General features: G+C 64.4%; 55 protein-coding genes and 2 tRNA genes (1 of these 57 only partly in view). 25 read left to right on the forward strand and 32 right to left on the reverse strand.

What is annotated here, in order from left to right:
* Positions 1–124 precede the first annotated feature (124 nt).
* From AC1DUN_RS07205 to AC1DUN_RS07260, 12 genes are all read left to right on the forward strand, one after another.
* On the forward strand, positions 125–274 hold the full coding sequence (locus tag AC1DUN_RS07205) for a hypothetical protein (RefSeq protein ID WP_477713367.1): 150 nt from the start codon (positions 125–127) through the stop codon (positions 272–274).
* Positions 275–293: 19 nt separating this feature from the next.
* Positions 294–1,433, forward strand: coding sequence for a PepSY-associated TM helix domain-containing protein (locus AC1DUN_RS07210; RefSeq protein ID WP_477713368.1), 1,140 nt, complete (start codon positions 294–296; stop codon positions 1,431–1,433).
* Complete coding sequence (locus tag AC1DUN_RS07215; protein WP_477713369.1) at positions 1,430–1,615, forward strand: hypothetical protein; 186 nt, start codon at positions 1,430–1,432, stop codon at positions 1,613–1,615. Before AC1DUN_RS07210 ends, AC1DUN_RS07215 begins: the two co-directional genes overlap by 4 nt.
* A 185-nt stretch (positions 1,616–1,800) precedes the next feature.
* Entirely contained in the window at positions 1,801–2,574 is a 774-nt protein-coding gene (locus AC1DUN_RS07220; protein WP_007874178.1) for a ferredoxin--NADP reductase, read from the forward strand.
* 134 nt (positions 2,575–2,708) lie between these two features.
* The gene (gene bfr / locus AC1DUN_RS07225) at positions 2,709–3,185 is read left to right on the forward strand and encodes a bacterioferritin (protein WP_477713370.1); all 477 of its coding nucleotides are present in this window, start codon (positions 2,709–2,711) and stop codon (positions 3,183–3,185) included.
* A 349-nt stretch (positions 3,186–3,534) separates the two neighbouring features.
* Positions 3,535–5,853, forward strand: coding sequence for a TonB-dependent receptor (locus AC1DUN_RS07230; protein ID WP_477713371.1), 2,319 nt, complete (start codon positions 3,535–3,537; stop codon positions 5,851–5,853).
* A 92-nt stretch (positions 5,854–5,945) separates the two neighbouring features.
* Positions 5,946–6,653: a Fe2+-dependent dioxygenase gene (locus AC1DUN_RS07235; RefSeq protein ID WP_477713372.1), complete on the forward strand. Its 708-nt coding sequence runs from the start codon at positions 5,946–5,948 to the stop codon at positions 6,651–6,653.
* A gap of 264 nt (positions 6,654–6,917) precedes the next feature.
* Positions 6,918–7,163: a (2Fe-2S)-binding protein gene (locus tag AC1DUN_RS07240; protein WP_007874174.1), complete on the forward strand. Its 246-nt coding sequence runs from the start codon at positions 6,918–6,920 to the stop codon at positions 7,161–7,163.
* 134 nt (positions 7,164–7,297) lie between these two features.
* Entirely contained in the window at positions 7,298–7,984 is a 687-nt protein-coding gene (locus AC1DUN_RS07245) for an energy transducer TonB (RefSeq protein WP_477713373.1), read from the forward strand.
* Between the two features lie 33 nt (positions 7,985–8,017).
* Positions 8,018–8,731, forward strand: a complete 714-nt coding sequence (locus tag AC1DUN_RS07250; protein ID WP_007874172.1) for a MotA/TolQ/ExbB proton channel family protein — start codon at positions 8,018–8,020, stop codon at positions 8,729–8,731.
* Positions 8,732–8,797: 66 nt separating this feature from the next.
* Positions 8,798–9,208, forward strand: coding sequence for an ExbD/TolR family protein (locus tag AC1DUN_RS07255; protein ID WP_477713374.1), 411 nt, complete (start codon positions 8,798–8,800; stop codon positions 9,206–9,208).
* A gap of 149 nt (positions 9,209–9,357) precedes the next feature.
* Positions 9,358–9,570: a hemin uptake protein HemP gene (locus AC1DUN_RS07260; RefSeq protein ID WP_413328263.1), complete on the forward strand. Its 213-nt coding sequence runs from the start codon at positions 9,358–9,360 to the stop codon at positions 9,568–9,570.
* 207 nt (positions 9,571–9,777) lie between these two features.
* Here the strand turns inward: AC1DUN_RS07260 and AC1DUN_RS07265 are convergent, their stop codons facing one another.
* Positions 9,778–10,185: a GlcG/HbpS family heme-binding protein gene (locus tag AC1DUN_RS07265; protein ID WP_477661963.1), complete on the reverse strand. Its 408-nt coding sequence runs from the start codon at positions 10,183–10,185 to the stop codon at positions 9,778–9,780.
* Positions 10,186–10,374: 189 nt separating this feature from the next.
* On the opposite strand from AC1DUN_RS07265, the gene AC1DUN_RS07270 reads away from it, so the two are divergent.
* Complete coding sequence (locus AC1DUN_RS07270) at positions 10,375–11,064, forward strand: Bax inhibitor-1/YccA family protein (RefSeq protein ID WP_477713375.1); 690 nt, start codon at positions 10,375–10,377, stop codon at positions 11,062–11,064.
* Between the two features lie 42 nt (positions 11,065–11,106).
* Here the strand turns inward: AC1DUN_RS07270 and rlmD are convergent, their stop codons facing one another.
* A complete protein-coding gene (gene rlmD / locus AC1DUN_RS07275; RefSeq protein WP_477713376.1) occupies positions 11,107–12,567 on the reverse strand; it encodes a 23S rRNA (uracil(1939)-C(5))-methyltransferase RlmD in 1,461 nt (486 codons plus the stop codon).
* Between the two features lie 56 nt (positions 12,568–12,623).
* On the opposite strand from rlmD, the gene AC1DUN_RS07280 reads away from it, so the two are divergent.
* Complete coding sequence (locus AC1DUN_RS07280; protein WP_477713377.1) at positions 12,624–13,034, forward strand: VOC family protein; 411 nt, start codon at positions 12,624–12,626, stop codon at positions 13,032–13,034.
* Between the two features lie 71 nt (positions 13,035–13,105).
* Here the strand turns inward: AC1DUN_RS07280 and AC1DUN_RS07285 are convergent, their stop codons facing one another.
* The 3 genes from AC1DUN_RS07285 to surE form a co-directional block, all read right to left on the reverse strand.
* On the reverse strand, positions 13,106–13,954 hold the full coding sequence (locus AC1DUN_RS07285; protein ID WP_477713378.1) for a peptidoglycan DD-metalloendopeptidase family protein: 849 nt from the start codon (positions 13,952–13,954) through the stop codon (positions 13,106–13,108).
* 173 nt (positions 13,955–14,127) lie between these two features.
* Positions 14,128–15,009: a protein-L-isoaspartate(D-aspartate) O-methyltransferase gene (locus tag AC1DUN_RS07290; protein ID WP_477713379.1), complete on the reverse strand. Its 882-nt coding sequence runs from the start codon at positions 15,007–15,009 to the stop codon at positions 14,128–14,130.
* Positions 15,010–15,020: 11 nt separating this feature from the next.
* The gene (gene surE / locus AC1DUN_RS07295; protein WP_477713380.1) at positions 15,021–15,806 is read right to left on the reverse strand and encodes a 5'/3'-nucleotidase SurE; all 786 of its coding nucleotides are present in this window, start codon (positions 15,804–15,806) and stop codon (positions 15,021–15,023) included.
* Between the two features lie 159 nt (positions 15,807–15,965).
* Between surE and AC1DUN_RS07300 the strand changes: the two genes are divergently transcribed.
* On the forward strand, positions 15,966–16,940 hold the full coding sequence (locus tag AC1DUN_RS07300) for an NADPH:quinone oxidoreductase family protein (protein WP_477713381.1): 975 nt from the start codon (positions 15,966–15,968) through the stop codon (positions 16,938–16,940).
* A gap of 42 nt (positions 16,941–16,982) precedes the next feature.
* Here AC1DUN_RS07300 and AC1DUN_RS07305 read toward each other — a convergent pair whose 3' ends face one another.
* The 8 genes from AC1DUN_RS07305 to AC1DUN_RS07340 form a co-directional block, all read right to left on the reverse strand.
* Positions 16,983–17,429, reverse strand: a complete 447-nt coding sequence (locus AC1DUN_RS07305; protein ID WP_477713382.1) for a surface-adhesin E family protein — start codon at positions 17,427–17,429, stop codon at positions 16,983–16,985.
* Positions 17,430–17,675: 246 nt separating this feature from the next.
* Positions 17,676–17,751 (reverse strand) — tRNA-His (locus AC1DUN_RS07310).
* A 37-nt stretch (positions 17,752–17,788) separates the two neighbouring features.
* Positions 17,789–19,714, reverse strand: a complete 1,926-nt coding sequence (locus AC1DUN_RS07315; protein WP_477713383.1) for a SurA N-terminal domain-containing protein — start codon at positions 19,712–19,714, stop codon at positions 17,789–17,791.
* Between the two features lie 84 nt (positions 19,715–19,798).
* Positions 19,799–19,874, reverse strand: a tRNA-Val gene (locus tag AC1DUN_RS07320).
* A 17-nt stretch (positions 19,875–19,891) separates the two neighbouring features.
* Positions 19,892–20,164, reverse strand: a complete 273-nt coding sequence (locus AC1DUN_RS07325; protein WP_007874140.1) for an HU family DNA-binding protein — start codon at positions 20,162–20,164, stop codon at positions 19,892–19,894.
* Between the two features lie 266 nt (positions 20,165–20,430).
* Complete coding sequence (locus tag AC1DUN_RS07330) at positions 20,431–21,537, reverse strand: tartrate dehydrogenase (RefSeq protein ID WP_477713384.1); 1,107 nt, start codon at positions 21,535–21,537, stop codon at positions 20,431–20,433.
* Between the two features lie 17 nt (positions 21,538–21,554).
* Positions 21,555–22,433: an alpha/beta fold hydrolase gene (locus AC1DUN_RS07335; RefSeq protein WP_477713385.1), complete on the reverse strand. Its 879-nt coding sequence runs from the start codon at positions 22,431–22,433 to the stop codon at positions 21,555–21,557.
* The gene (locus AC1DUN_RS07340; protein WP_477713718.1) at positions 22,433–23,428 is read right to left on the reverse strand and encodes a Bug family tripartite tricarboxylate transporter substrate binding protein; all 996 of its coding nucleotides are present in this window, start codon (positions 23,426–23,428) and stop codon (positions 22,433–22,435) included. The genes AC1DUN_RS07335 and AC1DUN_RS07340 overlap by 1 nt, the downstream gene beginning before the upstream one ends.
* A 95-nt stretch (positions 23,429–23,523) precedes the next feature.
* Here AC1DUN_RS07340 and AC1DUN_RS07345 point away from each other — a divergent pair, with 95 nt between their 5' ends.
* On the forward strand, positions 23,524–24,504 hold the full coding sequence (locus AC1DUN_RS07345) for a LysR family transcriptional regulator (RefSeq protein WP_477713386.1): 981 nt from the start codon (positions 23,524–23,526) through the stop codon (positions 24,502–24,504).
* On the opposite strand, the gene AC1DUN_RS07350 is transcribed toward AC1DUN_RS07345, so the two are convergent.
* The 3 genes from AC1DUN_RS07350 to uvrC form a co-directional block, all read right to left on the reverse strand.
* Entirely contained in the window at positions 24,446–25,327 is an 882-nt protein-coding gene (locus AC1DUN_RS07350) for a DMT family transporter (protein WP_477713719.1), read from the reverse strand. The two genes, AC1DUN_RS07345 and AC1DUN_RS07350, sit on opposite strands and share 59 nt — an antisense overlap.
* 70 nt (positions 25,328–25,397) lie before the next feature.
* Positions 25,398–25,964 carry a CDP-diacylglycerol--glycerol-3-phosphate 3-phosphatidyltransferase gene (pgsA, locus tag AC1DUN_RS07355; protein ID WP_007868495.1) on the reverse strand — a complete coding sequence of 189 codons (567 nt, stop codon included), beginning with the start codon at positions 25,962–25,964 and terminating at the stop codon, positions 25,398–25,400.
* 105 nt (positions 25,965–26,069) lie between these two features.
* Entirely contained in the window at positions 26,070–28,040 is a 1,971-nt protein-coding gene (uvrC, locus tag AC1DUN_RS07360) for an excinuclease ABC subunit UvrC (RefSeq protein ID WP_477713387.1), read from the reverse strand.
* A 64-nt stretch (positions 28,041–28,104) separates the two neighbouring features.
* On the opposite strand from uvrC, the gene earP reads away from it, so the two are divergent.
* From earP to AC1DUN_RS07375, 3 genes are all read left to right on the forward strand, one after another.
* Entirely contained in the window at positions 28,105–29,238 is a 1,134-nt protein-coding gene (gene earP / locus AC1DUN_RS07365; protein WP_477713388.1) for an elongation factor P maturation arginine rhamnosyltransferase EarP, read from the forward strand.
* A 117-nt stretch (positions 29,239–29,355) separates the two neighbouring features.
* Positions 29,356–29,910 (forward strand): elongation factor P, encoded by a 555-nt coding sequence (gene efp / locus AC1DUN_RS07370; RefSeq protein ID WP_007868500.1) that lies wholly within the window; start codon positions 29,356–29,358, stop codon positions 29,908–29,910.
* Positions 29,911–30,020: 110 nt separating this feature from the next.
* Positions 30,021–30,884, forward strand: coding sequence for an LOG family protein (locus tag AC1DUN_RS07375; RefSeq protein ID WP_477713389.1), 864 nt, complete (start codon positions 30,021–30,023; stop codon positions 30,882–30,884).
* Here the strand turns inward: AC1DUN_RS07375 and AC1DUN_RS07380 are convergent.
* The 13 genes from AC1DUN_RS07380 to AC1DUN_RS07440 all read right to left on the reverse strand — a co-directional run bounded on the left by AC1DUN_RS07380 (position 30,862) and on the right by AC1DUN_RS07440 (position 43,970).
* Complete coding sequence (locus AC1DUN_RS07380) at positions 30,862–32,073, reverse strand: MFS transporter (protein ID WP_477713390.1); 1,212 nt, start codon at positions 32,071–32,073, stop codon at positions 30,862–30,864. The genes AC1DUN_RS07375 and AC1DUN_RS07380 overlap by 23 nt on opposite strands.
* Before the next feature lie 24 nt (positions 32,074–32,097).
* Positions 32,098–33,450, reverse strand: a complete 1,353-nt coding sequence (locus AC1DUN_RS07385; RefSeq protein ID WP_477713720.1) for a DNA recombination protein RmuC — start codon at positions 33,448–33,450, stop codon at positions 32,098–32,100.
* Positions 33,451–33,457: 7 nt separating this feature from the next.
* Positions 33,458–34,450, reverse strand: a complete 993-nt coding sequence (locus tag AC1DUN_RS07390) for a 2-hydroxyacid dehydrogenase (protein ID WP_477713391.1) — start codon at positions 34,448–34,450, stop codon at positions 33,458–33,460.
* 7 nt (positions 34,451–34,457) lie between these two features.
* Entirely contained in the window at positions 34,458–35,750 is a 1,293-nt protein-coding gene (locus tag AC1DUN_RS07395) for a citrate transporter (RefSeq protein ID WP_477713392.1), read from the reverse strand.
* A gap of 36 nt (positions 35,751–35,786) precedes the next feature.
* Positions 35,787–36,983, reverse strand: coding sequence for a nicotinate phosphoribosyltransferase (pncB, locus tag AC1DUN_RS07400; protein WP_477713393.1), 1,197 nt, complete (start codon positions 36,981–36,983; stop codon positions 35,787–35,789).
* Positions 36,984–37,082: 99 nt separating this feature from the next.
* Positions 37,083–37,439 carry an FKBP-type peptidyl-prolyl cis-trans isomerase gene (locus AC1DUN_RS07405; protein ID WP_477713394.1) on the reverse strand — a complete coding sequence of 119 codons (357 nt, stop codon included), beginning with the start codon at positions 37,437–37,439 and terminating at the stop codon, positions 37,083–37,085.
* Positions 37,440–37,514: 75 nt separating this feature from the next.
* Positions 37,515–38,171: an ABC transporter ATP-binding protein gene (locus AC1DUN_RS07410; protein ID WP_477713395.1), complete on the reverse strand. Its 657-nt coding sequence runs from the start codon at positions 38,169–38,171 to the stop codon at positions 37,515–37,517.
* The gene (locus AC1DUN_RS07415; protein ID WP_477713396.1) at positions 38,164–38,922 is read right to left on the reverse strand and encodes an ABC transporter ATP-binding protein; all 759 of its coding nucleotides are present in this window, start codon (positions 38,920–38,922) and stop codon (positions 38,164–38,166) included. Before AC1DUN_RS07415 ends, AC1DUN_RS07410 begins: the two co-directional genes overlap by 8 nt.
* Positions 38,922–40,805, reverse strand: coding sequence for an ABC transporter permease (locus tag AC1DUN_RS07420; RefSeq protein ID WP_477713397.1), 1,884 nt, complete (start codon positions 40,803–40,805; stop codon positions 38,922–38,924). The genes AC1DUN_RS07415 and AC1DUN_RS07420 overlap by 1 nt, the downstream gene beginning before the upstream one ends.
* Positions 40,806–40,809: 4 nt before the next feature.
* Positions 40,810–41,556: a nitroreductase gene (locus AC1DUN_RS07425; protein WP_477713398.1), complete on the reverse strand. Its 747-nt coding sequence runs from the start codon at positions 41,554–41,556 to the stop codon at positions 40,810–40,812.
* Complete coding sequence (locus AC1DUN_RS07430) at positions 41,553–41,996, reverse strand: acyl-CoA thioesterase (RefSeq protein WP_477713399.1); 444 nt, start codon at positions 41,994–41,996, stop codon at positions 41,553–41,555. The genes AC1DUN_RS07425 and AC1DUN_RS07430 overlap by 4 nt, the downstream gene beginning before the upstream one ends.
* 6 nt (positions 41,997–42,002) lie before the next feature.
* Positions 42,003–42,911 carry an NAD(P)H-binding protein gene (locus tag AC1DUN_RS07435; RefSeq protein ID WP_477713400.1) on the reverse strand — a complete coding sequence of 303 codons (909 nt, stop codon included), beginning with the start codon at positions 42,909–42,911 and terminating at the stop codon, positions 42,003–42,005.
* A 111-nt stretch (positions 42,912–43,022) separates the two neighbouring features.
* On the reverse strand, positions 43,023–43,970 hold the full coding sequence (locus AC1DUN_RS07440; protein ID WP_477713401.1) for a histone deacetylase family protein: 948 nt from the start codon (positions 43,968–43,970) through the stop codon (positions 43,023–43,025).
* Positions 43,971–44,244: 274 nt separating this feature from the next.
* On the opposite strand from AC1DUN_RS07440, the gene AC1DUN_RS07445 reads away from it, so the two are divergent.
* Positions 44,245–44,793 (forward strand): phasin family protein, encoded by a 549-nt coding sequence (locus AC1DUN_RS07445; RefSeq protein WP_074575166.1) that lies wholly within the window; start codon positions 44,245–44,247, stop codon positions 44,791–44,793.
* Positions 44,794–44,962: 169 nt separating this feature from the next.
* Here the strand turns inward: AC1DUN_RS07445 and AC1DUN_RS07450 are convergent, their stop codons facing one another.
* Complete coding sequence (locus tag AC1DUN_RS07450) at positions 44,963–45,847, reverse strand: patatin-like phospholipase family protein (protein ID WP_477713402.1); 885 nt, start codon at positions 45,845–45,847, stop codon at positions 44,963–44,965.
* Positions 45,848–45,974: 127 nt separating this feature from the next.
* On the opposite strand from AC1DUN_RS07450, the gene AC1DUN_RS07455 reads away from it, so the two are divergent.
* Entirely contained in the window at positions 45,975–47,018 is a 1,044-nt protein-coding gene (locus AC1DUN_RS07455; protein ID WP_477713403.1) for an extracellular solute-binding protein, read from the forward strand.
* Positions 47,019–47,186: 168 nt separating this feature from the next.
* Positions 47,187–47,954: a 3-hydroxyacyl-CoA dehydrogenase gene (locus tag AC1DUN_RS07460; protein ID WP_074575022.1), complete on the forward strand. Its 768-nt coding sequence runs from the start codon at positions 47,187–47,189 to the stop codon at positions 47,952–47,954.
* 19 nt (positions 47,955–47,973) lie between these two features.
* On the opposite strand, the gene AC1DUN_RS07465 is transcribed toward AC1DUN_RS07460, so the two are convergent.
* Positions 47,974–48,906 carry a LysR family transcriptional regulator gene (locus AC1DUN_RS07465; RefSeq protein WP_477713404.1) on the reverse strand — a complete coding sequence of 311 codons (933 nt, stop codon included), beginning with the start codon at positions 48,904–48,906 and terminating at the stop codon, positions 47,974–47,976.
* A gap of 105 nt (positions 48,907–49,011) precedes the next feature.
* Between AC1DUN_RS07465 and AC1DUN_RS07470 the strand changes: the two genes are divergently transcribed.
* Positions 49,012–50,880 carry a gamma-glutamyltransferase family protein gene (locus AC1DUN_RS07470; protein ID WP_477713405.1) on the forward strand — a complete coding sequence of 623 codons (1,869 nt, stop codon included), beginning with the start codon at positions 49,012–49,014 and terminating at the stop codon, positions 50,878–50,880.
* A 144-nt stretch (positions 50,881–51,024) separates the two neighbouring features.
* Positions 51,025–53,022: a DNA primase gene (dnaG, locus tag AC1DUN_RS07475; protein ID WP_477713406.1), complete on the forward strand. Its 1,998-nt coding sequence runs from the start codon at positions 51,025–51,027 to the stop codon at positions 53,020–53,022.
* Here dnaG and AC1DUN_RS07480 read toward each other — a convergent pair.
* Positions 53,019–53,735, reverse strand: coding sequence for a hypothetical protein (locus AC1DUN_RS07480; protein ID WP_477713407.1), 717 nt, complete (start codon positions 53,733–53,735; stop codon positions 53,019–53,021). The genes dnaG and AC1DUN_RS07480 overlap by 4 nt on opposite strands.
* Here AC1DUN_RS07480 and rpoD point away from each other — a divergent pair.
* Positions 53,707–55,498 carry the 5' portion of an RNA polymerase sigma factor RpoD gene (rpoD, locus tag AC1DUN_RS07485; RefSeq protein WP_477663971.1) on the forward strand. 380 nt of this gene lie beyond the right edge of the window, so the window shows 1,792 of its 2,172 coding nt (coding positions 1–1,792); the start codon lies at positions 53,707–53,709; its stop codon lies off the right edge, out of view. The genes AC1DUN_RS07480 and rpoD overlap by 29 nt on opposite strands.

Below are 55,498 nucleotides of genomic sequence, written 5' to 3' on the forward strand. Positions count from 1 at the left end.
CGCGCTGCCGGGCGCAGCAAGCCAACAACCTGCCCACGTGGCTCCTGAATTTCCGCCACCCGCCGTGGCGCATCGGGCCGTCGTGCGCACGCCAGTTTCCTGGCGTTCCTCCCGGAGTTTTGACTTGCCCTGCTTGCACCTGCCGCGCGCCACACGCCGCCTGGCCCCGTTCAGCATTCTTTCCCTGGCCGCCGCACTCCAGGGCGGCGGCAACGGCCCGCACATCCCCAGCACCGCGCGGCCAGATCTGATGTGCGCCACCTATCGTTTCTAGGCACTGAAGGAGCACCACGATGAACAGCCGCAAGGTCAAAACCTGGACCTGGATCCACAAATGGAGCAGCCTGGTCTGCACGGTCTTCATGCTGCTGCTGTGCCTGACTGGGCTACCCCTGATCTTTCACCATGAGATCGGCCATTTGCTGGGCACCGAAGTGGAAGCGCCCGACCTGCCAAAGGACACGCCACGCGCCAGCCTCGACAAGGTGATGCAGGTTGCGCAGGCCTTGCACCCGGGCAAGGTGCCCATGTTCGCTTCGCACGAGATCGACGACGACCGCTTCTGGTACATCACGCTGGGTGACACACCGACCTCAGAGGCCGGTAACAAGACCGTCGCCGTCGATGCGCGCAGCGCCGCGGTGCTGGCGCAGCCGAAGTTCGACGAAGGTTTTATGTACGTCATGCTCAAGCTGCATGTGGACCTGTTCGCCGGGCTGCCCGGCAAGCTGTTCCTGGGCTTGATGGGCCTCTTGCTGCTGCTGGCGATTGTTTCGGGTGTGGTGCTGTACGCGCCCTTCATGCGCAAGCTGGACTTCGGCACCGTGCGGCAAAGCCGGCCGCGCGCCAGGTGGCTGGACCTGCACAACCTGCTGGGCATCGTGACCTTGGTGTGGGCCTTCACCGTGGGTGCCACCGGGATGATCAACACCTGGGCCGACCTGGTGATCAAGTACTGGCAGTACGACCAACTCAGCGCGCTGCTGGCGCCTTACCAGGGGCAAAAGCCGCCGGCACGCCTGGCTTCGGTGCAGCAGGCGGTATCGTCGGCCACCGCGCTCGCGCCCGACATGAAGATGGCGTTCATTGCCTTTCCGGGCACGACGTTTTCCAGCCCGCACCATTACACGGTGTTCCTGCGCGGCAACGAGCCCTTCAATTCGCGCCTGCTCAAGCCGGTGCTGGTGGATGCGGGCACCAACGCGCTCACCGCCAGCCCGCCGCTGCCCTGGTACCTCACGGCGCTGCTGGTATCGCAGCCGCTGCACTTTGGCGATTACGGCGGCATGCCCATGCAAATCCTCTGGGCGCTGCTGGACATCGCCACCATCGTCGTGCTGGGCAGCGGCCTCTACCTGTGGATCAAGCGTCGTAACCCTGCGGCGGCGGCGAAGCCGGCCACGACCGCACATGCACCAAGCGGTGCCGCATGAGCGCGGCGACAAACTCCTTCTGGCGCCTTTGGCGCTGGCCCCTGGTGCTGGGCCTGCTCAGCACCAGCGGCCTGCTGAGCGCACTGGTCTCCGACAGCTGGGGCGACTGGTGGGCCTGGTTGGCCCTGGGCCTGCCGGTGGCCGTGATGGCCTGGTGCGCATGGGTGCCCCGCAAGCCGTGAGCAGCAGTGAGACCTTGGCGCGGGCATGGCGTCGCACCGGTTGCGAACGACAGCTTCCCGCAAGCGATAAAATACGACGCTGCTCACGCACGATCTGAAGGCTGAACTGAAGGAGTGCGCGGCGGGCCTCCTGCCCTCTTGCATTGCCCAAACTACTTTTTGTTCTTTCCTTCTTCCTTTTTCTCATGAGCGCCTTTAACACCGAACGCATTATTTCCGTCCACCACTGGACCGATACGCTCTTCAGCTTCACCGCCACGCGCGATCCCGGCTTTCGTTTCGTCAACGGCCAGTTCACCATGATCGGCCTGCCTGTCGACGGCAAACCGCTGATGCGCGCCTACAGCGTGGCCAGCGCCAACCATGAAGACCAGTTGGAGTTTTTCAGCATCAAGGTGGCCAACGGCCCGCTGACCTCGCGGCTGCAGCATCTGAAGCCCGGTGACGACATCCTGGTGGGCCGCAAGCCTACCGGCACGCTGCTGCTGCAAAACCTGCTGCCCGGCAAGACGCTGTGGCTGCTGGCGACCGGCACCGGCCTGGCGCCCTTCCTCTCGCTGATCAAGGACCCCGACACCTATGAGCGCTTTGAGCGCGTGGTGCTGGTGCACGGTTGCCGCACCAGCGCCGAGCTGGCCTACCGCGGGCTGATCGAGCATGAGCTGCATGAGCATGAGTTCCTGGGCGAACTTGTGCGCGGCCGGCTGATGTATTACCCGACCGTGACACGCGAGCGCTTTCGCAACGAGGGCCGCATCACCGAACTCATGCAGTCGGGCAAGATTTACAGCGACCTCGGCTTGCCGGCGATCTCGGCGGACAGTGACCGCCTGATGCTATGCGGCAGCCCCGACATGCTGCGCGACATCAAGGCCATGCTGGAAGCCCAGGGCCTGGAAGAAGGCAATATGCAGCACGCCGGCCACTTCGTGGTGGAGCGCGCCTTCGCCGAGCGCTGAGCATCACCCACGACACAATACGAACAGTTCTCACAATCACACGCAAGCAGACCGCGCCAGCAGGGGGAATGCTTGAGTTGCGAGCTGCGGCCAGTGACAATGGGCGACCCGAACTACAACGATAAGGAATTCCCATGAAAGGCGACGCAAAAGTCATCGCTCATCTGCAGGCGCAGCTCAAAAATGAACTGACGGCCATCAACCAGTACTTTCTGCACTACCGCATGTACAAGCACTGGGGCCTGGACAAGCTGGCCAAGAAGGAATACGAGGAGTCCATCGGCGAAATGAAACACGCCGACAAGCTGATGGACCGTATCTTCATGCTCGACGGCCTGCCCAACCTGCAGGACCTGGGCAAGCTGCTGATTGGCGAGGACGTGCTGGAAGCCTTGAACTGCGACCTGAAAGCCGAAACCGGTGCGCAAGCAACAATCAAGGACGGCATCGCCCACTGCGAAAGCGTGCGCGACTACGTCTCGCGCGACCTGCTGCAGGAAATCCTGGACGACACCGAAGAGCACATCGATTTCCTGGAAACCCAGATCGAGCTGGTCACCAAGGTCGGCATACAGAACTACCTGCAAAGCCAGATGGGCGAGATCAGCTAAGCCCTGGCGGCAATCCCGCACCTTCGGTGCAGCTCAAGACAATACGGGGCCTGTGGGCCCCGTTGTCGTTTCGGCTGCTTTTGCCGCCCCTCTCATTCCCGCGCACTCCCTGCCTTGAAATGGGCTTTGGGATTCCCGTTTCGCATTTTTGCGACAAAAACAAGCCTGCGGGACCCGGTTCTTCAGCATTTAGAAACAAGATATTACGAATCATTATCATTTGGGATAAACTTCGAGCGATCTTTTCGAGCCAGCCAACTCGCGTCCCTTTTCGGTGATTTCGAGCCAGCCAAGCTTTTTCCTGAACCCGGTCCGCCTGCCATAGGCCGGACCCTGCTTGGAGGCCATCTTGGCACACCCGTCCGCTCGCGCCGCAAAAACTGCGCGCAATAAAAAAATCCGCAACGCCGGTACCAACAGCTTCGCCCCTCTCGCCGCGCCTGCGGTTTCTGGCCCCTCTTCCGACAAAGCCCTGCTGCCGCTGGGCGCGCTGATGCTGGCTGTCTCGGTGTCCGGATGGGCGCAAAGCGCCGCCCCGGCGCCCGCCGCCGCAAGCACCACGACTTCCACGCAGGCCGAGGGCAAAACCCTGGCGCCCGTCACGGTCACAGGCACGCGCGAGCGCGAAAACCAGACCTACCAGAGCGGCATCACCAGCGTCGGCAAGATGCCCGTGGCGGCCAAGGACATCCCCCAGTCGCTGACGGTCGTCAATGAAAAGCTGATGCACGACCAGGGCAAGGACAGCTTCAAGAGCGCCCTGGAAAACGTCATCGGCATCACGTTTGAAGCCGGCGAAGGCGGCCGCGTCGGCGACAACATCCGCCTGCGCGGCTTCAGCGCGGCGGGCGACATCTACCTGGACGGCATGCGCGACATCGCGCAGTACAACCGTGACAACTTCAACACCGAGCGCGTGGAAGTCCTGCGCGGCGCGGCCTCCATGCTGTTCGGCCGCGGCTCCACGGGCGGCGTGATCAACCAGGTCAGCAAACAGGCGCGCCTGATCACCGAACACGAGGTGAACGCTACCGTCGGCACCAAGGGCTACCAGCGCTACCAGGGCGACTTCAACTTCAAGCTGGACGATGACGCGGCCTTGCGCATCAACGCCATGGCCACCGACGGCGACGGCCGCGGCGAAAACGCCAGCGCGACCACCCACCGCCGCGGCCTGGCGCTGGACTACCGCTTCGGCATCGGCACGGCCAACGAATTTGAAATCAGCTACTACCACCTGCACTACAACGACAAGCCCGACTGGGGCTTCGCCTGGTTCAACGACCGTCCGGCGCCCGGCCCCACCAACAAATACTGGTACGGCCTGAACACCGATTTCCAGAACGACAAGGCCGACGCCGTCACCTTGAGCCACACCCACCGCTGGGCCGACGGCAGCAGCCTGAAAACCACCGTGCGCGACGGCTACTATTCGCGCACGTTGCGTGCCACACAGGCCAGCTTCGCCGCGGGGACCACACTGGCCAACCTGAACGCCAACACGGTGGTAAGCCGTGGCGCCAGCAGCGCCGGCAATGCCAAGGCGGGCAATGAACACCACACCTTCCTGCAAACCGACTACCTCACCACCACCCAGTGGTTCGGCCGCAAGAACAGCCTGCTGATAGGCGCCGAATACGCGGTGGAAAACTCCGACCGCTCCAGCTACCCCTTCCTCGCGGTGGCGGCAGGCGGCCCCGCCAAGCCATCCACCGTCGTCGGCAACCCCATCAGCAACGGTATAGGCGGGAACCTCACGCAGAGACTGGAAACGCAATTCAAGGCAACGACGCTGGGCCTGTACATGCAGGACACGATCGACCTCACGCCTTACTGGAAGCTTGTCGGAGGCCTTCGCATCGACAACTTCAAGGCCGACTACCAGCGTCCCGGCGGCACCGCGCCCAACAACACGCCGCTGTCCCGGTCCGACAGCCTGCTGAGCAAGCGTCTGGGCGTGATGTACCAGCCGACCGACGAGGTCAGCTACTACGCGGCCTACGGCACGTCCTTCAACACCTCGGGCGACCTGTACCAGTTCGATCCGCAATCGGCCAATACAGCCCCCGAAAGCAGCCGCAACATGGAAATCGGCGCCAAGTGGGAGCTCTACGGCGGCGACCTGTCGCTGCGCGCCGCGCTGGCACGCACCGAGAAGTACAACGAGCGCAACACCGACCTGGACACCAACACCAACTCCTACCTGCTGTCCGGCAAGCGCCACACCGACGCACTCGAATTCGAGATCGCCGGCCGCATCACGCCGCAGTGGGATGTTTTTGCGGGTATCGGCTTCCTCAAGGCAAAGATCGATAAATCGGGCTCCAATGCCGCGGGCCTCGCCGAAGTCGGCCAAAATCCGGGCCTGAGCCCCAGCCGCCAGGCCAACCTGTTCACCACCTACCGCATAGGCGACAAGTGGCGCATCGGCGGCGGCTTCACAGCCGTCAGCACCAACAAGCCGGCCAACAGCGTCACCACCTTCAACCGCGCTCCAGGCTATGTCAAGGCCGATGCGCTGGTGGAATACCGCATCAGCGAAGGCAACACCATCAAGCTGAACATCGACAACATCTTCGACAAGGTCTACTACAACACGCTGTACCGCGGTTTCGCCGCACCCGGCGACGCGCGCAGCGTGCGTGTGACGCTGACCAGCAAGTTCTGATTCGACGAAGAGAATTTTTTCAAGGTCTTAGGCACCTGGGGGATACTCCGGGTGCCTTTTTTCATTTCAGCGATCTTTCCGGAGATTCCTCCATGCTGCTTCGCATTCACCAAGCCCTCCAGCCAGGCGAACTCGCGCAGGTCCGCGAGCTGATCCTGGGTGCCGACTGGGCCGACGGCCGCATCACCGCCGGCAGCCAGAGCGGCACCGTCAAGAACAACCTGCAACTGCCCGAAGAATTGCCGGCCGCCCAGCAGGCGCGCCACATCGTGTCAGTGGCCTTGGCCCGCAACCCCATGTTCGTCACCGGGGCGCTGCCCAAATCGGTCTACCCGCCGCTGTTCAACCGCTACGGCGGCGATGCCAACAACTTCGGCAACCACATCGACAATGCCGTGCGCACGCATGCGGCCACGGCGCGCCATGTGCGCACCGACATCTCCTGCACGCTGTTCCTGAGTGATCCGGCCAGCTACGACGGCGGCGAGCTGGTGGTGCAAGACACCTACGGCGAGCAGCGCATCAAATTCGACGCCGGCGACCTGGTCATGTACCCGGGCACCTCCGTGCACCGCGTGGAGCCGGTCACGCGCGGCGAACGGCTGGCCTGCTTTTTCTGGATCGAAAGCATGGTCCGCTCCGATGCCCAGCGCCGGCTTCTGTACGAGATGGACATGGCCATCACCTCGCTGCGCCAGAAAGACCTGGAACGCGCGGCCCAGGGCGCCGCCGAAAGCCCGGAGGTGGTGCGGTTGACCGGCTGCTATCACAACCTGCTGCGCATGTGGGCCGAGGTCTGAAGTCCGTCCGGGCATCGCCCCTCACGCTGGAGGTCTTTTGGGGCCGGAGAACGCAGTTGCGCGCCCGGCGCGGAAACTACAAAATTCATAGCACCTAAGGCTTACCAGGCATTGCCTAGCGGGATTTTCGGGCTGCGCAGTTGACGGTGGATGGCTTACCGGCGGCAGCCCGGGACCGAAATAACACCTTCAAGATTGCAAATGCGACAGATTCGCATTTATAATCTACACACCGATTGAATCAATCCCCAGCCAAGCTACTCCATGATTGTTTGCGTCTGCCGCCGTATCTCCGACCGCGAAATCGTCCGCCATGCCCGCGCGGGCCTGGGCTTTGACGAGATCCAGTTCGAACTCGGCGTGGCCACCCAGTGCGGCCAATGCGAAGGCTGCGCCCGTGACGTGGTGGCGCAGTGCAGCAACAGCTGCCCGACCGCCAACATCAAGCTCGCCACCCACACACAGGAAGGCAGCCCATGGAACATCTTGCAACACTCACCCCAAGCCTGATCGCGGCGCTTCCCGCCAGCCTGGTCCTGGTGGTAGTTTCCACTTGGTGGATCTTCCGCCGCTGATTCTGCTCAAACACCGATAGAACCGGACCGCGACACGTTCGTGGCCCTTCGCCTACCCACCATTTCCCGATGACCGCCACTTTCTCCACCGCCCCGCGACCGCCCGCGCCGCGCCAGCCCCTGAGCCGGAATGCCGTGATCGCCCTGGTCGTGGTCGGCCTGCATATCGGTTTCATCTGGGCACTGCAAAGCGGCCTGTTGATGCGCGCGGCGGAAATCGTGGTACCCGCGGAAATCCTGACGCAATTCGTCAACCCGCCCGCTCCCAAGGTGGAGCCCGTGCCCCCCACGCCACCGACTCCGCCTGTGCAGAAAAAGCCCGTGGCCAAGGCCCCCGTGCAACCGGCGCCCCAACCGCTGGCCATTCCCGACCCGGCCCCCTCCCCGAATGCCCCGACGGGCGTGGTCACGCCGCCGCTGCCGCCCGCGCCTGTGGCCGTCGCACCCGCAGCGCCGCCGGGGGCCCCAGTTGTGCAATTGCCTTCCAGCGACGCCGACTATCTGCAGAACCCAACGCCGATCTATCCCCCCCTGAGCAAACGCTTCGGTGAGCATGGCAAGGTGACTTACAAGGTATGGATCGGTGCCGACGGAAAGCCCCAGCGCGCCGAACTCGTTACCTCGAGCGGCTTTTCCCGCCTCGACAAGGCCGCCTACGACGCCGTCATGAGCTGGCGCTATGTGCCCGGCAAGCGAAACGGCGTTCCCGAAGCCATGCCCTTCAATGTCCCCATCAACTGGACATTAAAGGACTGAGCGAAATCTTTTTGAACCTTGGAGTATTGATTCATGAATTCCCAATTCGGCCTTGCCAACGTCTGGAGCCAGGGCGATATCGTCACCAAATCAGTGGCGGTGCTGCTGCTGGTGATGTCGCTGGCCTCCTGGATGGTCATCATCATCAAGTCGCTGGACCTCATCAAGTACAAAAAGATCGCCCGCGCGGCCGAGGACTTCTGGCATAGCGAGGACTTTGCGGCCGGCCTGACCAAACTCGGCGGCGATCCGACCAATCCCTTCCGCCAACTGGCCCTCGAAGGCCGCGAAGCCACCCTGCACCACCGCAACACCAAGGCGCACCTGCATGACGCCCTGGACGTGAGCGACTGGGTCACGCGCACGCTGCGCAATACCATCGACGAATTCACCGGCAAGCTGCAGTCCGGCCTGGCCATCCTGGCCTCCGTCGGCTCGACCGCGCCCTTCGTCGGCCTGTTCGGCACCGTGTGGGGCATCTACCATGCGCTGCTGTCCATAGGCGCGGCCGGCCAGGCGACCATCGACAAGGTGGCCGGCCCCATCGGCGAGTCGCTGATCATGACGGCCCTGGGCCTGGCCGTGGCCATTCCCGCCGTGCTGGGCTACAACGCACTGGTGCGCGGCAACAAGGGCGTGCTGCAAAAGCTCAACCGCTTCGCGCACGACCTGCATGCCTACTTCGTGACCGGAGCCCGCGTGAGCGCCGGGGGCCAGGCCAACGTCGTGGCCATGAAAAAGGCCTGAGCCCCATCCAAACAGCCCCCCGCGACCCGCAACGCGGGGCTCCCTATTCAGCGACCGAGAAGCACCATGGCCTTTGGAACCCAAGACGACAGCGACGACGTGATGAACGAGATCAACATGACGCCCATGGTGGACATCATGCTGGTGCTGCTCATCATCTTCATCATCACGGTCCCCGTGATGAAACATTCCGTCAACATCGACCTGCCGCGCGCCTCCAACGAAGCGCAGAACATCAAGCCGGAAACGGTTCGCCTGAGCGTGGATGCCGAAGGCAGCTATTTCCTCAACGAAACCAAGATCACCGATGAAGAGCTGAGCACCCAGCTCAAGGCCGCGGCGGCCCAGAACCCGCAACCCGAGTTGCACATCCGCGGCGACAAGTCGGTTCGCTACGAGCGCGTGGCGCAGGCCATGGCAGCCGCGCAGCAGGCAGGCCTGCGCAAGATCGGCTTTATCACCGAACCCAAGAACTGATCAGAGCCGATCAAGGCCCGTCCCCGCTAACCCGCACGGCAGGCCTTTTCCTTTGACACAAAAAGAAAACACTTCGCAGCCCAAACTCGCTTGACTTTTAAATGAGAATGGTTATCATTAACTCAACGAAACCCAAACAGGTTTAAACCATGTCCATCGCATTGCCCCCCTCCAACACCTTGAGCCTTCCTGCCCGCGCGCCCGTGCACACAGAGACCGCTTCGGGCGGCCAGGGCAGTCCCGCGGCTACGGTCAGCAGCACGGAAATCCTGCGCGGACAAAAGGCCGTGGAAATCAACCACAACGGCGCCACCTACCGGCTGCAAGCCACGCGCCTGGGCAAACTGATCTTGACCAAATAAGGCCGTACGCGAGTTTCAGCACAGTTTTTTTATCAAAGTTTCATCGTGGGGCGATCCGGGGCTACCAAGCTCCCAAGGTCGTTTTTAGCCAGCCATAGACTCCCCGGAGTTGTTTAGCCAGGCTTTTTTTCATGAGGCTCCTGTCCACGCCAACAAAAAAGCCGACCTGGTGGTCGGCTTTTTTCATGCCCACACGAACATCGTGTTTTAAAGGCCGATAGCGGCGATGCCCGCGCGCGCTATCTGCGCATCTTCACTGGACTTCACGCCGCTCACGCCTACAGCGCCAATGCACTGCCCGTCTTTCACGATGGGCACGCCCCCTTCCAGCATGCCGTGGATATAAGGAGCCGACAGGAAGGACGTGCGGCCGCCGTTGATGACGTCTTCGTATACCTTGCTTTCACGGCGGCCCATGGCGGCGGTATTGGCCTTGGAGGGCGCGATGTGCGAGGAAATCGGCGGAGCACCGTCCAGGCGCTGCAGGTGCAGCAGGTGGCCGCCGTCGTCAACGATGGCGATGGTCACGGCCCAGCTGTTTTTGAGGGCTTCCGCCTCGGCGGCCGCGGCGATGGTTTTGACGTCTGCGAGTTCAAGCACTGCTTTTGATTTCATGGTCTTCAGGATTTCCGTTTATTGGCAAAGATATCGAGCATACGCAAATTCGAGGCCGTCCTTCAGACCCATTGCCGCCAAATTAGCTTATAGAACCCTTACAAAAAGTAGGGAGTGCGGGCTGGAAAAACAGCAATGCACCCTAAAATAATCTTGCCCGCATTTGCTGGCGCCCTGGAGACGACTCTCATGACTGACAATGTTCAAACCCTCGACTATGGCGTTGCCACAAGCGTCGAGCAACGCAACAAGGTCCTGCGCAACACCTATTGGCTGCTGGCCCTGAGCCTGTTGCCCACCGTGCTGGGCGCCTGGCTGGGCGTGGCGACCGGTATCACCCGTTCGCTGACAGGCGGACTGGGCCTGATCGTGTTCCTGGGCGGTGCATTCGGTTTTATTTTTGCCATCGAGAAGACCAAGAACTCTGCCGCCGGTGTGCCCGTGCTGCTGGGCTTTACCTTCTTCATGGGCCTGATGCTCTCTCGCCTGATTGCCATGGTGCTGGGTTTCAGCAATGGTTCCTCGCTGGTGATGACGGCGTTTGCCGGCACGGCCGGCGTGATGTTTGTGATGGCCAGCCTGGCCACCGTCATCAAGCGCGACCTGAGCGGCATGGGCAAATGGCTTTTTGCCGGCGCCCTGGTCATCATGGTGGCGGCCATCATCAATGTGTTTGTCGGCTCCACCATGCTGGTGGCGGTGATCAGCACCCTGGCCATCGCGGTGTTCAGCGCCTTTTTGCTGTATGACCTGAAGCAGGTGATCGACGGCGGCGAAACCAACTACATCAGCGCCACCCTGGCTATTTACCTGGACCTGTTCAATATCTTCCAGAGCCTGCTGGCCCTGCTGGGAATCTTCGGCGGCGACAGCGACTAAAAATTCCCGCCTCGAAAAAAGGAGCCTCCTGGGCTCCTTTTTTCATGCCCGCTCAAATACCGCAATGGACTCCACATGCGCCGTGTGCGGAAACATATTGACCACGCCGGCCGCCGTGCAGCGCCAGGCGCCGCCAGCCACCAGCACACCCGCATCGCGCGCCAGGGTGGCCGGGTTGCAGCTCACGTAGACGATGCGCCTGGGTGGCGTCCAGCCGTCCAGGGCCAGGCTTTGCTGGTGCTCACCGTCGTCGCAGGGAACGCCGCTCGCGATCTGCTGCTGCAGGGCCGCCAGGGACTTGAACAACTCGAACGCCCCTTCGCGCGGCGGGTCCACCAGCCATTTGTCGGCCGCGCCGTCCTTGACCAGCATGGCCGGGGTCATTTCAAACAGGTTGCGCGCCACAAACCGGGTCGGGGCCAATGCGCGTCGGACGGAAGAACCCGCCCGGTTTCTTTCAAAGTTTTCACGAGACCGGGCTACCAGCACTTCGCTGCCCTCGATGCCCAACACCTCCCGGGCGCGTGTGGCCAGCGGCAGCGTGAAGTTACCCAGGCCGCAAAACCAGTCAATCACCCGTTCATCCGGTTGCACGGCCAGCAGGCGCAGGGCGCGCGACACCAGCGCCTGGTTGATCTGCGGATTGACCTGGGTGAAGTCGGTCGGTTTGAAAGGCATGGTGATGCCGAACTCGGGCAGGCCATAGCTCAGTTCCCGCGCGGCGTCGTCAAGCAGTTTCACTGTCTCCAACCCGCCGGGCTGCAGCCACCACTGCAGGCCCGGGTGGGCCGCGGCAAAGGTGCGCAAGCGCGCCAGGTCGCCCGCGCTGAGCGGTTCCATATGGCGCAGCACCATGGCCGTCACGTCGTCACCGCACGCCAGCTCGATCTGCGGCAGGGTTTCTTTCGCGTCCATGCCGCCGATCAGCTCACGCAGCGGCACCAGCATGTCGCTGACATGGCGGGGCAGCACACGGCACTCGACCATGTCGGCCACGTAGCTGCTTTTACGCTCATGGAAACCCACCAGCACCGTGCCCTTTTTGCGCACATAACGCACCGACAGCCGTGCGCGGTAGCGGTAGCCCCAGGTCGGCCCCTCAATCGGGCGCAGCAGGTTGTCCGCCCCGAGCTTGCCGATGTGCCGAAGGTTGTCTTCCAGCACGCGCTGCTTCACAGCCACCTGCGCGCCCGCGTGCAGGTGCTGCATCTTGCAGCCGCCGCAGGCGCCGGTGTGCATGCCGAAATGCGGGCAAGCCGGGCGCACGCGCTGGGATGATTCGCGGTGGATGGCCATCACCACGGCTTTTTCAAAGCTGCTCTTCTTGCGGTAGACGTTGGCCGTCACCTGCTCGAAAGGCAAGGCACCTTCGATGAACACCACCTTGCCGTCGGCCCTGTGGGCAATGCCCTGGGCCTCAATGTCGAGCGACTCGACCTCCAGCAGGTCAGGCGGATAGTCCGCGGCAGCGGCGGGTATGGTGATCGGGCTTTCTTCTGTCATGCACCAATTGTCTCAGGCTGCGCTACCATTTTCCGGAGCACCCAAAGGAATGAAGCATGGAAGTTCGCATCTGCATAGACGTTGACGACATGGAGCGCGCCGTCGTGTTCTACACCCAGGGGCTGGGGCTGCGGGTCGGCCGCCGTTTCAAGAGCGATTTTGTGGAAATCCTGGGCGCCGGCAGCCCCATAGACCTGCTCTTCAACGCGCCGGGCACCAGGCCCGTCAGCAGCAGCGAAGGCGTGCGCAGTTACAGCCGCCACTGGACGCCGGTTCACCTGGATTTTGTGGTGGAAGACATCGATGCCGCCGTGGCACGGCTGCAGCGCTACGGCGCGGTGCTGGAGATGCCGGTGGCTGATCGCGCCTGGGGGCGCATCGCCGGGCTGGCCGACCCTTTCGGCCACGGGCTGGATCTGCTGGAGTTCAAGGGCCGCGGCTACGACGAGATCATGGATCCTCGCTGAGAGGCCGAAACGGCGGGCAAAGAAAAAAGGAGCCGGGCGGCCGCCGGGCTCCTTTTGCCTGCGCAGCGCGCTTATTTGGCGGGCAGGTATTTGGCCGGGTCCACCGGTTTGCCTTGGCGGCGAATCTCAAAATGCAGTTTCACGCGATCCGCGTCGCTGTTGCCCATCTCGGCGATCTTCTGACCCTTCTTGACGTTCTGGTCTTCCTTCACCAGCAGCGTCTGGTTGTGCGCATAGGCCGTGAGAAAGGTGTTGTTGTGTTTGAGGATGACCAGGTTGCCATAGCCGCGCAAGCCGGCACCCGCGTACACCACACGCCCGTCGGCGGAGGCCACGACCGCATCGCCGGCCTTGCCGGAAATATCGAGGCCCTTGTTTTTGGCTTCGTCAAAGCCCGCCACCATGGGGCCCTGCGCCGGCCAGATCCAGGCGATGTCTTCATCACCACCCGTCGCCGCCGGTGCCGGGCTGGCATTGGCGGGCGCGGACGCGGGTTTGGCAGCGCTGGCGGCCTGCGCCGGTGCCGCGCTGGACGCAGGGGCCGAACCCGGAGACACCGGGCGGGTCACGACCAAGGGGTTCTCATTGGTCGGCGGCACGACGCGCAGCACCTGCCCCACTTCAATGATGTTGGGATTTTCAAGGTTGTTCCAGCGCACGATGTCGCGCCAGTTCTGGCCGTTCTCCAGGCCGATGCGGATCATGGTGTCGCCGGGCTTGACCGTGTAGTAGCCGGGTTTGCCGGCGTTCTCGAAGCCGGGCAGTTGTTTGACGCTGCCAGGATCCACAGCGCCCGCGGTTGGGCGCGCCCCGAAGGTTCCACGGTCTTCCACCGGTGCGTTGGTGGGGGAACGCGAAGCGCAACCCGCCATGAGCAGCACGGCTGCAAGCATGCAGGACAGGCCCAGCCTGCCGGGCATGGAGCGGGTGGCAGGCAGAGTGGCTATCCTGTTCGGCCTTACGGTTTGATTCATTGTTTCTTTCGTCTTCAATCTTGGCTGACTTGCCTGAGCCGCAAGGCCCGAAGGGCGCGTCTGGTTTATCGGACTTATTTATTCATGATGCCGGTCTGCGCCTCTATGGGCGCCCGGCCTTAGCTTGTCCCCGATTTTAAAGGCACAAAGTGAACGGCTTCCAGCAAGGTCTGCCGCACGCCCTGGGGGGTTTTGTCCAGCACCACCAGCGCTTGCGCGCCGCCGGCGGTTTGCATGGGCGCCACCAGGCGGCCACCCACGGCCAGCTGGTCTATCCAGGCCGCGGGGATGGCCTCGCCGCCCGCCGCCGCGATGATGGCCGCATAAGGCGCGCCTTTGGCATAGCCCATCATGCCATCCCCAAAGAGCAGGTGCAGATTGGGCAGGCGTAAAGTCCGCAGGTTCTCCCTGGCTTTGTCATGCAGGCCGCGCAGCCGCTCTATGCTGTAGACCTCCGTGGCCAGGTGGCTGAGCACCGCGGCCTGGTAGCCGCAGCCCGTGCCGATCTCCAGCACCCGGCCCAATTTTCCCGCACCGCCCACCGCTCCGTGGCGCAGCAGCTCTAGCATGCGGGCCACCACATTGGGCTTGGAGATGGTCTGGCCCAGGCCTATCGGCAGGCTGGTGTCTTCGTAAGCCTGGTTGACAAGCGCGGAGTCGACAAAGCGGTGGCGCTCCACCAGGCCCATGGCGGCCAGTACCTGCGCATCGCTGACGCCCTGCGCCGCGAGCTTGGCCACCATGCGCGCGCGCACGGCCTGCGAGTCCAGGCCGACACCACCCGGCCGCGCGGGAGAGGCGCTGGTTGCGGCCTTCTTCGCCACGCTGGCGCCCGCAGGCACGGCGGGGCGGGCATTGGCCGCACCCAATCGGGTCGCCGATGGGACGCCGGCATCGGGCTTGAGGCGCACCGGAAAGGAGGGGCGCGGCGCGCCTTCCGGCGCCTTGGAGGCGGACTTGGCTGCCGCGGGATTAAAAGGCGGCTTGAGGCTGGGTTTCATGCGTCGGGCCTTCAGCGCGTCTCGGTCAGCCTGGCGGCGGTTTGGGCCCAATAAGGCAGGCGCTCATGGTCGGTCAGGTCCACCTGCAGCGGCGTGATGGAGACAAACTTCTGGCTGGTCGCGTGGAAGTCAGTGCCCTCGCCGGCTTCTTTCGCGGGCCCCGCGCCGCCTATCCAGTACATGGTCTCCCCGCGCGGGCTGGTCTGCATGATGACGCGCTCGGCCGCGTGGCGGCGCCCCAGGCGGCACACCTTCACGCCGCGAATCTCGTCGTCGGGCAGGTTGGGAATATTCACGTTGAGCAGCCACGGCGGTACCGTGGGCTCCACGCCCTCGGCCACATTTTCCAGCGAAGGGATCAGTTGCCGCACCAGCTCGGCCGCGCGCTTGGCCGCGACGTCGATGTGGGCCCAGCCCTTTTCAGTCTGCGAAAAAGCAATGGACGGGATGCCGAACAAATAGCCCTCCATGGCCGCGCCCACCGTGCCGGAGTAAATCGTGTCGTCGCCCATGTTGGCGCCATTGTTGATGCCTGACACCACCAGGTCGGGCCGGTAGCCCAGCAGGCCGGTCAGCGCGATGTGGACACAGTCGGCGGGCGTGCCGTTGATGTAGCGAAAACCGTTGGCCGCCGTCTGCACGTACATCGGCGAGTGCAGGGTCAGCGCGTTGGATTTGGCGCTGTTGTTCTGCTCGGGCGCCACGACTTCGACATCCGCAACGGTTTTAAGCGCTTCGTAAAGGGCGATGATGCCGCAAGCCTGGTAACCGTCGTCGTTGCAGATGAGAATTTTCATGGGGTGATTTTACGGTCACGGCCGTGACAGCCCGGACCTCTTTGGGACTGGCGAGCGCCCCTGCTTTGCCTATGATGCAGTCAAGGCGCCGCCCTCCGCGTTTTCCGCTCCCTCAAGCGTGTCGCCGCCTCCTGCCCCTCACCTCATCGGAGACATCTCATGCAAGCCTGGCTTTGTGAAAATCCCACCGGCGTAGACGCCCTGACCTGGAAAGAACTGCCCACGCCTCAACCCAAGGCCGGCGAAGTCCTGATTGAAATCAAGGCGGCCAGCCTGAACTTCCCCGACCTGCTGATCGTGCAGAACAAATACCAGATGAAGCCGCCCCTGCCCTTTGTGCCGGGCTCCGAGTACGCCGGCGTCGTCCAGGCCGTGGGGGAAGGCGTCAAGCACCTCCAGGTGGGGCAGAACGTCGCCTGCCTCTCGGGCACCGGCGGCTTTGGCACGCACACCATCGCGCCGGCAGCCCTGTGCATGCCGCTGCCCCCGGGCTTTTCTTATGTGGACGCCGCCGCCTTCATCATGATTTACGCCACCTCCTGGCATGCCCTGATGGACCGCGCGCAGCTCAAGGCGGGTGAAACCGTGCTGGTGCTGGGCGCTGCGGGCGGCGTGGGCACCGCCGCCATCCAGATTGCCAAGGCCGCCGGGGCCCGTGTGATCGCGGCCGCCTCCACCGATGAGAAATGCGCGCTCTGCACCTCCATAGGCGCGGATGCCACCATCAACTACAGCAGCAAGAACTTGCGCGATGAAATCAAGGCCCTGACCGACGGCAAGGGGCCGGATGTGATCTACGACCCTGTGGGCGGCGACTTTGCCGAACCGGCCTTCCGCTCCATCGCCTGGCGCGGCCGTTACCTGGTTGTCGGCTTCGCCTCGGGCCCCATCCCCGCCCTGCCGCTGAACCTGACGCTGCTCAAGGGCGCCTCCATCGTGGGGGTGTTCTGGGGCGACTTTGCCAAACGCGAGCCCAAGGCCAATGCCGCCATGATGGCCGAATTGGCGGGATGGTACGCACAGGGCAAGATCAAGCCGGTGATAGACCGCACCATGCCCATGGCCGAACTCAAGGCCGCCTATGCCCACATGGGCTCGCGCGGCGTCAAGGGCAAGCTGGTCATGGTCAACTGACTTTTAGAACGCTGCGGCGGCCCGGAAAGCGCCGCTTACACGCTAGTTGTTGGTCACGCCTTTGACGCTGCAGGCAGCCTTGACGATGCGCGTATTGGGATCGTCGTCACTGTCCTTGAAGATCATCGGGCGTATATCGTCCCCGGCATAGGTGGTGATCCGGAAAGGCTCTCCGCGAAAATCCGGCTGGGCATAAAAAGCCGCCCTCACATAACGGGCGATCTGCTGGGTGCAGTCGATCTGCACCTCGGTCACTACCGAGCGGAATTGAAGGGCCTCGCCGGCGGGGGCCCACTGCGTCGCGCGGTTGATGCGCACCGGGATGAGGCGCAAGTCCTCCTTGACCTCGATGGCGGCCACGTTGACCTGGACGTAGTGGCTCGCGGAATTGGCGGGATCACCGGTGATGGTCAGCCAGGTATCGGCCGCAGCATGCACGCCGGCCGCCCACAGCGCCGCAGCCAGAAAAACGGCCGGCAAGCGGATCAAGCACTGTCTGGTCGAGGCGAAATGACCCAATGTCTGAAGCAAGGCGTTCCTGTCCTGAAAGACGGCTCTCCGGAAATTGTGAGAAAACCGGGTGGGAGGGGGCTGAAGTGGCGGGCACACAGCTTGAAACAGCTGCCAGCATCTGTATCTTGCCGCACACAGTCGGAGTGCGCGTTTCGAATTGTGACCGCGGCAAGCCCAAGGAAAAAATCCCGCGTACCAAACGGCACGCGGGATTTCAGATACTGGGGTGGCTGATGGGGCTCGAACCCACGACAACAGGAATCACAATCCTGGACTCTACCAACTGAGCTACAGCCACCGGAGCCCTGCATTATAGCGGCAAAGATGCCGCTTCTTTATTGGGTCACGACTTCTTCTGCATTTGCCTTGGCGGGGACAGGCTTGGGAACCAGGATTTCCGCCTTGAAACGGTCTTTCAGGCTGTTGTAATACGCCAGGCTTTCCGCCGACGTCCACCACTGCGCATACTGGTCGCGCTGCTGTTTGGCGACGGCTTCAACCGGCGCCTCGCGGGGGACCACCTTCTCGACCTTGACGATGGCGTAGCCCTGGCTTCCCAGGTCGACGCCCGCAAAAGCCGGCAGGGCGGCGGCATCGGCGCGCAGCGCGGCATCGATCACCGGGGTGGGCAGCTTCTGCGTCTGTTCGCGGGACACCACGACCGGCGCGGCCAGGCCCGTTGCCGACGCGGGAGCGGCCTTCCAGGCGGCCAGCTTGGCCACGCCTTCCTTGCGAGCTTCTTCCGCGGCGCGCTGGGCCAGCCAGCGTTGGCGCACGGTGTCTTTGACTTCGGCCAGAGGACGGGTGTGTGCGGGGGCGTATTGCACGATGCGTCCCGAGGCCAGCTGGCTGGGCCCCACTTCAATGGCTTCGGTATTGCGCTTTTTCTCGATCGCGTCCGGGGCAAACAAGGCATTGAGGAATTTGGCGTTCGCCAACACACCGGTCGCGCCAACCTGGGGCTGGCGTGTCACATTCGCCACCGACTTGATCTCCAGCTTCAGCTTGTCAGCCGCCGGCTTGAGGCTCTCGGCTTGCTCGTATACCGCGTTGGTAAAGATATCAGCGGATTCAGCGAACTTCTTCTGGGCTTCCTGCTTTTTCATTGCGGCCTCAAGTTCAGGGCGCAGCTCTTCAAAGCTGCGTTGCTTGACGTCCGTCAGCTTGATGATGTGGTAGCCAAATTCGGACTCGACGACATCGCTGATCTCGCCTTTTTTCATGGAAAAAACGGCATCTTCAAAAGGCTTGACCATGGAGTTGCGTCCGAAGAAATCCAGGTCGCCCCCCTTGGCTGCGGAGCCGGGGTCTTGTGAATTCTTGCGCGCCACGTCGGCAAAGCTGTCGGGGGATTTTTTGACCAGGGCCAGCAGTTCCTGCGCTTTCGCCTTGGCTTTTTCACGGTCGGCCGCGGGGGCGGACTTCGGGGATGCGATCAGGATATGGCTGGCTCGCCGCTCGCCCTCAAAGCGCGGAAGATTCTGCTCGTAATAGGTTTTCAAGTCGGCCGGGTTGACGGCGATGCCCTTGCCCACACCGTCCATGTCCAGCAGCACATATTCAATGCTCGCCTGCTCAGGCGCCTGGAAGAGTTTTTCGTTGGCCTTGTAATACTGCTCGAGCTCGGCGTCCGTCGGGTTCAGCTTGGCGACAAAGTCGGCGGCATTGAAGCGGGCCAGCTGGATTTCGCGCTTTTCGAAGTAGGCGTTCAGCGAAATGTCGGCAGCCGAACTGGAGGCAAAACCGCTGGCGCCCACGCCCGCCAGCACCTGGCGGTTCGACAAGTCGGCGCGCACATTGGCTTCGAACATCTCCGGGCTCAGACCCTGAGCCCCCAGCAGCTGGCGATAGCGCTCCATGTCGAGGCTGCCGTCCGGGCGGCGCAAGGAGGCGATCTCGGGGCTTTGCTGCAGCTCGCGCGCCAGGCGCTCGTTGCTCGTGGTGAGCTTGAATTTCTCGGCCGCCGCGGCGACAACGCGTTCACGCACCAGCCGCTCCAGGGAGGCGTAGCGCGCCTCGGGTGAATCGAGCAGCTTGGGGTCCAGGTTGGGCATGGAATTGCGGAGCTGGTCCATCTCACGCTGGTGCGCGCGGTCCCATTCCGGCTGGGTGATGCTCTTGCCGTCCACCTTGGCCACTGTCGCGCTCTGGTCCTTGGCGCGGTTGTAACCGTCGAGGCCGAACAACACAAAGGACGGAAGAATCAGCAAAAACAGCAGCACCATGACGATTTTGGTGTGCTTGCGAACGAAATCAAACATCTCGAATTTCCTGTACGACTGCTAACGGACAACCTGGGCCCACCAACAAAAAAGGCGAACCTCGTTCGCCTTTTTCCTCGTGGGTGGTGGGTGCTGACGGGCTCGAACCGCCGACCTACGCCGTGTAAGGGCGCTGCTCTACCAACTGAGCTAAGCACCCCACGTCAAACGTTCTTGTCAGTTCAAAGCATCCTTGAGCGCTTTGCCCGGACGGAACTTTGGAACCTTGGCTGCCTTGATTTTAATCGCATCGCCGGTCCGTGGATTACGGCCGGTGCGCGCAGCGCGTTTGCCCACCGCGAAAGTGCCAAAACCCACCAGAGACACGGAGCCTCCTTTTTTAAGGGTTGTTTTCACAGCGCCAATCGTGGATTCCAGCGCGCGCGTGGCGGCAGCTTTGGAAATGTCAGCATGTTTGGCAATGTGCTCGATCAGTTCGGTCTTGTTCACAAGGAGCCCCTCGTTGATAAAAAGTTAATCTGGTTGTCTCTAAAAAATATCTCCCGGGACACTGTGGTGTAGCGTCAGCGGGAGCGGCTTGCGCAGGTTTTCTGCTGCTTCCAATTAGAGCCATGGACTTCTAACCTGTCAATACAGCAGCAGGTTTTTACAACGTGCGGAGGCGGATTCTAGACGTTTTTTCAGCCCTTTCACGACTTAATCGTAAGCATGGTGTGTAATTTTCATGCTTGACAAAACACGGCTTTCCAACAAATTTACGACCCGGCCAGCGCCTGTGCAACGGCTTTGCCGACATCGGCCGTTCCGGCCTTTCCGCCCAGGTCGGGCGTGCGCGGCGCACCACTTTCGGGACTCAATACTTTTTCGATCGCGGCGAGTATGCCGTCGTGCGCTTCCTTGTGCCCGAGGAACTCCAGCATCATTGCACCGCACCAAATTTGCCCTATCGGATTGGCGATGTTGCGCCCCGCGATGTCGGGCGCCGAGCCGTGCACCGGCTCGAACAGCGAGGGGAATTTTCGTTCGGGGTTGAGGTTGGCGCTGGGTGCGATGCCAATGGTGCCGGTGCACGCCGGCCCCAGGTCGCTCAGGATGTCGCCGAACAGGTTGCTGGCCACCACCACATCGAAAAAGTCCGGGCGCTGCACAAAATGCGCGGTCAGGATGTCGATATGGAATTTATCCAGTTGGATGGCCGGATAGCTTTTCGCCATCTCGGCCACGCGCTCGTCCCAGTACGGCATGGAAATCGAGATGCCGTTGGATTTTGTTGCACTCGTCAGGTGTTTCTTGGGCCGCGATTGCGCCAGCTCAAACGCGAACTTCAGCACGCGGTCGACGCCGATGCGGGTGAACACCGATTCCTGCAGCACGAACTCGCGGTCGGTTCCGGGAAAGGCTTTTCCGCCTATGCTCGAATATTCACCCTCGGTGTTTTCACGAACGATGTAAAAGTCGATCTCGCCGGGCTGGCGCGGGCTGCCGTCGCGGCGCACCACGGGCGCGATGATGCCGGGCATCAGGCGCGCCGGCCGCAGGTTGATGTACTGGTCGAACTCGCGCCGGAACAGCAGCAGCGAGCCCCACAGCGAGACATGGTCGGCGATCTTCTCGGGCCAGCCCACCGCGCCGAAGTAGATCGCGTCATGGCCGCCGATCTGGTCCTTCCAGTTGTCGGGAAGCATCTTGCCGTGCCTCTCGAAATAGTCCCAGCTTGAAAAATCGAAATGGTCGAACTGCAGGTCAATGCCGTACTTGACGGCCGCGGCCTCCAGCACGCGCACGCCCTCGGGCATGACCTCCTTGCCGATGCCGTCGCCCGCGATGACAGCGATTCTCTTTTTGCCGGTGTTCTTGCTCATGGTGTTCCTTTGGGTTTTCAGGGTTTAAAAAATTTCAGCGCTTCGGCCAGCAGCAGCGCCGGCGCTTCTTCCGCGATGTAGTGGCCGCAAGGCAGGGCCAGGCCCGACACATCCAGCGCGCGCTCGCGCCAGAGATCGAGCACCTTGAAGCATTGGCCCACCGCGCCATGCTCGCCCCACAGCACGCGCAATGGCTGCGCCAACCGCAGGCCGGCCGCGACGTCGGCGCGGTCGTGCACCAGGTCGATGCCGGCGGAGGCCCGGTAGTCTTCACAAATGCTTTGGGCGGTGCCGGGGATTTGCGCGCAGCGCTCGTACTCGGCCAGCGCGGCCGGCGCGAATGCGGCCAGGCCCGCATGGCGCTTGCCCATCACGCTGCGCACATAGCGCGCCGGGTCGGAGGCTATCAGCGCTTCGGGCAAGGGCGGCGGCTGGATCAGGAAAAACCAGTGCCAGTAGGCGCGCGCAAAGGCATCCGAGGTGTTGTCGTACATGGCGAGCGTGGGCGCGATGTCCAGCAGCATCAGGCGCTCCACCGCATCCGGGTGGTCGGCCGCCAGGCGATGCGCCACGCGCGCGCCGCGGTCGTGGGCCAACACCTGGAAGCGCGAAAAACCGCAGGCCTTCATGACGGCCATGGCGTCCTGTGCCATCGCGCGTTTCGAATAGGCCTGGTGATCCGCGTCGCTCGCGACCCGGGCCGAATCCCCGTAGCCGCGCAAGTCCATCATGACCACGCTAAATACCTTGGCCAGCTCACCGGCCACCGCGTGCCACATCGCATGGGTTTGCGGGTGGCCGTGCAGCAGCAGCAAGGGCGCGCCGCTGCCGCCCTGCAAGGTGCGCAGCCTGCCGGCCGGCCCTTCTATGTCGCGTTGGGAAAATCCTTCGAACATCAATCGGCCTTGATTCCTTTTTGTGCCACCAGTTTGTTCCAGCGTTGGTATTCTGACCGGATCAAGGCGTCAGACTGCGCTGGCGTCTGGGGCCATGCGTCAAAACCCTCACGCGCCAGGCGGGCCCGGACCTCGGGCGCATTCAGCGTCTCGTTCAGGGACTGGCTGAGCTTGCCAAGCACGTCTTGCGAAGCGGCGGCAGGCGCGCTCACCACAAACCATGTTTCAAACACATAGTTCGCCAGCCCGGCTTCGGCCATGGTCGGCACCTCGGGCAACATGGGCGAGCGCTTTGGGCCCGTCACCGCGAGCGCCCTCAGCTTGCCGCCCGCCACATGCTGCTGCGCGGCGGACAGCACGGGAAAGCTCATATCGACCTGCCCCGAGATGGTATCGACCAGGGCCGGCCCGCCGCCCCGGTAGGGAACGTGAAGAATAAAGGTATTCGATTCGGCCTTGAACAATTCGGCCGCCATATGAAAAGTGCTGCCGGTGCCCGCCGAGCCGAATGACAGTTTCCCGGGCCGGGCTTTGGCGAACACCACCAGCTCGCGAACAGTCTTGGCGGGCACCTGGTTGTTGACCACCAGCACATGCTGCGACGTGGCCACCGTGCCAACCGCTTTCAGGTCTTTCAGCGTGTCAAAGGGCAGCCGCGCAAACAGCGACGGATTGATGGCCTGCGACACGGTATTGAGCGACAGCGTGTACCCATCCGCCCGCGACTTGGCGACGGCATCCATGCCGAGGTTGCCGGAGGCGCCGGCCCGGTTATCCACCACCACCGGCTGCCCCAGACGTTTGCCCCATTCGTCGGAGATCAGCCGGGCCGCAATATCCGCGCTCCCGCCCGGCGCATAGGGCACCACCAGGCGAATGGGTTTGTCGGGAAAGCCCTGGCTCCAGGCCGGCGCGGCGATGCACGCCAAGGCAATCCAGGCGGCGCGGCACAACCATGATCGGCGCAGCTCGTGATGAAGGTCCATGAATGGCATGCGAGTCTCCTGTTCGTTATGGGACTCATTCTGGCTAGCGGATCGCCTTGATTCAAGCAATAATCTGGCAATCAATTATTTTCTTTAAGGCATGAATGGATCGCAGTGACCTAGAACTGGTTTTGGCCGTGCGCGACGGCGGCAGCCTGAGCGCCGCCGCGCTGGCCCTCGACGTCGCGCCACCGGTCGTGACCAAACGGCTTGCCGCCCTGGAAGCCCAACTGGGGCAGCGCCTGTTCCAGCGCACGACACGCCGGGTCAGCCCCACGGCCGAGGGAGAGACCGTGTGCGAACGCGCGCGGGTGCTGCTGCAGGGATTCACATCGCTCGAATCAGAATTGCAGGAGCGCAAGGCGGAGCCAACAGGGCTGATCCGCCTGGTCGCGACTTTCGGGTTTGGGCGCTTGTGGCTGGGGCCGGCGCTTTCTGGTTTTCAGGAGCGTTACCCGCGCGTCGAAATCCAGTTGCAACTCACCGAGCAATTGCCCGACCTGGCGCTTGAAGGCTTTGACGGCGCGATCTGGCTCTGGTCGGTCGAGGGCCGGCAGGCGGCGCAGTGGGTGTCCCGGCGGCTCGCGCGCAACCAGCGCGTGCTGGTGGCCTCGCCGCGTTACATCAAGCAGCACGGTGCACCGGCCAGCCTGGAAGCGTTGCAGGACCATGCCTGCCTGATCGTGCGTGAAAACGGCAACACCGCGGGGCGGCGCTTTGATGTCTGGTCGCTGCACCGGGAGCGCGACAAGGTGCCGGCGCGCGTGCGCGTGCACGGTCCCCTGGCCAGCAATTCAGGCGAGCTGGTGCGCGACTGGTGCCTCGAAGGCCGCGGCATCATGCTGCGCAGCCTGTGGGACATCGCGCCGCAGCTGGCCTCGGGCCAACTGGTGCGCATTCTGCCGGCCTATTCGATGCCCGATGCCGACATCCACTGGCTGGCGCCCTACCGCACCGACCAGCCGCGGCGCATACGCCTGCTGATAGACCACCTGGCCGCGCAATTCCAGGACGCGCCCTGGAAAACTACAGGGCCGGCGGCGGCTTCACGGGCCGCACCACGAGGCTCACGCCCAGCGCCGTGAGCGCCGTGCCCAGGATGGTGGCCGTGGTGATGGACTCGCCAAACAGCGCCCAGGCCATCAGGGCCGTGGTGGGTGGCACCAGGTAGAGCAGGCTGGTTACCGCAGTTGCCGCGCCGCGCTGGATCAGCAGGTAAAGCAGCGAACTGCCGCCCAGCGTCAGCGCCAGCACCGACCAGGCCATGGCGCCCAGCAAATGAACGTTCCAGTTGATCGCCTCGGTTTCAAACAAGGCCAACGGCAGAGTCACGACAAAGGCCGCCGCCAGCTGGATGGCATTGGCCGTGCGCACATCGGTCGGCTGGACAAAACGCTTTTGATACAGCGTGCCGGCCGTGATGCAGAACAGGGCGAATACGGTGCAGCCCAGCGTCAGCGTGCTGACCTCCTGGCCGGTGCCGAATTTGCGCGATACCACCAGCAGCAAGCCGCCCAGCCCGAATGCCAGGCCGGCCCACTGGCGCGGGCTGACCCGGGCCGGCGCGTTGCCGGCGTCGCCCGAGGATATCCACGACACCCACAGCGCCGTCAGCACGGGCTGAAGCCCGACGATGAGCGCCGTCAGGCCCGAACCCATGCCGGCCTTCATCGCGCTCCAGATGCCGCCCAGGTAACCCGCATGCATCAGCAAACCGGTGACAGCCAGGTGGCCCCACTGCGCGCCCGTCCTGGGCCAGGCGGCTCGGGCCAGGACTATCCAGGCCAGGAAACAAAGAATGGACAGGAAATAGCGTATGGCCAGGAAAGTCAGCGGCGGGGCGTAAGGCAAGCCGTATTTGGCGACGATGAAGCCGGTGCTCCAGATCACGACAAACACGGCGGGCATGGCCCGGATCAAGGCACCCGGGGAAGAAGAGGCAGAACTCAAGGAGGGCAGCTTTAGGGGGACGGCGAGGCTATTTGGCGCGCGCGCGGATTTCCGGGATGGCTTTTTGCAGGTAATAAATCATGGACCAGACCGTGAGAATGGCGGAGATCCAGATCAGCCAGGTGCCCCAGACATGCGTGTTGACCACGCCGAAGAGCACACCGTCGAACAGCAAAAAGGGGATAGCAATCATCTGCACCGTGGTCTTGACCTTGCCCAGCATGTGCACGGCGACGCTTTTGGTCGCCCCTATCAGGGCCATCCACTCGCGCAGCGCCGAAATGGCGATTTCGCGGCCAATGATGATGAGGGCCACGAACACGTCGGCGCGCTGCAGGTGCACCAGCACCAGCAAAGAGGCGCAGACCAGGAACTTGTCGGCCACCGGATCCAGGAAGGCGCCGAAGGAGGAAGTCTGGTTCAGCTTGCGTGCCAGAAAGCCGTCCAGCCAGTCGGTCGCGGCGAAGACCACAAACATCACGGTGGCGATCAGGTTGCGCTCAGTGGGCGCCAGGTTCAGGTAGAACACCCCCACGATCAGCGGAATCGCAACAATGCGGGTCCAGGTCATCAGCGTGGGGATGGTCAGAAACATGACCCGATTTTGGCATGAGCCGCACCAAGCCCGCCGGGCACCGGGTTAAAGCGCACCAAAACGGTGGTTTCCGTTGCTCAAATACGTCTGGCGCCCAACGGCGCATCAATGCAGCGCGCGGTAGATTTCCTCGGCCAGGTCCTTCGAAATGCCGTCCACCGTGGCGATGTCTTCCGCGCTCGCAGAGGCAATGCCGCGAATGCCGCCAAAGCGCTGCAGCAGGCTGGCGCGCCGTTTCGGGCCTATGCCCGCGATGTCTTCCAGCTTGCTGCCCCCCACCCTGACCTTGGCGCGCTTGGCCCGCATGCCGGTGATGGCAAAGCGGTGGGCCTCGTCGCGGATCTGCGCGATCAGCATCAGCGCGGCCGAATCCCGCCCCAAATAGACCTTGTCGCGCCCATCGGCAAACACCAGCTCTTCCAGGCCGACCTTGCGGCCCTCGCCTTTTTCGACGCCGGCAATCAGCCCCAGGTCCAGGCCCAGTTCCTCGAACACCTCGCGCGCCATGGACACCTGGCCCTTTCCGCCGTCGACCAGCACCAGGTCGGGCAGCTTGGCCTCGCCGTTGCGCGCGGCTTCGGCCAGGCGGGTGTAGCGGCGCGTCAGCACCTGGCGCATGGCGGCATAGTCGTCGCCGGGCGTGATGCCTTCGATGTTGTAGCGGCGGTATTCGCTGTTGACCATCTTGTGCTCCTGGAACACCACGCAGGAGGCTTGCGTCGATTCCCCGGCCGTGTGCGAGATGTCGAAGCACTCGATGCGCAAGGTGTCCAGGTTGTCCAGCGGCAAATCAAGTGCCTCGGCCAGCGCGCGCGTGCGCGCCTGCTGCGAGCCTTGCTCGGCCAGCAGCCGGGCCAGTTGCAGGCCGGCATTTTTCTGCGCCATCTCCAACCAGATGCGGCGCTGCTCGCGCGGCTGGTGGATAGCAGTGACCTTGGTGCCGGTCTGGGCGCTGAGCGCCTCCATCAATTCCTTGTCCACAGCTTCGCTGCAGACCAGGGTGGGCGGAACCGGCACGTCGATGTAGTGCTGCGCGATAAAGGCTTCCAGCACCAGGGCCTCCAGCGGTTTGGCTGGCGGCGCCGAAGCCGGCACGGCCTCCGTGCCGGCTTCGGCATCAAGCGCCGCGACGTCGGCCGCGTTCTCCACATGGCTCGGAAAGTAAGCCCTGTCGCCCAGGTGGCGGCCGCCGCGCACCATGGCGAGGTTGACGCAGGCCTTGCCGCCCTGCACTTTCACCGCCAGGATGTCGACGTCCTTGTCGCCGCCGATTTCCATGGACTGCTGGTGCAGCACCTTGGACAGCGCCGACATCTGGTTGCGCAATTCGGCGGCCTGCTCGAACTCCAGCTTCTCGGCATGGGCCAGCATTTTTTTCTCGAGCTCGGTCAGGATGTCCTGGGCCTGGCCTTGCAGGAAGCGTTCGGCGTTGGCGGTGTCCAGCGCATACTGCTCGGGCGACACATGGCCCACGCAGGGCGCCGAGCAGCGCTTGATCTGGTACAGCAGGCAGGGCCGCGTGCGGTTGTTGAACACCGTGTCTTCGCAGGTGCGCAAGCGGAACACCTTTTGCAGCAGCAAGATGGTGTCCTTGACGGCCCAGGCACTCGGGTAAGGCCCGAAGTAGCGGTGCTTTTTCTCGACCGCGCCGCGGTAGTAGGCAATGCGCGGGAACACCGCGGCCGCCGGGGCCTCGCCCTCCACGGGCGGGCGCGCGCCGGTGAGCTTGAGGTAGGGGTAGCTCTTGTCGTCCCGAAACAGGATGTTGTATTTCGGGTTCAGCGTCTTGATCAGGTTGTTTTCCAGCAGCAGCGCTTCCGCCTCGGAGCGCACCACTGTGGTCTCCATACGGACGATCTTGGTCACCATGTGGCCTATGCGCGTGCCGCCGTGGTTCTTCTGGAAGTAGTTGGAGACCCGCTTCTTGAGGTTGCGCGCCTTGCCGACGTACAGCACGCCGCCCTCGGCATCGAAGTAGCGGTAGACGCCAGGCAAGGCGGGCAGCGCGGCCACTTCGGCCAGCAGCTCGGGTGCATGGCCGGAGCTTGGCTTTTCAACGGAGGGATGTTCAGGCATTCCCCTATTTTGCCGCGTCGTGGCGCTTTGAGGCGGAGGCATCCGCTGCATCACAATACCCGCCATGGCTACCGCGCGCGTTTGGGATATTTTTTGCAAAGTCATCGACAATTTCGGGGACATTGGCCTCTGCTGGCGCCTGGCCGTCGACCTCGCCTCGCGGGGCCACACGGTGCGGCTGTGGGTGGACGATGCCTCGGCCTTGCGCTGGATGGCGCCGGCCGGGTGCGAGGGAGTTCACGTGCTGCCCTGGCCGCAAGAGGGCAAGCCGCTGGACCTGCAGGCCGCCGGGCTTGCGCAACAGCCGACCGATGTGCTGGTCGAGGCCTTCGGCTGTGAAATAGCACCCGAGTTTTTGGCCGCCTGCGCCGATGCCGCGCAGGCAAGCGGCCGCACGCCCGTCTGGATCAACCTTGAATACCTGTCCGCCGAGGACTATGTCGAGCGCTCCCACACCCTGCCCTCGCCCGTGCAAAACGGCCCGGCGGCCGGCTGGACCAAATGGTTTTTCTACCCCGGCTTCACCGACAACACCGGCGGGCTGCTGCGGGAGCCCGGCTTGCTGGAACGGCAGGCGCAGTTTGACCGCGCCAGCTGGCTTCAAGCCCATGGAATCCCCGGCGAGGGACAAACCCTGGTAGCCCTGTTCTGCTATGAACCCCCGGCGCTGCAAAGCCTGCTCGCGCAGTTCGCGCGGCAGGGCCTGCAAGGCCGGCCGGTGCGCCTGCTGGTGGCCGCCGGGCGCGCGGCCGCCGCGGTACGGGCCCTTGCCGGCGATAACCCTGGTCAAATCGGGGGCACACAGCTTTCAATTTCCTACCTGCCCTTGCTGGCGCAGACGGAATTTGACCACCTGCTCTGGGCCTGCGACCTGAATTTCGTGCGCGGCGAGGACTCGGTGGTGCGAGCGCTCTGGGCCGGTAAACCTTTTGTCTGGCAGATTTACCCCCAGCATGACAACGTCCACCTGGCCAAGCTCCAGGCCTTTCTGGACTGGCTGCAGGCGCCGCCCTCACTGCGCGCGTTTCATGCCGCCTGGAACAGCCAGGAAGCGCCCCAAGGCGCCGCGACAGACCCGCCCCCCCTGCCCGCCGACCTGCCCATCTGGCAGGCCGCCACCCAGGCGAGCCGCGCCCGGCTGGCGGCCCAGGACGACCTGGCGACCCGGCTGCTCGGCTTTGTGGCAAAAAAACGTTAAAATCATGGGCTTTGCAGACCAGCCCGAAGACCAGCCAGGTCTTGGCGTCCTGCACAACCCGCCGCGGAACCTGCACACCGGTGCAAGCGTTTAGCGGCCTACCTCAGTGAAACTGCTATGAAAATCGCTCAAGAAATCCGCGCCGGCAACGTCATCATGCACGGCAAGGACCCGATGGTGGTGCTCAAGACCGAATACAGCCGCGGTGGGCGCAATTCCGCCACCGTGCGCATGAAGCTCAAAAGCCTGGTCGCCAACTTCAACACCGAAGTCGTGTTCAAGGCCGACGACAAGATGGACCAGATCGTCCTCGACAAGAAGGATTGCACCTACTCCTACTTCGCCGACCCGCTGTACGTTTGCATGGACTCCGAGTACAACCAGTACGAAGTCGAAGCCGAAAACATGGGCGACTCGCTCAACTACCTGCAGGACGGCATGGAGCTGGAAGTCGTGTTCTACGACGGCAAGGCCATCTCGGTGGAACTGCCCACCAGCGTGCAGCGCGAAATCACCTGGACCGAACCCGCCGTCAAGGGCGACACCTCCGGCAAGGTCCTGAAACCCGCCAAGATCGCCACCGGTTTTGAAATCGGCGTGCCCATCTTCGTGGCCCAGGGCGACGTGGTCGAAATCGACACCCGCACCGGCGAATACCGCAAACGCGTGTAAACCCGCTTCGGCACCCCGCAAAAGGCTCCTCGCGGAGCCTTTTTGCTTTATGCGACCTGCACCGGTGCCGGAAAAAGAAGCCGCCCTCCCTGATCGTTGACAATAAGCGCATGGAACAAAAACAGGATCTATCCGTCAGCCGCCTGGCCAACGCCTGGGCAGCACTGCAGGCCCACGCCAGCGAGGGCAACCCGCTCGAAGCCGACGCCTCCCGCCTGGCCTTTGCCGACCCGGAATTCCTGCTGCGGCGTGAAACCCGCGGCATACGCTTTCAGCTTGAGCTGCTCAAGCCGGACCTGGAACAGCAGGCCCACGGCATTGAAAACACCGTGGTGGTGTTCGGCAGCGCCCGCTTTCGCAGCGAAGAGGATTCCGCCCTGATGGTGGCCGAGGCCGAGGCCGGCGGCGACCCCGAGGTGATAGACCGCGCGAAAAAGCTGGCACGCAACGCCCATTACTATGAGAGCGCCCGCGCCTTCGGCAAGCTGGTGGCGCAGTACAGCAGCGACAAGCCGCCGGAAACCAAGCTCTTCATCTGCACCGGCGGCGGCCCGGGCATCATGCAGGCGGCCAACCGCGGCGCGCACGAGGCCGGCGGCCTCAGCGTGGGCCTGGCCATCGTGCTGCCCATGGAAGAAGCGGCCAACCCCTACGTGCCGCCCGAACTCTCCTTCAAGTTCCACTACTTCGCGCTGCGCAAGATGCATTTCATGATGCGCGCCAAGGCCCTGGTGGTGTTTCCGGGCGGCTTCGGCACGCTGGACGAGCTGTTCGAGGTCATCACCCTGGTGCAGACCCGCAAGGCCAAGCCGGTGCCCATCATCCTGTTCGGCAGCAGCTACTGGAAGCGCCTGCTCAATACCGAGATGCTGGTGGAAGAAGGCGTGATCTCGCCGAACGACCTCAAACTGTTCCAGTATGTGGACGACCCGCAGGTCGCCTGGGACCTGATCAAGGACTTTTACCGTCTTTGATGTCGCCGTGCCCGCCGTGGGCCGGCATGCTGTCCTTCAGCAACCAGGCCGCGCGCGAGCCCGCGCCCACCATCGCGCCGGTGGTCCAGAACACGCCGGCAATCCCGATCAGCGCGCCGGCTGAGCCGAACAGCATGGGCATGACCACGCTGGACGCATTGATGGCCATCAGCCGCAGGCCCAGCGCCTCGCCGTGGCGCGCCTCCGGCGTGATCTGGTGCAGCATGCTCATGACCATGGGCTGCACCATGCCCAGCGCCAGGCCCAGCAGGATGGAGCACAGGCCCATGCCGATGGCCGAGTGCATCAGCGGGTAGATGCCGAACAGCAGCGCCGTCACCAGCATGGAAACCGCCAGCACCTTCCATTCGCGCAGATGGGCGGCCACCAGCGGCATCACCATGCGGATCAGCGCCGCGGCCACCGCGAACGAACCCAGGATGGTGCCTATCACCGAGGCGCTGATGCCGCGCTCAAAACCGAGCACGGGCACCACAAAGGTGTGGACGTCCCAGCAGGATGACAAAAACCAGTTCACCAGCATCAGGCGGCGGAAGGTGGCCTGGCGCAGCAAGTCCCAGGCCCTGGGCTGCGGGCCGCCGCTGGCGGCGATCACCGGCGGCAGCTCCCGCGTCTTGCGCACCAGGAACCAGCAGGCCAGCGGCAGTATCGCCATCAGCAAAAACGCCGCGCGGTAGCCCGAGGTGCTGCCGGGCACGGCGCCCACATGGTCGATCAGCAGGCCGGCCGAAAACGGCCCGATGAAATTGGACACGGCCGGGCCTATGGCCAGCCAGCTGAACACCTGGCGCAGCTCCAGCGCGCCGACCGCCGCGCGGCCCACATGGCGCTGCAGCGAAATCACCGCCGCGCCGGTGGCGCCGCCGGTGAGCAGCGCCGCCAGGCACAGCACCGGGAACACCGGAAAAGCCACCGCCGCCCCGGCCCCCAGCACCGCGGCGAACACGCTGTAGCGCATAGGGCGCCGCAAGCCGTGGCGGTCGGCAAAACGGCCGGCCGGCAGCGCCAGGAAAACCTGCGTCAGGGCAAACAGCGCGAGCAGCACACCGACCGCCGCGGGGCTGTAGCCTTCGCGCAGCGCCAGCAGGGGCGCCGCCATGCGGGTGCCGGCCATGCAGGCATGCAGGCAGATCTGCGCCAGGATCAGGCGTGCGAGTTCAGGCGTCATGCGGCGCAGCTCATGCGCGGTGCATCAGGGGTTGTCCAGGTCTTTGTCAAGGGGGTCCAATGGAAGCAGGCGGGCGGATTCGATTTCAGGCAGCGCTTCGACATTGCGCAAGGCCTTGCCCATGACGCGGCTGCGCTGCTCGGCGCTGCTCAGCGTGTTAAGCACGGTTTCGGTCTGGGATTTGACCTTGGCCAGCACGTCGCCGAACTTGCCGAACTCGGTCTTGACCGCGCCCAGAACCTGCCAGACTTCGCTGGAGCGTTTTTCCAGCGCCAGCGTGCGAAAGCCCATCTGCAGGGAGTTGAGCATGGCTAGCAGCGTGGTCGGGCCGGCCAGCGTGACACGGTGGTCGCGCTGCAGGAATTCCATCAGGCCCGGTCGGCGCAGCACCTCGGCATACAGGCCCTCGGTCGGCAGGAACAGGATGGCGAAATCGGTGGTGTAAGGCGGGTCTATGTACTTGTCGGAAATCGACTTGGCCTCCAGGCGTATGCGCGCCTCCAGTGCCTTGCCGGCGATTTCCGCGCCCAGCACGTCGGCGCGCTGCTGCGCGTCCAACAGGCGCTCGTAATCTTCGTTCGGGAATTTTGCGTCTATCGGCAGCCACAGCGGCTCACCGGAATCGGAGCGGCCCGGCAGCTTGATGGCGAAGTCGACCGGGTTCTTGCCGCCGCGGCGCGTGATGACCTGGGCCGCGTACTGGTCGACGGTGAACACCTGCTCCAGCAGGGCCGAGAGCTGCGCCTCGCCGAAAATGCCGCGCGTTTTCACATTGGTCAGCAAATGCTTGAGGTCGCCCACGCCCTGGGCCAGCGTCTGCATCTCGCCCAGGCCCTTGTGCACCTGCTCGAGCCGGTCGGCCACCTGCTTGAAGCTTTCGCCCAGGCGGGTTTCCAGCGTGGTCTGCAGCTTTTCGTCGACCGTCTTGCGCATCTCGTCGAGCTTGGCGGAATTGGTCTGTTGCAGCTGCGCGAGCTGCTTTTCCAGCGTCTCGCGCACCTCACCCATCCGCCTGGCATTCGACTCGCTGACCGATTGCAGCTGCGTGCTCAGGGTGTCGGACAGCGTCTTTTGCAGCAAGGTGAGCTGCTGCGCGAACGCGTCGATCTGGGTGTTCTGCGTGCGGGTGGCTTCGGCGCTTTGCTGCACAAGGGTTTGCTGAAAGGTGGCAAAAGTTTTCGCCAGTTCCTCGCGGCTGCTGCGCGCGTTGTCGCCGATCTCGCGGCGCAAATCGCGCTCCAGCTTGTCGTGGCCCGCTGCGATAGCCGCAAGCAATTCGGTGCCGGCACCGGAAGGCTGGCCGGGCTTGCGCAACAGCAGCCACACCAGCAACGCCAGGTTGGCCGCCAGCAAGGCGATGATCAGCCAGTTTTCCATCATGTGTCTATTGTCCGCTTGCCGCCAGCACCGCAGGATTGAGCGGGGTCAGCGGCTTCTTGCCGCTGAAAAACGCGATCAGGTTGTCGGCGGCCAGGCTCGCCATGGCCATGCGCGTGGGAATGGTGGCGCTGGCGATGTGCGGGGTCAGCACTACATTGGGAACGGTCAGCAGGTCCGGGTGCACCTTGGGCTCACCCTCGAACACGTCCAGCCCGGCGGCCGCGATGCGTTTGTCGCGCAGGGCCGCGGCCAGCGCGGCATCGTCCACAATGCCGCCGCGCGCGATATTGATCAGGTTAGCGGTTGGCTTCATCAAGGCCAGCTCCGCGGCGCCTATGGTGTGATGAGAGGCTGGCGAGTAAGGCAGGACCAACACCAGGTGGTCGGCTGTCCTGAGCAGCTCCTCCTTGCCGACGTAGCTGGCCTTGCATTCGGCTTCGAGCGCCGCGTCCAGGCGCGAGCGGTTGTGGTAAATCACCTTCATGCCGAAACCATGGGCGCCGCGTTTGGCAATGCCCTGCCCTATACGGCCCATGCCCAGGATGCCCAGCGTGGCGCCATGGATGTCGGAGCCGGCGAACATGTCGTAGCTCCATTTGGTCCATTTGCCGGCACGCAGGTAGTGTTCGCTCTCGGTCACGCGGCGGGCCGTGGCCATCAGCAGCGCAAAACCGAAGTCGGCCGTGGTTTCGGTCAGCACGTCGGGCGCGTTGGTGGCCAGCACACCGGCCGCCGTCATCGCGTCGATGTCGAAGTTGTTGTAGCCCACGGCCATGTTGGCGCAGATCTTCAGGCCCGGACAGGCGGCCAGCACCTCCGCGTCAATTTTGTCGCCGCCGGTGGTGAAGGCGCCATCCTTGCCCTTGAGGCGCTCGGTCAGTTGAGCCTTGGACCAGGTCTCGTCAGCCTGGTTGGATTCGACCTCGAAATGCTGCTCCAGGCGGGCGATGACTTCGGGGAAGACGGCGCGCGCGACGAGGATTTTGGGTTTGCTCATGATGGTTTCAGGGTGAGGTGAAAGACGATGCTAGCAATTCGGCGGAAGAATCAGCAGCCGAGGTAACAGGTGAAGTGCCCGCAGCTTGCCGGACCCGGGGCGCGTCGGGGTGCCAGCCCAGCACGGCCAGCAGCACAAAGAAGCCGACCACATAGCCCAGCGCCACATGCCAGCCGCCCTTGAGCCAGGCGGCTACGGACCTGGCCTCGGGGTACATATTGGCCAGCGCCACGCCGGCCGAGGAGCCGAACCACAGCATGCTGCCGCCGAAGCCCACGGCATAGGCCAGAAAACCCCAGTCGTAGCCGCCCTGGTGCAGGGCCAGCGCCGTGAGCGGGATGTTGTCGAACACCGCGCTCACAAAACCCAGGCCGAAAGCGGTTTGCCAGCTGGCGGCCGGCAGGTGCTGCACCGGCATCATGGAAGCGCACAGCACCAGCGACAGCAGAAAGACGCTGCCGCGCGCGGCCTCGGGCAGCAGGCCCCAGTTGGAGCGGCGCCAGGGCGTGGTCAGCGCGATCGCCGCCCACACGGCGACACCTATCACCGGAAACCGCTCCAGCACTGCGGGGTCGCGCAGGTTGAAGTACACATTGGCGGCCACCGCCGACAGCAGGATGGTGGCGACAATGCCCAGGCGCGCCCAATGCAGCTGCGCGCCCGGCACGGCGTCCTTCATGATGGGCTGGAACGCGTGCTGCTGGCGCGCCGCTACCACGCCGAAGATGGCCAGCGCCACCACAGCGCCCGCATAGGATTCGAAGACTTGGCCCGGCGAGACGCCGGCAATCCACATCATGGTGGTGGTGGTGTCGCCCACCACACTGCCCGAGCCGCCCGCGTTGCTGGCGGCCACGATGGCGGCCAGGAAGCCGATGTGCACGCGCTTGCGGTAGAGCACGGACGCCATGGTGCCGCCTATCATGGCCGCCGCAATGTTGTCGAGAAAGCTGGAGAGCACAAAGACCAGCAGCAGCATCACAAAGCCGCCCTTCCAGTCGTCGGGCAGGTAGCGCGGCAGCAGCGCCGGAATGCCGCTTTTTTCGAAATGGTCGGACAGCAGCGCGAAACCCAGCAACAGGCCCAGCAGGTTGGCCAGCGTCACCCACTCATGCGCCAGCAATTGCAGCAGGCCGCCCAGGCCGGGCGTGCCGGAAAAATCGCCCAGCGCGAGTTTGTAGAGCGTGATCACCGCCAGGCCAGTCAGCGCCACCTTGAGCGTGTGCCGGTGCAGCAGCGCCACACCGAGCAGCGTCAGGCCGAACAACACAAAATCAAGGGGGATACCTGCAATAGCCACGCGCTGGTTTTGGATAAAAGATAAGTAAGCGGTCGATTATGCCGGTGAGGCGATTTCAAACACCTGGCGCAGGTAGGCCAGGTATTTTTCGTCGTCGCACATGTTCTTGGACGGGGTGTCGGAAAGCTTGGCCACCGGCTGGCCGTTGCAGCGGATCATCTTGATGACGATCTGCAGCGGCTCGTAACCGAGGTCGTTGGTCAGGTTGGTGCCTATGCCGAAGGCCAGCTGGCAGCGGCCCTTGAACTGGTGGTACAGCTCTATGGTGCGCGGCACCGTAAGACCGTCGCTGAAGATCAGCGTCTTGGTTTTGGGGTCGACCCGGTTTTTGCTGTAGTGCGCAAGCATGCGCTCGCCCCACTGGAAAGGGTCCCCGCTGTCGTGGCGCGCGCCGTCGAACAGCTTGCAGAAATACATGTCGAAGTCGCGCAGGAAAGCGCTCATGCCGTAGACATCGGACAGCGCGATACCGAGGTCGCCGCGGTACTCCTTGGCCCACGATTCAAAAGCGAAGACCTGGCTGTCGCGCAGCCGCGGCCCCAGCGCCTGGCAGGCCTGCAGGTATTCATGCGCCATGGTGCCCAGCGGCGTCAGGCCCAGCTTCATCGCGAACAGCACGTTGCTGGTGCCGGCGAACTGCCCCTGCATCCCCGTGCCGAGACGCCCGGCCAGCGTGCGCAGCACTTCCTCGTGCCAGGCCTTGCCGAAGCGGCGGCGCGTGCCGTAGTCGGCGATCTTGAGCGCGCCCAGGCCCTCGGCCTGCAGCTCGCCGATCTTGGTGTCCAGGCGCCTGCGGCCTTCAGCGAAGTCGGCCTTTTTCTGCGTGTTGCGGAAATAGACCTCGTTGATGATGGCCAGCACCGGGATCTCGAACAGGATGGTGTGCAGCCAGGGACCCTTGATGGAGACCTCGATCTCGCCCGAGGGCAGCGCCGTGACGCTGACATATTTTTCATTGAGCCGGAAGATGCCGAGGAAGTCGACAAAGTCGCTCTTGATGAAGCGCATGGCCTTGAGGTAGGCCAGTTCGGCATCCTGGAAACGCAGGTTGCACAGGCCACGGATCTCTTCGCGTATCTCGGTCACATAGGGCGCCAGGTCGCCTATGCCAGTCGCGCCGGCGTTGCGGCATTTGAAGCGGTACTCCACCTCGGCGCCCGGAAACTGGTGCAAGACCACCTGCATCATGGTGAACTTGTACAGGTCCGTATCTAGGAGGCTGGTGATGATCATGGAGAACGCTTGAGGGCCGCGGCGCCGGGGGCGCCTTGGCGGTTAATCAGGTGAACAAGCCCGCAGCAAACCATGCAGGCGGGCATCCAACGCGCCGGCTCAGGTACCGAGGAAATCCACTTCAAACAGCAAGGTGGCATTCGGCGGAATCACGCCGCCGGCGCCGCGTGCGCCGTAGCCCAGCGCGGCCGGAATGATCAGGCGGCGCGTACCGCCCACCGACATGCCCTGCACACCTTCGTCCCAGCCGCGAATGACCTGGCCCGCGCCCAGCGAAAACTCGAAGGGCTGGCCGCGGTCCTTGCTGGAGTCGAACTTGGCGCCCTGCACGCCGTCGTTGTAAAGCCAGCCGGTGTAGTGGACCTTGACGCTCTGGCCGGCCTTGGCGATGGCGCCGGTACCCAGCACGGTGTCTTCGTACTGCAGGCCGGAGGCGGTGGTGGTGATGTTGCTCATGGGGGTCCTTTGAGGGAAGGGAAGATTAAGAAGAGGAGGAAAAAGAGAAAAAACGGGAAAGAAGCGGGTCTTTCTTCACGAACCCCTGACTTTACCCGCAACCAGCAAAACCAGCCTGTCAGCACGGGCAGCCAGCAGCTGATTCTGTTCGGCCACCAGCAGGCCCAGGCCTTGCCGGCGCAGTGCCAGCAGCGCGTCGCGAATCGCTTCCACCAATACGGGGGCAATGCCCTCGCAAGGCTCGTCCAGCAGCAGGATGCGCGGGCCGGTCATCAGCGTGCGGGCAATCGCCAGCATCTGCTGCTCGCCGCCGCTCATCTGGTCGGCGCGGCGTCCCAGCATGGCTTTGAGCGCGGGGAACAGGTCCAGCGCCCTGGCCTCCTGCGCCTGCAGGTCGCGGCCCGCCGCGATGCGCAGGTTCTCGCGCACCGTGAGCTCGGTAAACAGGCGGCGGTCCTCGGCGACATAACCCAGGCCGGCCTGGGCGCGGCGGTGGGTGTCCCAGCGTTCAATCGCCGCCAGGCCCGCGCCCTGCGGGCCCGCCGGGTCGCGGTAGCGGATGTGGCCTTCGGTGCGCACTTCCAGGCCCATCAGGGACTTGAGCAGCGTGGACTTGCCGGCGCCGTTCAGGCCCTGCAGCACCACCAGTTCACCGGGCGCTACCCGCAGCGACACCGCGAACAAGGCCTGGGCCGGGCCGTAAAAGGCATTGAGCTGGTCGACCTCAAGCATGGCTCTCTCCTTCGCCGCCGGCCTGGCCCAGGTAGCGGCTGCGCACCACGGCGTCGCGCGAAATCTCGTCGAACGAGCCCTGCGCCGCCAGCCGGCCCTCTATCAGCACCAGCACGCGGTCGGCCACACCGGCCACGGCATCCATATTGTGTTCGGTGTAAAGCACGGCCATGCCCTGCCCCGCCAGACGCTTGACGAGCTGCATCAGCTCGGCGCGCTCGGGCCCTGCCAGGCCGGCGGCCGGTTCGTCGAGCAGCAGGAGCTGCGGCCGGGCCGCCAGCGCCACGGCCAGTTCCAGCCGCTTCTTCGCGCCATAGGGCAGGCTCAGCGCATCCTGCGACGCCAGCGCTTCCAGGCCGGTTTGCGCCAGCAGCGCCAGGGCCTGTTCGCGCGCCTGGCCGTCCAGGCTCCTGAAGGCGGAAATCGCCCGCAGACCCAGGCGCGCCTGAATCGCCAGTTGCACGTTCTGCAGCACCGTGAGCGCTTCAAACACCTGGGCCACCTGGAAGCTGCGCGCCACGCCCAGTTGCAGGCGCGCCTGCGGGCTGAGCCCCCGCAGCGCCTGGCCGTTCCAGGCGATGCTGCCCCCCGTGAGCGGGTACTGGCCGGCAATGCAGGCAAAGGTGGTGGACTTGCCGGCGCCGTTGGGGCCTATCAGGGCCACGCACTGGCCGGCCGGCACGTCAAAACTCACGCCGTCCACGGCGCGCAGGCCGCCGAAATGCTTGACCAGTTGTTGGACCTGCAGCATCAGGCGCCCCTTCCAGGCCAACGCCGCCGCCAGGCGCCAACAAGGCGCGGCAGCAGGCCCAGCAGCCCCGAGGGCGAAGCCACCATGATCAGCATGATGAAGACACCCAGCAGGCCGCGCCAGTAAGTGACTTCGCGGCCCAGCTCGGCGCCGGCGTAGCTCAGCACCATGCTGCCCGCCACCACGCCCCAGAGCTGGTGCACGCCGCCCAGCAAGACCACCAGCAAGGCATCGACGGAGGTGGAGACCGATGCGAGCGAGGGAAACACCGCGCCCTTGTGCGCGGCAAACAGGCCGCCTGCCAGGCCCGCGAGCACGGCGCTCTCGACAAAAATCCGATACTTGAGCCAGTTCACCGCCAGCCCCGAGGCCGAGGCGCGCAAAGGCGCGTCGCGCAGGGCCTGCAGCGCGGCTCCCATGACCGAACGCGCCAGAAAGCGCAGCGCCGCCACGGCCACCAGCGCCAGCCCCAGCAGCAGCGCGTAAAACACCGGCCGGCCTTCGTCACCGACCAGCGTGAGGCCTATCAGGCCGTTGTCGCCGCCGGTGAGTTCCACCCACTGCGTGGCGCCGGCCCAGACCACCTGCGCGAGCGCCAGCGACAGCATGGCCAGGTACACGCCGCTGCTACGCACCACCGCCGCGCCGAACACCGCGGCCACTGCCAGGGCCGCGCCGCAACCGGCCGCCAGCGCCAGCGGAAGCGAGGCGCCCCAAAGGCTGTGCGAGAGCGCCGCGCCGTAGGCGCCCAGCGCAAAAAAGGCGGCGTGGCCAAAGCTGACCAGGCCGCCCAGCGCCATCATGGACTGCAGGCTGATGCCGAAAATCATGAGGATCAGCGCATCGGCCGCCAGCGCCTGCCAGTAAGGCCCACCCGCCCAGGCCAGGCCGGCCAGCAGCAGCATGGCGGCCGCGATGGCCGAAGACCCGGCCGCACCCACGCCCAGGCCGCGAAACTTCTGCGCCGCCTCGCGCACACCGCTGCCGGCCTCCTGCGCCGAGACCGCCCTGCCGTTGAGCCCCTGGGGCCGAAACACCAGCACCACGGCCATGGTCAGGAACACGATGACCAGCGTGGCTTGCGGAAACACGTTGATGCCGAAGGCATGGACCAGCCCTATCAGCAGGGCCGCCACAAAAGCGCCGCCTATGCTGCCCAACCCGCCAGTGACCACCACCACAAAGGTTTCCACGATCACATTCATGTCCATCTGCAGGTGGGCGGGCTCACGCGGCAGCTGCAGCGCGCCGGCCAGGCCCGCCAGCGCGCAGCCCAGCACCACGGCGCCCAGCATCAGCGGGCGCGGGTTGACGCCCAGCGCCGCTAGCATGGAGCGGTCCTGCGTGGCCGCGCGCAGGCGCTGGCCGAAACGCGAGCGCCGCAGCAGCAAATGCAGGCCCAGCCAGACCAGCGGGCCCAGCGCGATCATCGCGAGCTGGTAGACCGGAAAAAACTCGTCGCCGATTTGCACCGAGCCTTTGAGGCCCGGAAAGCGCGGCGCGAACACTTCGTCGGGGCCGAAGCCCCATTGCATCGCGTCATGCATCGCCAGCGTGAGGCCGAAGGTGGCGACCAGTTGGTACAACTCGGGCGCGCCGCTCATGCGCCTGAGCAGCAAAAACTCCGCTGCGGCTCCCGCCAGGCCCGCGCAGGCCGCGCCCATCAGGATCGCCAGCAAGTACAGCGGCGCGCTTTCGCCCCAGGCCGGAAACCAGTGGCTGACCCAGTGCGCCGTGAACAGCGCGCCCAGCATGAAAAAACTGCCGTGCGCGAAATTCACGATGCGGGTCACGCCGAAGATCAGCGTGAGGCCCGCCGCCATCAGGAACAGCGTGGTGGCGTAAGACAGTCCACCCAGCAGCTGGACCACGGAAAACGTCATCCAGTCAGTCCAACCAGGTGGTGAACTCGGAAGCGGGGACCCGTGGAGTACGGAAGGTGTTGACCAGCGCCGTTTCATCGGCATAACCCAGCGACATGCCGCACACCAGCATCTCGTCAGGACTCGCGCCTATGTGCGGCAGGATGATTTTTCCGAAACCGTTCCAGGCGGCCTGCGGGCAGGTGTGCAGGCCCAGGCCGCGCGCGGCCACCATGAGGTTCTGCATGAACATGCCGTAATCCACCAGCGAGCCGCGGCCCATCACGCGGTCCAGCGTGAACATCAGGCCCACGGGCGCGTCGAAGAATTTGAAATTGCGGTGGTGCTGCGCATGCATCCTGTCCTTGTCGCCCTTGGTGATGTCCAGCAGGCCGTAAAGGCCCCAGCCATTGGCACGGCGCCGGTCTATATAGGGCGAGACCCATTTCTCGGGGTAGTAGTCGTACTCCTCCTGGTACTCAGCCGCCAGCGCGGGGTCGGCGTACAGCGCGTCATGCGCCTGGCAGACCCTTTCGACCAGGGTGTCGCGGCTCGCACCCTGCAGCACATAGGCTTTCCAGGGCTGGGTGTTGGTGCCCGAAGGTGCGCGGCTGGCGACCTCCAGCAGGTGGGCAATGGTTTCGCGCGGCACCGGCTTGGGTAAAAACTGGCGTATCGACTGGCGGCTCACGATGGCTTCATCCACCGCATTGCGCGCATCGCCGGCCTGGCGCGGGGTGATATAGGGAAGCACGGGCGGTGCCTGGGTCATCTGAGGGTCTCCAGTACGGAAAGCAGTTCGGGCGGAAGCGGCGCCGGCCGGCGCGTGGCGCGGTCGACGTAAACATGGATGAAATGGCCCCTGGCTGCGCACAGCTGGTTTTCATCGCCGGGGAACAAGGCCACCTCGTAGCGCACGCTGGACGAGCCCACATGCGCCACGCGGATCCCGGCCACCACGGGCTCGGGAAAGGCCAGCGGCGCGAAGTAATTGCATTGGGTTTCTATGACCAGGCCGATCACGCCGCCGTGGTGGATATCGATGACGCCGCGTTCGATGAGCAGGCCGTTGACGGCGGTATCGAACCAGCTGTAGTAAACAACGTTGTTGACGTGGCCGTAGATGTCGTTGTCGGACCAGCGGGTGCCGATGTCGCGGAAAGCTTTGTAGGCGCTACGGGCTTCGGCTTGCGGCCGTGTCGGGGAACTCATGAGGCCTTATTTTGCCAGCGCGGGCCGCGCCGGGCTCACCGGCATTTTTGACCCGATGGCCTGGGGCTCGCGCCCCAGCAGTTCCGGCAATCGGTTGGGTGAGGGAACGTTGTCCCGCTGCAGCAAGATCCAGTGCCCATAAGAAAACGGCGAGAAATGCAGCACGTCGCAAACATGCGCGCCCAGCCGTGCCGCCCAATTGGGCAGCGGCAGTTGCAGCGCGCGGGTGGCGGTGTAGTCGGCGCGCAGTTCGCGCAGGTATTCCGCATAGCCATAACGACGGCTGCCGCCCAGTTCGACCTCGCGGTGGGCGGCCAGGGACGGCATGGCCGCCAGGGCGGCGAAGGCCAGGCCGAGGTCGGTGGCCGTCATGGCCGCGATGCCGCCGCGCGCGCCGCGCGGAATGCCATGCACAGGTGAGCGCGACAGGCCGCGCAGCCAGCGCGCGCCAAAACCGCCCTCACCGTCGAGCAGCGAGGGGCTCACGATGGCGTAGTCGCTGCCCGAGGCCGCGATGGCGCGCTCGCCCAGCAGCTTGCTTGAGAGGAAGCGGCTTTTGGCGCCTTCGTGCAAACCCAGGGCCGAGGTGTGTATGAAGCGTATGCCCGCCTTGGCACAGGCGACGGCCAGCGCCGCTGGCGCGCGGTGGTGCACATGGTCGTAGGACTCGTTGGGCCGCTGGCGCAGTATGCCCACGCAATTGACAACCACATCGACATCCTTGAGCAGCGCGTCCCAGGCGCCCGGCTGCTGCAGCTGTTCAAAACGCGCGAGGCGCATGTCGGCAAAGGAATAAGTGGCCTGGTGGCGCTCGGGGTGGCGGCTACCTATCGCGAGCCGCGCACCCGACGCGTGCAGTGCCGCCACGGCATGGCGGCCAATGAAGCCGGTGCCGCCAAGGACGAGGACACGCACAAGGGAAGATTCTTCAGGAGGGTCAGCAATATCGGTGGTGTTCGGCGCCATGTTTTGCTTTTGTCTGTCCAGGGGTCGCCGAAGCGAATCTGAGGCAATGTAGCAGCAATGCTAGGGATTCCAGCGCGCCCAGTATTCGAGTGCCAGCGTGTAAGTGTTCATCTGCACCTGCACGGTCTCGTCGATGTTGATACCGTAACCGCCCGCCATGGCAAATGCCAGCGGGATGCGGCGCTGCCAGGCCCAGTCGAAGACGCGGCGGTCGCGCGCCTCCAGTCCGTCGAAACTGAGCGCCAGCCGGCCCAGGCGGTCGCCCTCGTAAGGGTCGGCGCCGGCCAGGTACAGGACCAGGCCGGGCTCGAAGCGTCGCTCGAGTTCGTCGAGCGCATGCTCCAGCGCCTGCAGGTAGGCCGCGTCGCCGCAGCCGTCGGGCAGGTCTACGTCGAGGTCGCTGGCTTCCTTGCGAAATGGGAAGTTTTTCTGCCCGTGCAGCGACAGCGTGAAGACGCTGGGGTCATTAGCAAAGATGCTGGCCGTGCCGTTGCCCTGGTGCACGTCCAGGTCGATGATGGCGACCTGCAGCGGCTTGCGCCCGTGCCTGTGTTGCCGCGCCCATTCCGCCTGCATCAGCCTGGCGGCCACGGCAGCATCGTTGAACACGCAAAACCCGCCGCCCTTGTGCGCATAGGAATGGTGCGTTCCCCCGGCGAGGTTGGCCGCGATGCCCTCCCCCAGCCGGCCCGGCGAACCCATGGCAACGCGGGCCGCCGCGACGGTGGCGCCGGCCGAGCGGCGCGCGCGTTCGGCCATGCCCGGGCTCCAGGGAAAACCAATCTCACGCTGGGCCGCGGCCGGCAGGGTTCCGTGGCTGATGGCGTCTATGTAGTCCGGCGTGTGCACCAGCGCGAGCTCGCCGTCTGTCGCGGCCGGCGCCTGCGCCATGCGCACCCGCGGGCGTTCGTTGACCAGACGGTCGCGCAGCAAACGGTATTTCGCCATGGAAAAGCGATGGCCGGGCGGCAGCGGCAAAACAAAGTTGTCGGCGTAGAAGGCTTGCAAGGCGGGAATGTTGTGATGAGGGCTTGGGACCATTGTGGCCTTGCGCCAGGTACTCAGCAAAATGGCTTCATGCGGTCGACGGGAGTAGTCCTTTTTGGGTACTTTTCAGCGCTGTTTCAGAGCGTTACCTAGGGCCAGGCCTCTAAATTGGTGCACCGCAACATAAAATACTTGCAATGGTGCACACAGTCCCTATACTTGGACTTATGTTGCAGTGCAGCAATTCAGCGCAAAGCAACACCATTGCCCTCACCTAAACCTATTTTGGAGATTCATTATGCTGACCGCTGAACAAGTCCTCGCTTCCCACAAAGCCAACATCGAAACCATGTTTGGCCTGACCCACAAAGCCTTCGAAGGCGTTGAAAAACTGGTCGAACTGAACGTGCAAGCCACCAAGGCCGCCCTGGCTGAAAGCGCCAACCACACGCAAGCCGTGCTGGGCGTGAAAGACGCACAAGAACTGCTGGCCCTGCAAGCCGGCCTGGTCCAGCCCCTGGCTGAAAAGACCGCCGCCTACAGCCGCCACCTCTATGACATCGCTTCGGCCGCCGGCGCTGAACTGGGCAAGACCTTTGAAACCCAGGCTGCCGATGCACAGAAGAAATTCGTCGGCCTGGTCGACAACGCCGCCAAGAACGCACCGGCTGGTTCCGAAACCGCCGTGGCTGTCCTGAAGAGCGCCGTCGCCGCCGCCAACAACGCTTTCGAGTCGGTCCAGAAGGCCGTCAAGCAAGCCACCGACATCGCTGAAGCCAACTTCAACACGGTGGCTGCTTCCGCAGTGAACGCCACCAAGACGACCACCGCCAAAAAGCGCTGATCGCAGCGCCTCGCGCGCTACCGTTCATGGAGCCTGTTTCGCGAACCCTGTTTGATTGAACAGGTTTCAAGCCAGTTGTCTCCTCGGGTCCTTTCCGAAATTCATTTTCACGGACCCCTTAAAGCCCGATCGCAAGATTGGGCTTTTTTTTGGCCTGCTCGCGCTCTCTCTATTTCTGCGCCGTGACTGCCGCGGCCTCGAGTTTGGCCTTGAGCTGCGGCAGCGCCGCCAGCATGGCCGCCCGGCCCGCGTCGATGGCGCGCTGGCGCGCCGAGAAGTCGGCGCTCTTGAGGCCCGTGAGTGAGGGCCGCACGACGACGTCGGCATCCTTGAGCTCATACTGGTTGATGCTTTTGCCCATGATGGCAAAGGTCTGCAGCAGGATCTGCAGGGTGTCGCCCGCGGGATTACCTTCCGGAGGGCTCGAGATGTCGACCGCGATCACGATATCGGCGCCCATTTGCCGCGCAAAACGCACCGGCACCGGCGACACCAGGCCGCCGTCCACATATTCGCGGCCGTTGATCTTGACCGGCAGGAACACCGCCGGCACCGCGCTCGATGCGCGCACCGCCGTGCCGGTGTCGCCGCGCTGGAACAGCACGGCCTGGCCGCTGTTGAGGTCGGTGGCGACGATACCCAGCGGAATCGCCATGTTCTCCATGGTGCGGTTGGCCACCAGGTCGTTGACATAGCGGGCCAACGCGTCGCCGCGGAACATGCCGCGGCCGAAGATGGGCAGCATCCAGTCGGTGATGGCCACCTCCTCCATGTTCAGCGCGGTCTGCTGCAACTGCGCGCTGGTCTTGCCGCTGGCATACAGCGCCGCCACCAGGCTGCCGGCCGAGGTGCCGACCACCAGCTGCGGCTTGAGTCCGGCTTCTTCGAGCACGGCGATCACGCCCACATGGGCAAAACCGCGCGCCGCACCGCCGCCCAGCGCCAGCCCCACACGCACCGGCTTTCTGGCGGCCTCCGCCGGCGGCGGCACGGTCGCAACCGGGCCGGACGGCATGACGGCGCAACCGGCCAGCAACAGCATGGCCACGGCCATGCAGGCGCCCGCATACCTGCCTGGCTCGCATGAAAACGTGCCCAGCGTAGGGACTCTACCAAGAATGATTCTTATTTGCTTTATCATGGCCGGGCTTTAAAAAATACCTGTAAGGAAGTGGAAAGTTATGTTCAAAAAAGTGCTTCTCTCGTCGCTGCTCTTGCTGGCAGGCTTGGCATCGGCCCAGGAGCAGGTGGTCAACCTGTATTCTGCCCGCCATTACCAGACCGACGAAAAGCTCTACAGCGACTTCACCAAGGCCACCGGCATCAAGGTCAACCGCGTGGACGCCGACGACGCCGGCATCCTGGCCCGGCTGAAGGCTGAAGGCGCGGCCTCCCCCGCCGACGTGATTTTGCTGGTCGACGCGGCCCGCCTCTGGAAGGGTGACGCGGACGGCCTGTTCCGGCCCATCAAGTCGCCGGCCCTCGAAGCCGCCATTCCCGCCAAGCTGCGCGCCAAGGAAACCGCCGAAGGCACGACCTGGTTCGGCTTCTCGACCCGCGCCCGCGTGGTGGTGTTCGACAAGCTCAAGGTCAAGAAGGCTGATGTCGACAGCTACGAAAAGCTGGCCGACCCGAAGAACAAGGGCCTGCTGTGCACCCGCTCGGGCGCCCATCCCTACAACCTCTCGCTGTTCGGCGCCGTGACCGAGCACCTGGGCGAAGCCAAGGCCGAGCAGTGGCTCAAGGGCCTGGTGGCCAATATGGCGCGCGACCCCAGGGGCGGCGACAGCGACCAGATCAAGGCCGTGGCCAGCGGCGAATGCGGCATCGCCTTGACCAACACCTACTACCTGGCGCGCATCATGCGTTCCAACGCGCCTGACGACAAAGTCGTGGCCGACCGGGTCGGCGTGGTCTTCCCCAACCAGGACAGCTGGGGCACGCATGTGAACATCGCCGGCGCCGCCGTCGCCAAGAACGCCAAGAACACGGCCAACGCCGTCAAGTTCATGGAATACCTGGCCAGCCCGAGCGCGCAGGAATACTTCGCCAACGGCAACAACGAATGGCCCGCCGTGCCGGGCCTGGGCGTCAGCAACCCGGCGCTCAAGGCCATGAGCCCCTCGGGCAACGGCAGCTTCAAGTCCGAAACCATCCCGATCAGCGCCGTGGGCAACAACCAGCTCAAGGTGCAGCAGATGCTGGACCGCGTCGGCTACAAGTAAGCCCTGCGCCCTTGTTTTAAAAAAGCCCGGCTGCCAACAGGCGCCGGGCTTTTTTCATGCGCCATAATTGACGTTTACGTTAACGTCATGTCGCCCGGGCTTGTCCGTGGGCCCCGGCGTTCACGAAAACCCTTTTTAAACCTCCCACTCTTCATTCAAGGAATCACCATGGAAATCGCAGGCAAAGTATTTATCGTCACCGGCGGCGCATCGGGCCTGGGTGAAGGCACGGCGCGCATGCTGGTGGCCAATGGCGCGAAAGTCGTCATTGCCGATATGCAGGCGGACAAGGGCGAAGCCATCGCCAAGGAACTGGGCGCGGACAAGGCCGCCTTCGTCAAGTGCGACGTGAGCCAGGAAGCCGACGGCCAGGCCGTGGTGGCCAAGGCACTCGCCATGGGCAAGCTGATGGGCCTGGTGAACTGCGCCGGCATCGCGCCCGCCGAAAAAACCGTGGGCAAGAACGGCGCGCACGGCCTGGCCCTGTTCAGCAAGACCATCACCGTCAACCTCATCGGCAGCTTCAACATGATCCGCCTGGCGGCCGACGCCATGTGCAAAAACGAGCCCGAAGCCACCGGCGAGCGCGGCGTGCTGATTTCCACCGCCTCGGTGGCGGCCTACGACGGCCAGATCGGCCAGGCCGCCTACAGCGCCTCCAAGGGCGGCATCGTCGGCATGACCCTGCCGATTGCGCGCGACCTGGCGCGCAACGGCATCCGCAACATGACGATTGCCCCCGGCATCTTCGGCACCCCCATGCTCTTCGGCATGCCGCAGGAAGTGCAGGACTCGCTGGCCGCCGGCGTTCCCTTCCCCTCGCGCCTGGGCACGCCGCAAGACTATGCGCGCCTGGCCAAACACATCATCGAAAACGACATGCTCAACGGCGAAGTGATTCGCCTGGACGGCGCGATCCGCCTCGCACCGCGCTGAGTTTTCGCGCTAGACGGGCTCAGGCCGCGGGCGGATGCAGCGCGGCCAGCCTGTCGGTCAGCAGCGCCGACAGCCTGTCTATCACCTCGTTGACGCGGGCCGGCACGTAGCGCCGGCTCGGCACCACCGCATAGAGCGGCGCCGGCTCGCCCAGGTGGCCCTCAAACAAGCGCACCAGCTTGCCGCCGGCCAGCGAGGCCATGAGGTCGATCTCGGACTGATAGACGATGCCCCGCCCTTCCAGCGCCCACTGCAGCGCGATGGATGCGTCGTTGCAGGCCAGCGGACCAGCCACGCGCACCTGGAAGGGCGCGCTGGCCTCCCCCTGCAATTCAAACTGCCACTGGTCCTGGCGGCGCTCGCGCACATGGCAGACCAGGCAGTCGTGCTGCGCGAGTTCGCAGGGCTGCAGCGGCGTTCCGCGGCGCGTCAGGTAGTCGGGGCTGGCGCAGGCGATGCGGCGGGCCGGCGCCAGCAGGCGCGCCGAATGGGTGGAGTCCATCAGCGGCCCGTTGCGCAGCGCCACGTCTATGCCTTCGCGCACCAGGTCCACGCGCGCATCGCTGATCTGCAGGTCGATTTCAATGCCGGGATGCAGCGCGGCGAATTCCGCCAGCCAGTAGGCGAGCATCTCGCGCGCCAGCATGGCCGTGGCGGTGATGCGTATGCTGCCCGTCAGGCCAAAGGTGCCGGCGCGCACCTTGGCCTGGCCTTCGGCCACCAGCTCGAGCGCGCGGCGCGCATGCTCGACCATGACCGCGCCTTCGGCCGTGGGCCGCACGGCGCGCGTAGTGCGTTCGAACAGGCGCACGCCCAATGAGGTTTCCAGCCGCTTGATCGCCGCGCTGACGGCGGCCGTGGAAAGCCGGCAGCGCTTGCCCGCTCCCGTGAGGCTGCCGGTCTCCGCGGTGGCCAGCAGCACACGCAAGGCATCGAGATTGTCAAATTCCATGGAAGAGTGATTTCTCCGAAACGCCATTGTGGGGCGCGGGGCCGCTGGCTATATTTGCCGGCGGGCCTATAGCCCCCAAGCAAAAACTACAGTCAAGGATATCCCATGAGACACGCCTTCCCGGCACTGGCGGCCACCGCGCTGCTGGCCGCCTGCGCCAGCAGCCCCTCCTCCTTCACCTACCAGGTCCCGGCCGACGAAGTCGCGCGCGGCGCCAAGTACATGCAGCCCGAAGGTTCTTCGGGCTTCACGCCCAAGCCGGGCTGGGCCACGAAGAAGTTCGCCGTGGCCGCCGCCAACCCGCTGGCCACCGACGCCGGTTACCAGGTGCTCAAGGCCGGCGGCTCGGCCATAGACGCGGCGATTGCCGTGCAGATGGTGCTCACGCTGGTGGAGCCGCAATCCAGCGGCATAGGCGGCGGCGCCTTCCTGCTGCACGCCAGCGGCGGCAAGGTCGAGGCCTTTGACGGCCGCGAAACCGCGCCCGCGGCGGCCGATGAAAAGCTCTTTATCGGCGCCGACGGCAAGCCCATGGCTTTTTACGACGGCGTGGTCGGCGGCCGCTCCGTCGGCACGCCCGGCACCGTGCGCATGCTGGAGATGGCCCACAAGCAGTACGGCCGGCTTCCCTGGGCCCAGCTGTTCGCGCCGGCCATCCAGCTGGCCGAAGGAGGTTTCAAGGTCAGCCCGCGCCTGAACACCCTGCTCAAGGGCGAGCAACACCTGAAGAAGGACCCGACAGCAGCCGCCTACTTCTACAAACCCGACGGCAGCCCGGTGGACGTAGGCCAGACCCTGCGCAACCCGGCCCTGGCCGAGGTGCTGCGCCAGATCGCGGCCAAAGGATCGAGCGCGCTGCTCGAAGGCCAGGTCGCCCAGGCCATCGTTGCCAAGGTACAGGGCCACGCCAGCAACCCCGGCAAGCTGGCCCTGGCCGACCTGGCCGGCTACCAGCCCAAAAAGCGCGACCCCATCTGCACCGACTACAGCGCCGCCGGCAAGGCCTACCGCCTGTGCGGCATGCCGCCGCCCAGCTCGGGCGCGATCGCCGTCGGGCAGATCCTCGGCATCCTGAACAACACGCCCGCCGCCACGCTGGGCCTGGTCAGCGGCAGCGGCGGCGTTCCCGGCACGGTTGCGCCCACGCCTTCGGCCGACTGGCTGCACCTCTATACCGAGGCCTCGCGCCTGGCCTTTGCCGACCGCGGCCAGTACCTGGGCGACCCGGACTTCGTGCAGCCGCCGGGCGGCAGCTGGATGAGCTTGCTGGCCCCCGCCTACCTGAGCGAGCGCGCCAGGCTGATACAACCCGCCGGCCCCAGCATGAAGACCGCCAAACCCGGCGTGCCCGGCGCGGTGAAGACGGCTTATGCGCCTATGCCAGACCAGCCCGAGTACGGCACCTCGCACATCAGCATCATCGACGGCTACGGCAATGCGATCGCCATGACCACGACGATTGAAGACCAGTTCGGCTCGCGCCTGATGACCGACGGCGGCACCGGCAAGGCCGGCGGCTTTTTGCTCAACAACGAGCTCACCGACTTCAGCTTCGCCCCAACGGACGCCGAAGGCAAACCCGTGGCCAACCGGGTGCAGCCCGGCAAGCGCCCGCGCTCGTCCATGGCGCCCACGCTGGTGTTCGATAAAAACTCGGGCCAGCTCGTCATGAGCGGCGGCAGCCCCGGCGGCGCGCTCATCATCCACTTCACGGCCAAGACCCTGTACGGCACGCTGAACTGGGGTCTCAATGCCCAGCAGGCCATCGACCTGCCCAACTTCGGTTCGCTCAACGGCCCCAGCATCCTGGAAGAAAAACGCTTCTCGCCGGCTACCGTCGAGGCGCTGCGCAGCCGCGGCGCCGAGGTGCGCGAGCAAACCATGACCAGCGGCCTGCAGGCCATCCAGAAAACGTCCGAAGGCTTCTTCGGAGGCGCCGACCCGCGGCGCGAGGGGCTGGTACTCGGCGACTGAGCCCTGCACGCCCGAAAGCCGGCCCCCAGCCTCTTCTTCACCAGCAGGGGCCGCGGAACCGGCTTTGCCGGGCCGCAGGCGCAGCGCCCCCTCGGGGGGGCAGCGACCCGCGCAGCGGCGGAGCGTGGGGGCGATAATCAACTGATGGCTATTCCGCAATCATTCATCCAGGAACTGCTCACGCGCGCGGATATTGTGGACATCGTGGGCCGCCATGTGCAGCTCAAAAAGGGCGGCGCCAACTTCATGGGCCTGTGCCCCTTCCATGGCGAAAAATCGCCCTCCTTCAGCGTCAGCCCGACCAAACAGTTCTACCATTGCTTCGGCTGCGGCGTGAGCGGCGACGCGATCAAGTTCATGACCGAATATGGCGGCATGACCTTCATCGAAGCCGTCAAGGACCTGGCCCAGCAATACGGCCTGCAGGTACCCGAGGACGACGTCTCGCCGCAGGACCGCGCCCGCGCCGCGCAGATGCGCGAGCAGCAGGCCACGCTCACCAGCGTGCTCGAAAAAGCCGGCATCGCCTACATCAAGGCCTTGCGCAACTCCGAGCGCGCCATCGACTACTTCAAGGGCCGCGGCGTCTCGGGCGAAGTCGCCAAGACCTTCGGCCTGGGCTACGCGCCCGAGGGCTGGCGCAGCCTGGCCAGCGTGTTCCCCGACTACAACGACCCGCTGCTGGTCGAAAGCGGCCTGGTCATCACCGGCGAGCCCGGCGAGGAAAACGCCGCCGGTGAAGCCAAGCGCTATGACCGCTTTCGCGACCGGGTCATGTTCCCCATCCGCAACGTCAAGGGCGAATGCATAGGCTTTGGCGGCCGCGTGCTGGGCGACGACAAGCCCAAATACCTCAATTCACCCGAAACCCCGGTCTTCAGCAAGGGGCGCGAGCTCTACGGCCTGTTCGAGGCGCGTACCGCCCTGCGCGAGCACGGCTACGCGCTGGTCACCGAAGGCTATATGGACGTGGTGGCGCTGGCCCAAATGGGCTTTGCCAACGCGGTCGCCACCCTGGGAACCGCCTGCACCGCCGACCATGTGCAAAAGCTGTTCCGCTTCACCGATTCGGTGGTCTTCAGCTTTGACGGCGACAGCGCCGGCCGCCGCGCCGCGCGCAAGGCCCTGGACGCCGCCCTGCCCTTTGCCACCGACGTGCGCACCGTCAAGTTCCTCTTCCTGCCAGCCGAGCACGACCCCGACAGCTACATCCGCGAGCACGGCAAGGAAGGTTTTGCGGCCTATGTCAGCAAGGCCGTGCCGCTGAGCCGTTTCCTGCTCGAAGCCGCCGCCGAGGGCTGCGACCTGGACACCGCCGAGGGCCGCGCCCACATGGCCAGCAATGCCCGCCCGCTGTGGAGCCTGATGCCCGACGGCGCCCTCAAACGCCAGTTGCTGGCCGAGATCGCCGACAAGGTGCTGATCGACAGCCGCGAACTGCTGCAGCTGTGGCAGCCGGCCTCCACAGGCTACAAATCCGGCAACAAAAACAGCGGCGGCCCGCGCGGCCAGGGCAAGGGCCACAAGCAGGACGCCGCGCCGGCCCCGGTCCATCACGCGGACATGCCCGACTCCGGCGGCTACCAGCCCGATTACCCCGAAGAGCGCGATTACAGCGCGTCCGAGCCTTCCGGCTATTACCCACCCCCCTCGGCCCCGGGCCGCAGCTTCGGCGAGCGTGGCGGCAGCGCCCGGGCGCCGCGCCGCGTGGCCGGCCGCATACTGCCGGCCAGCCGCGAGGATCGGGTACTCAGGCTGCTGCTGACCGAGGCTCAGACCTGGGACAGGCTCAGCACCGAGGAACATCATTTGCTGGTCGAGCTGCCCGAGCCCCACGGCCCGCTGTTCGTCTGGCTGGAGAGCCAGCTGCACGAACACGGCCCCCAGCCCTGGGCGGCCCTGCGCGAAGGGCTGCGCGGCCATGCCTATGAAAGGCATGCCACCGCCCAGATCGCGCAAATCCCCGAAGGCATAGAAAGCGACTGGACCGAGGTTCGCAGCATCCTGGACCAGCTGCTGCGCCTGCGCCGCCAGCAGGAGATGAGCGAGCTGGCCGCCCGCGCCGCCACCGACCCGGACGCCCGCCAGCGCTACCTGGAACTGCTTGCCAGCCTCAAAACCCCGGCCGACACGGCCCGCTAAGCCGGCCCGGCGCCCGAAAAATAGCTGTTTTGGCGGGTGAAAAAGCGCCCAAAAAACAGGCAACAGGGTATAATCCGATTTTCGACGGCAAGCGCGACAGCAGCACCTCCGGCCCGGCCACCCCGAAACTTCGGGGAACTCACAGATGAGACGGCCACTTCCCCCAGGGAATTCCGCAAGGACTGCACACCAAATGTTCGCCCAAACAGCTTGCCCGGAAAAATAAACCGCGACGCGCCCTGGCGCTGCCCGGCCTGTTTTTCCGTCCTCTTGTTCCTGACTCTGAATCCTTGCCACCGTGCCTGTGCTTTGCGCAGGCGCCAAGGCGCATTTTTGTTTACTGGTAGCCGATAGATATTTAGAACAATTTTTCCGACAACTGGAGGTCCCATGCCTACTGCCAAGCCGAAGAAGCCGAGCACGTCCAAGAAGCCGCAAAGCGCGCAGCCCAAAGCCGCCGCCAAGCCCAAAGCCAAGACAGCGCCCAAAGCCGCTGCCCGGCCCGCAGGCAAGCCTCCAGTCAAAGCAGCCGCAAAGCCTGCCGCCAAGAGCGGCAAGGTTGAAAAGCCGGGAAAAACCACCATATCTGTCAAACCCAGCAAACCCAATGCCCCGGTGAGCAAAGCCCCCCTGAAAACCGCGAAATCCGCGATTTCCGATTTGCCCCTGAAGAAAGCTCCTGCCGTGCCGACCAAGTCCAGCCCCGAATCCAAGCCTCTCGCCGCCCCCGCCGATGTGCCCGTGAAAAAGAAACCCGGCCGCCCGCCGAAGAACCCGGCAGCCGACGGCAGCGCGCCTGCCGCCACCACCGGCGCCAAGCGCGGCCGCAAGCCCAAGAGCGCCACCGCCGCGCCCAAGGACGGCGAAGACCTGGACCTCTCCGACATTGAAGACGACCTGGTCGGCGAACCCGTGGCGGAAACGACCGAAAAGGTCAAACCGCTGCGCATGAAGATCAGCAAGGCGAAGGAACGCGCCTTGATGAAGGAATTCGGCCTGGACGAAACCGTCCTCTCCGAAGAAGACATGCTCAAGCGGCGCCTGCGCCTGAAGACCCTGATCAAGCTCGGCAAGACGCGCGGCTACCTCACGCACGGCGAAATCTCCGACCACCTTCCCGACAAGCTGGTCGACGCCGAAACGCTGGAAGTCGTGGTCAACATGCTCAACGACATGGGCGTGGCCGTGTACGAGCAGGCCCCCGACGCCGAAACCCTGTTGCTGAACAACACCGGCCCCACGGTCGCGACCGAAGAGGAAGCCGAGGAAGAAGCCGAAGCGGCGCTGTCCACCGTCGACAGCGAATTCGGCCGCACCACCGACCCGGTCCGCATGTACATGCGTGAAATGGGCACGGTCGAGCTGCTCACGCGCGAAGGCGAAATCGAGATCGCCAAGCGCATCGAAGGCGGCCTCATGAAAATGATGGAAGCCATCTCGGAAAGCCCCGCCACCATCGCTGAAATCATGCGCCTGGGCGAGGAAATCCGCGAAGGCAAGATCGTCATCTCCACCGTGGTCGACGGCTTCTCCAATCCCAACGAGGCCGACGACTATGTGGCCGAGGAAGACTTCGACGAATTCGACGAGGAAGACGACGACGACGGCAAGGGCGGCTCCAAGGCCCTGACCAAAAAGCTCGAGGAACTCAAGAAAGAAGCCCTCAGCCGCTTCGACAAGATCGCCGCCCTGTTCGAGAAGGTCCACAAGACCTACGACAAGGAAGGCTATGGCACGCCCACCTATGTGAAGGCGCAAAAAGCCCTGAGCGACGAGTTGATGACCGTGCGCTTCACCGCCAAGACCATCGAAAAGCTCTGCGACATGCTGCGCGGCCAGGTGCTGGACGTGCGCAAGAAAGAGCGCGAGCTGCGCCGCATCATCGTCGAGAAGTGCGGCATGCCCCAGGAAGTCTTCATCAAGGACTTCCCGCCCAACCTGCTGAACCTGAAATGGGTCGAGAAGCAGGTCGCCGCCGGCAAGCCCTGGTCGGTGGTGATGGCCCGCAACGTGCCGCCCATCCAGGAACTGCAGACCAAGCTGGCCGAACTGCAGGCCCGCGTGGTGGTGCCGCTGGCCCAGCTCAAGGACATCAACAAGCGCATGAACGAAGGCGAGTCCAACTCGCGCGACGCCAAGAAGGAGATGATCGAGGCCAATTTGCGCCTGGTGATCTCGATCGCCAAGAAGTACACCAACCGCGGCCTGCAGTTCCTCGATTTGATCCAGGAAGGCAACATCGGCCTGATGAAGGCCGTCGACAAGTTCGAATACCGCCGCGGCTACAAGTTCTCGACCTACGCCACCTGGTGGATTCGCCAGGCGATCACGCGCTCCATCGCCGACCAGGCGCGGACCATCCGCATCCCGGTGCACATGATCGAGACCATCAACAAGATGAACCGCCTGTCGCGCCAGCACTTGCAGGAATTCGGCTTCGAGCCGGACGCCAGCATCCTGGCCGCCAAGATGGAGA

Source organism: Polaromonas sp. P4_F6, assembly GCF_056401275.1.

What these genes read in the sequence shown, in the direction of transcription:
- AC1DUN_RS07210 (WP_477713368.1), top strand. Translation starts at nt 294, where the DNA reads ATGAACAGCCGCAAGGTCAAAACCTGGACCTGGATCCACAAATGGAGC.
- AC1DUN_RS07215 (WP_477713369.1), top strand. Translation starts at nt 1,430, where the DNA reads ATGAGCGCGGCGACAAACTCCTTCTGGCGCCTTTGGCGCTGGCCCCTG.
- AC1DUN_RS07220 (WP_007874178.1), top strand. Translation starts at nt 1,801, where the DNA reads ATGAGCGCCTTTAACACCGAACGCATTATTTCCGTCCACCACTGGACC.
- bfr (WP_477713370.1), top strand. Translation starts at nt 2,709, where the DNA reads ATGAAAGGCGACGCAAAAGTCATCGCTCATCTGCAGGCGCAGCTCAAA.
- AC1DUN_RS07235 (WP_477713372.1), top strand. Translation starts at nt 5,946, where the DNA reads ATGCTGCTTCGCATTCACCAAGCCCTCCAGCCAGGCGAACTCGCGCAG.
- AC1DUN_RS07240 (WP_007874174.1), top strand. Translation starts at nt 6,918, where the DNA reads ATGATTGTTTGCGTCTGCCGCCGTATCTCCGACCGCGAAATCGTCCGC.
- AC1DUN_RS07245 (WP_477713373.1), top strand. Translation starts at nt 7,298, where the DNA reads ATGACCGCCACTTTCTCCACCGCCCCGCGACCGCCCGCGCCGCGCCAG.
- AC1DUN_RS07250 (WP_007874172.1), top strand. Translation starts at nt 8,018, where the DNA reads ATGAATTCCCAATTCGGCCTTGCCAACGTCTGGAGCCAGGGCGATATC.
- AC1DUN_RS07255 (WP_477713374.1), top strand. Translation starts at nt 8,798, where the DNA reads ATGGCCTTTGGAACCCAAGACGACAGCGACGACGTGATGAACGAGATC.
- AC1DUN_RS07260 (WP_413328263.1), top strand. Translation starts at nt 9,358, where the DNA reads ATGTCCATCGCATTGCCCCCCTCCAACACCTTGAGCCTTCCTGCCCGC.
- AC1DUN_RS07265 (WP_477661963.1), bottom strand. Translation starts at nt 10,185, where the DNA reads ATGAAATCAAAAGCAGTGCTTGAACTCGCAGACGTCAAAACCATCGCC.
- AC1DUN_RS07270 (WP_477713375.1), top strand. Translation starts at nt 10,375, where the DNA reads ATGACTGACAATGTTCAAACCCTCGACTATGGCGTTGCCACAAGCGTC.
- rlmD (WP_477713376.1), bottom strand. Translation starts at nt 12,567, where the DNA reads ATGACAGAAGAAAGCCCGATCACCATACCCGCCGCTGCCGCGGACTAT.
- AC1DUN_RS07280 (WP_477713377.1), top strand. Translation starts at nt 12,624, where the DNA reads ATGGAAGTTCGCATCTGCATAGACGTTGACGACATGGAGCGCGCCGTC.
- AC1DUN_RS07285 (WP_477713378.1), bottom strand. Translation starts at nt 13,954, where the DNA reads ATGCCCGGCAGGCTGGGCCTGTCCTGCATGCTTGCAGCCGTGCTGCTC.
- AC1DUN_RS07290 (WP_477713379.1), bottom strand. Translation starts at nt 15,009, where the DNA reads ATGAAACCCAGCCTCAAGCCGCCTTTTAATCCCGCGGCAGCCAAGTCC.
- surE (WP_477713380.1), bottom strand. Translation starts at nt 15,806, where the DNA reads ATGAAAATTCTCATCTGCAACGACGACGGTTACCAGGCTTGCGGCATC.
- AC1DUN_RS07300 (WP_477713381.1), top strand. Translation starts at nt 15,966, where the DNA reads ATGCAAGCCTGGCTTTGTGAAAATCCCACCGGCGTAGACGCCCTGACC.
- AC1DUN_RS07315 (WP_477713383.1), bottom strand. Translation starts at nt 19,714, where the DNA reads ATGTTTGATTTCGTTCGCAAGCACACCAAAATCGTCATGGTGCTGCTG.
- AC1DUN_RS07330 (WP_477713384.1), bottom strand. Translation starts at nt 21,537, where the DNA reads ATGAGCAAGAACACCGGCAAAAAGAGAATCGCTGTCATCGCGGGCGAC.
- AC1DUN_RS07335 (WP_477713385.1), bottom strand. Translation starts at nt 22,433, where the DNA reads ATGTTCGAAGGATTTTCCCAACGCGACATAGAAGGGCCGGCCGGCAGG.
- AC1DUN_RS07340 (WP_477713718.1), bottom strand. Translation starts at nt 23,428, where the DNA reads ATGCCATTCATGGACCTTCATCACGAGCTGCGCCGATCATGGTTGTGC.
- AC1DUN_RS07345 (WP_477713386.1), top strand. Translation starts at nt 23,524, where the DNA reads ATGGATCGCAGTGACCTAGAACTGGTTTTGGCCGTGCGCGACGGCGGC.
- AC1DUN_RS07350 (WP_477713719.1), bottom strand. Translation starts at nt 25,327, where the DNA reads ATGCCCGCCGTGTTTGTCGTGATCTGGAGCACCGGCTTCATCGTCGCC.
- pgsA (WP_007868495.1), bottom strand. Translation starts at nt 25,964, where the DNA reads ATGTTTCTGACCATCCCCACGCTGATGACCTGGACCCGCATTGTTGCG.
- uvrC (WP_477713387.1), bottom strand. Translation starts at nt 28,040, where the DNA reads ATGCCTGAACATCCCTCCGTTGAAAAGCCAAGCTCCGGCCATGCACCC.
- earP (WP_477713388.1), top strand. Translation starts at nt 28,105, where the DNA reads ATGGCTACCGCGCGCGTTTGGGATATTTTTTGCAAAGTCATCGACAAT.
- efp (WP_007868500.1), top strand. Translation starts at nt 29,356, where the DNA reads ATGAAAATCGCTCAAGAAATCCGCGCCGGCAACGTCATCATGCACGGC.
- AC1DUN_RS07375 (WP_477713389.1), top strand. Translation starts at nt 30,021, where the DNA reads ATGGAACAAAAACAGGATCTATCCGTCAGCCGCCTGGCCAACGCCTGG.
- AC1DUN_RS07380 (WP_477713390.1), bottom strand. Translation starts at nt 32,073, where the DNA reads ATGACGCCTGAACTCGCACGCCTGATCCTGGCGCAGATCTGCCTGCAT.
- AC1DUN_RS07385 (WP_477713720.1), bottom strand. Translation starts at nt 33,450, where the DNA reads ATGGAAAACTGGCTGATCATCGCCTTGCTGGCGGCCAACCTGGCGTTG.
- AC1DUN_RS07390 (WP_477713391.1), bottom strand. Translation starts at nt 34,450, where the DNA reads ATGAGCAAACCCAAAATCCTCGTCGCGCGCGCCGTCTTCCCCGAAGTC.
- pncB (WP_477713393.1), bottom strand. Translation starts at nt 36,983, where the DNA reads ATGATCATCACCAGCCTCCTAGATACGGACCTGTACAAGTTCACCATG.
- AC1DUN_RS07405 (WP_477713394.1), bottom strand. Translation starts at nt 37,439, where the DNA reads ATGAGCAACATCACCACCACCGCCTCCGGCCTGCAGTACGAAGACACC.
- AC1DUN_RS07410 (WP_477713395.1), bottom strand. Translation starts at nt 38,171, where the DNA reads ATGCTTGAGGTCGACCAGCTCAATGCCTTTTACGGCCCGGCCCAGGCC.
- AC1DUN_RS07415 (WP_477713396.1), bottom strand. Translation starts at nt 38,922, where the DNA reads ATGCTGCAGGTCCAACAACTGGTCAAGCATTTCGGCGGCCTGCGCGCC.
- AC1DUN_RS07420 (WP_477713397.1), bottom strand. Translation starts at nt 40,805, where the DNA reads ATGACGTTTTCCGTGGTCCAGCTGCTGGGTGGACTGTCTTACGCCACC.
- AC1DUN_RS07425 (WP_477713398.1), bottom strand. Translation starts at nt 41,556, where the DNA reads ATGACCCAGGCACCGCCCGTGCTTCCCTATATCACCCCGCGCCAGGCC.
- AC1DUN_RS07430 (WP_477713399.1), bottom strand. Translation starts at nt 41,996, where the DNA reads ATGAGTTCCCCGACACGGCCGCAAGCCGAAGCCCGTAGCGCCTACAAA.
- AC1DUN_RS07450 (WP_477713402.1), bottom strand. Translation starts at nt 45,847, where the DNA reads ATGGCCGTGGCCATGCTGTTGCTGGCCGGTTGCGCCGTCATGCCGTCC.
- AC1DUN_RS07455 (WP_477713403.1), top strand. Translation starts at nt 45,975, where the DNA reads ATGTTCAAAAAAGTGCTTCTCTCGTCGCTGCTCTTGCTGGCAGGCTTG.
- AC1DUN_RS07460 (WP_074575022.1), top strand. Translation starts at nt 47,187, where the DNA reads ATGGAAATCGCAGGCAAAGTATTTATCGTCACCGGCGGCGCATCGGGC.
- AC1DUN_RS07465 (WP_477713404.1), bottom strand. Translation starts at nt 48,906, where the DNA reads ATGGAATTTGACAATCTCGATGCCTTGCGTGTGCTGCTGGCCACCGCG.
- AC1DUN_RS07470 (WP_477713405.1), top strand. Translation starts at nt 49,012, where the DNA reads ATGAGACACGCCTTCCCGGCACTGGCGGCCACCGCGCTGCTGGCCGCC.
- dnaG (WP_477713406.1), top strand. Translation starts at nt 51,025, where the DNA reads ATGGCTATTCCGCAATCATTCATCCAGGAACTGCTCACGCGCGCGGAT.